Source organism: Streptomyces sp. NPDC051738 (assembly GCF_044453205.1).
Lineage (GTDB): Bacteria > Actinomycetota > Actinomycetes > Streptomycetales > Streptomycetaceae > Streptomyces.
Genome location: NZ_JBITCM010000005.1, coordinates 111493 through 168927, shown reverse-complemented (window position 1 = coordinate 168927; position 57435 = coordinate 111493). Strand labels below are relative to the sequence as shown.

49 protein-coding genes and 1 pseudogene (2 of these 50 cut by a window edge) are annotated in these 57435 nt (G+C 71.4%); 26 read left to right on the top strand and 24 right to left on the bottom strand.

What is annotated here, in order from left to right; translation table 11 throughout:
- From ACIA8X_RS13975 to ACIA8X_RS13925, 11 genes are all read right to left on the bottom strand, one after another.
- Positions 1 to 387, bottom strand: partial view of a Rieske 2Fe-2S domain-containing protein gene (locus ACIA8X_RS13975; protein WP_393446116.1) — the start only. It extends 636 nt beyond the left edge of the window; only the first 387 of its 1023 coding nucleotides appear in the window; it begins with the start codon at positions 385 to 387; its stop codon lies off the left edge, out of view.
- Position 388: 1 nt separating this feature from the next.
- A complete protein-coding gene (locus ACIA8X_RS13970) occupies positions 389 to 613 on the bottom strand; it encodes a recombinase-like helix-turn-helix domain-containing protein (RefSeq protein WP_393446118.1) in 225 nt (74 codons plus the stop codon).
- 66 nt (positions 614 to 679) lie between these two features.
- On the bottom strand, positions 680 to 1627 hold the full coding sequence (locus tag ACIA8X_RS13965) for a PDR/VanB family oxidoreductase (protein ID WP_399458363.1): 948 nt from the start codon (positions 1625 to 1627) through the stop codon (positions 680 to 682).
- Between the two features lie 14 nt (positions 1628 to 1641).
- Positions 1642 to 3282, bottom strand: a complete 1641-nt coding sequence (locus ACIA8X_RS13960; RefSeq protein ID WP_399458362.1) for a thiamine pyrophosphate-binding protein — start codon at positions 3280 to 3282, stop codon at positions 1642 to 1644.
- A 10-nt stretch (positions 3283 to 3292) separates the two neighbouring features.
- Positions 3293 to 4084, bottom strand: a complete 792-nt coding sequence (locus ACIA8X_RS13955) for an SDR family oxidoreductase (RefSeq protein ID WP_399458361.1) — start codon at positions 4082 to 4084, stop codon at positions 3293 to 3295.
- Between the two features lie 77 nt (positions 4085 to 4161).
- On the bottom strand, positions 4162 to 4845 hold the full coding sequence (locus ACIA8X_RS13950; RefSeq protein WP_399458454.1) for an SDR family oxidoreductase: 684 nt from the start codon (positions 4843 to 4845) through the stop codon (positions 4162 to 4164).
- 52 nt (positions 4846 to 4897) lie between these two features.
- Entirely contained in the window at positions 4898 to 5419 is a 522-nt protein-coding gene (locus ACIA8X_RS13945) for a cupin domain-containing protein (RefSeq protein ID WP_393446125.1), read from the bottom strand.
- 5 nt (positions 5420 to 5424) lie between these two features.
- Positions 5425 to 6228, bottom strand: coding sequence for an alpha/beta fold hydrolase (locus ACIA8X_RS13940; RefSeq protein WP_399458360.1), 804 nt, complete (start codon positions 6226 to 6228; stop codon positions 5425 to 5427).
- On the bottom strand, positions 6225 to 7022 hold the full coding sequence (locus tag ACIA8X_RS13935) for an aspartate dehydrogenase domain-containing protein (RefSeq protein ID WP_399458359.1): 798 nt from the start codon (positions 7020 to 7022) through the stop codon (positions 6225 to 6227). The genes ACIA8X_RS13940 and ACIA8X_RS13935 overlap by 4 nt, the downstream gene beginning before the upstream one ends.
- Positions 7019 to 7987: a VOC family protein gene (locus tag ACIA8X_RS13930; protein WP_399458358.1), complete on the bottom strand. Its 969-nt coding sequence runs from the start codon at positions 7985 to 7987 to the stop codon at positions 7019 to 7021. Before ACIA8X_RS13930 ends, ACIA8X_RS13935 begins: the two co-directional genes overlap by 4 nt.
- A 23-nt stretch (positions 7988 to 8010) precedes the next feature.
- Positions 8011 to 9498, bottom strand: a complete 1488-nt coding sequence (locus ACIA8X_RS13925) for an aldehyde dehydrogenase family protein (RefSeq protein WP_393446133.1) — start codon at positions 9496 to 9498, stop codon at positions 8011 to 8013.
- A 378-nt stretch (positions 9499 to 9876) separates the two neighbouring features.
- Between ACIA8X_RS13925 and ACIA8X_RS13920 the strand changes: the two genes are divergently transcribed.
- Positions 9877 to 11277: an MFS transporter gene (locus ACIA8X_RS13920; RefSeq protein ID WP_393446135.1), complete on the top strand. Its 1401-nt coding sequence runs from the start codon at positions 9877 to 9879 to the stop codon at positions 11275 to 11277.
- A 278-nt stretch (positions 11278 to 11555) separates the two neighbouring features.
- Positions 11556 to 13130, top strand: coding sequence for a protein kinase (locus ACIA8X_RS13915; protein WP_399458357.1), 1575 nt, complete (start codon positions 11556 to 11558; stop codon positions 13128 to 13130).
- A gap of 42 nt (positions 13131 to 13172) precedes the next feature.
- Here the strand turns inward: ACIA8X_RS13915 and ACIA8X_RS13910 are convergent, their stop codons facing one another.
- Positions 13173 to 14327: an RNA polymerase sigma factor gene (locus tag ACIA8X_RS13910; RefSeq protein ID WP_393446139.1), complete on the bottom strand. Its 1155-nt coding sequence runs from the start codon at positions 14325 to 14327 to the stop codon at positions 13173 to 13175.
- Positions 14320 to 14742: a YciI family protein gene (locus ACIA8X_RS13905; protein ID WP_393446141.1), complete on the bottom strand. Its 423-nt coding sequence runs from the start codon at positions 14740 to 14742 to the stop codon at positions 14320 to 14322. Before ACIA8X_RS13905 ends, ACIA8X_RS13910 begins: the two co-directional genes overlap by 8 nt.
- A gap of 271 nt (positions 14743 to 15013) precedes the next feature.
- Here ACIA8X_RS13905 and ACIA8X_RS13900 point away from each other — a divergent pair, with 271 nt between their 5' ends.
- From ACIA8X_RS13900 to ACIA8X_RS13885, 4 genes are all read left to right on the top strand, one after another.
- A complete protein-coding gene (locus tag ACIA8X_RS13900; RefSeq protein WP_393446143.1) occupies positions 15014 to 16360 on the top strand; it encodes a cytochrome P450 in 1347 nt (448 codons plus the stop codon).
- Positions 16361 to 16489: 129 nt separating this feature from the next.
- On the top strand, positions 16490 to 17677 hold the full coding sequence (locus tag ACIA8X_RS13895) for a serine hydrolase domain-containing protein (RefSeq protein WP_393446145.1): 1188 nt from the start codon (positions 16490 to 16492) through the stop codon (positions 17675 to 17677).
- Between the two features lie 152 nt (positions 17678 to 17829).
- On the top strand, positions 17830 to 18462 hold the full coding sequence (locus ACIA8X_RS13890) for a DedA family protein (RefSeq protein ID WP_393446427.1): 633 nt from the start codon (positions 17830 to 17832) through the stop codon (positions 18460 to 18462).
- A gap of 195 nt (positions 18463 to 18657) precedes the next feature.
- Complete coding sequence (locus ACIA8X_RS13885) at positions 18658 to 23649, top strand: family 43 glycosylhydrolase (protein ID WP_399458356.1); 4992 nt, start codon at positions 18658 to 18660, stop codon at positions 23647 to 23649.
- 77 nt (positions 23650 to 23726) lie between these two features.
- On the opposite strand, the gene ACIA8X_RS13880 is transcribed toward ACIA8X_RS13885, so the two are convergent.
- A complete protein-coding gene (locus ACIA8X_RS13880) occupies positions 23727 to 24437 on the bottom strand; it encodes a GntR family transcriptional regulator (protein WP_393446149.1) in 711 nt (236 codons plus the stop codon).
- A 92-nt stretch (positions 24438 to 24529) separates the two neighbouring features.
- Between ACIA8X_RS13880 and manD the strand changes: the two genes are divergently transcribed.
- The 6 genes from manD to ACIA8X_RS13850 all read left to right on the top strand — a co-directional run bounded on the left by manD (position 24530) and on the right by ACIA8X_RS13850 (position 32084).
- Complete coding sequence (gene manD / locus ACIA8X_RS13875; protein WP_393446151.1) at positions 24530 to 25738, top strand: D-mannonate dehydratase ManD; 1209 nt, start codon at positions 24530 to 24532, stop codon at positions 25736 to 25738.
- Between the two features lie 5 nt (positions 25739 to 25743).
- Positions 25744 to 27177 carry a mannitol dehydrogenase family protein gene (locus tag ACIA8X_RS13870; protein WP_393446153.1) on the top strand — a complete coding sequence of 478 codons (1434 nt, stop codon included), beginning with the start codon at positions 25744 to 25746 and terminating at the stop codon, positions 27175 to 27177.
- Positions 27178 to 27220: 43 nt separating this feature from the next.
- Positions 27221 to 28615: an MFS transporter gene (locus tag ACIA8X_RS13865; RefSeq protein ID WP_393446155.1), complete on the top strand. Its 1395-nt coding sequence runs from the start codon at positions 27221 to 27223 to the stop codon at positions 28613 to 28615.
- The gene (locus ACIA8X_RS13860; protein WP_393446157.1) at positions 28612 to 29670 is read left to right on the top strand and encodes an L-idonate 5-dehydrogenase; all 1059 of its coding nucleotides are present in this window, start codon (positions 28612 to 28614) and stop codon (positions 29668 to 29670) included. Before ACIA8X_RS13865 ends, ACIA8X_RS13860 begins: the two co-directional genes overlap by 4 nt.
- 64 nt (positions 29671 to 29734) lie before the next feature.
- Entirely contained in the window at positions 29735 to 30712 is a 978-nt protein-coding gene (locus ACIA8X_RS13855; RefSeq protein WP_393446159.1) for a sugar kinase, read from the top strand.
- A 145-nt stretch (positions 30713 to 30857) separates the two neighbouring features.
- Entirely contained in the window at positions 30858 to 32084 is a 1227-nt protein-coding gene (locus ACIA8X_RS13850; RefSeq protein WP_393446161.1) for a cytochrome P450, read from the top strand.
- 70 nt (positions 32085 to 32154) lie between these two features.
- On the opposite strand, the gene ACIA8X_RS13845 is transcribed toward ACIA8X_RS13850, so the two are convergent.
- Positions 32155 to 35313 (bottom strand): ATP-binding protein, encoded by a 3159-nt coding sequence (locus ACIA8X_RS13845; RefSeq protein ID WP_399458355.1) that lies wholly within the window; start codon positions 35311 to 35313, stop codon positions 32155 to 32157.
- A gap of 77 nt (positions 35314 to 35390) precedes the next feature.
- On the opposite strand from ACIA8X_RS13845, the gene ACIA8X_RS13840 reads away from it, so the two are divergent.
- Both ACIA8X_RS13840 and ACIA8X_RS13835 read left to right on the top strand, forming a co-directional pair.
- Positions 35391 to 35768, top strand: coding sequence for a DUF779 domain-containing protein (locus ACIA8X_RS13840; RefSeq protein WP_399458354.1), 378 nt, complete (start codon positions 35391 to 35393; stop codon positions 35766 to 35768).
- A 77-nt stretch (positions 35769 to 35845) separates the two neighbouring features.
- A complete protein-coding gene (locus tag ACIA8X_RS13835; protein WP_399458353.1) occupies positions 35846 to 37084 on the top strand; it encodes a phosphodiester glycosidase family protein in 1239 nt (412 codons plus the stop codon).
- Between the two features lie 21 nt (positions 37085 to 37105).
- On the opposite strand, the gene ACIA8X_RS13830 is transcribed toward ACIA8X_RS13835, so the two are convergent.
- From ACIA8X_RS13830 to ACIA8X_RS13805, 6 genes are all read right to left on the bottom strand, one after another.
- Complete coding sequence (locus ACIA8X_RS13830) at positions 37106 to 37300, bottom strand: hypothetical protein (protein ID WP_393446169.1); 195 nt, start codon at positions 37298 to 37300, stop codon at positions 37106 to 37108.
- Between the two features lie 126 nt (positions 37301 to 37426).
- A complete protein-coding gene (locus tag ACIA8X_RS13825; RefSeq protein WP_399458352.1) occupies positions 37427 to 38290 on the bottom strand; it encodes a phosphatidylinositol-specific phospholipase C/glycerophosphodiester phosphodiesterase family protein in 864 nt (287 codons plus the stop codon).
- 194 nt (positions 38291 to 38484) lie between these two features.
- Positions 38485 to 39588 (bottom strand): acyl-CoA dehydrogenase family protein, encoded by a 1104-nt coding sequence (locus ACIA8X_RS13820; RefSeq protein ID WP_393446173.1) that lies wholly within the window; start codon positions 39586 to 39588, stop codon positions 38485 to 38487.
- A complete protein-coding gene (locus tag ACIA8X_RS13815; RefSeq protein WP_399458351.1) occupies positions 39585 to 40766 on the bottom strand; it encodes an acyl-CoA dehydrogenase family protein in 1182 nt (393 codons plus the stop codon). Before ACIA8X_RS13815 ends, ACIA8X_RS13820 begins: the two co-directional genes overlap by 4 nt.
- Positions 40763 to 41740, bottom strand: a complete 978-nt coding sequence (locus ACIA8X_RS13810; protein ID WP_393446177.1) for an NADPH:quinone oxidoreductase family protein — start codon at positions 41738 to 41740, stop codon at positions 40763 to 40765. The genes ACIA8X_RS13815 and ACIA8X_RS13810 overlap by 4 nt, the downstream gene beginning before the upstream one ends.
- 103 nt (positions 41741 to 41843) lie before the next feature.
- A complete protein-coding gene (locus ACIA8X_RS13805) occupies positions 41844 to 42416 on the bottom strand; it encodes a helix-turn-helix domain-containing protein (protein ID WP_393446179.1) in 573 nt (190 codons plus the stop codon).
- A gap of 76 nt (positions 42417 to 42492) precedes the next feature.
- Between ACIA8X_RS13805 and ACIA8X_RS13800 the strand changes: the two genes are divergently transcribed.
- From ACIA8X_RS13800 to ACIA8X_RS13780, 5 genes are all read left to right on the top strand, one after another.
- Complete coding sequence (locus tag ACIA8X_RS13800) at positions 42493 to 43416, top strand: NAD(P)/FAD-dependent oxidoreductase (protein WP_399458350.1); 924 nt, start codon at positions 42493 to 42495, stop codon at positions 43414 to 43416.
- 99 nt (positions 43417 to 43515) lie between these two features.
- Positions 43516 to 45054 carry an ATP-dependent DNA ligase gene (locus tag ACIA8X_RS13795; RefSeq protein WP_399458349.1) on the top strand — a complete coding sequence of 513 codons (1539 nt, stop codon included), beginning with the start codon at positions 43516 to 43518 and terminating at the stop codon, positions 45052 to 45054.
- Positions 45051 to 45533, top strand: a complete 483-nt coding sequence (locus ACIA8X_RS13790; RefSeq protein ID WP_399458348.1) for an NUDIX domain-containing protein — start codon at positions 45051 to 45053, stop codon at positions 45531 to 45533. Before ACIA8X_RS13795 ends, ACIA8X_RS13790 begins: the two co-directional genes overlap by 4 nt.
- 93 nt (positions 45534 to 45626) lie before the next feature.
- Positions 45627 to 47021 carry an NADP-dependent succinic semialdehyde dehydrogenase gene (locus ACIA8X_RS13785; protein ID WP_399458347.1) on the top strand — a complete coding sequence of 465 codons (1395 nt, stop codon included), beginning with the start codon at positions 45627 to 45629 and terminating at the stop codon, positions 47019 to 47021.
- A 25-nt stretch (positions 47022 to 47046) separates the two neighbouring features.
- Complete coding sequence (locus ACIA8X_RS13780) at positions 47047 to 47283, top strand: DUF6213 family protein (RefSeq protein WP_234762360.1); 237 nt, start codon at positions 47047 to 47049, stop codon at positions 47281 to 47283.
- 63 nt (positions 47284 to 47346) lie between these two features.
- On the opposite strand, the gene ACIA8X_RS13775 is transcribed toward ACIA8X_RS13780, so the two are convergent.
- Both ACIA8X_RS13775 and ACIA8X_RS13770 read right to left on the bottom strand, forming a co-directional pair.
- Positions 47347 to 47958, bottom strand: coding sequence for a transcriptional regulator (locus tag ACIA8X_RS13775; protein WP_399458346.1), 612 nt, complete (start codon positions 47956 to 47958; stop codon positions 47347 to 47349).
- Between the two features lie 118 nt (positions 47959 to 48076).
- Positions 48077 to 49303 (bottom strand): acyl-CoA dehydrogenase family protein, encoded by a 1227-nt coding sequence (locus ACIA8X_RS13770; RefSeq protein ID WP_393446191.1) that lies wholly within the window; start codon positions 49301 to 49303, stop codon positions 48077 to 48079.
- A gap of 170 nt (positions 49304 to 49473) precedes the next feature.
- Between ACIA8X_RS13770 and ACIA8X_RS13765 the strand changes: the two genes are divergently transcribed.
- Positions 49474 to 50118, top strand: a complete 645-nt coding sequence (locus ACIA8X_RS13765) for a TetR family transcriptional regulator (protein ID WP_393446193.1) — start codon at positions 49474 to 49476, stop codon at positions 50116 to 50118.
- Positions 50119 to 50140: 22 nt separating this feature from the next.
- Here the strand turns inward: ACIA8X_RS13765 and def are convergent, their stop codons facing one another.
- Positions 50141 to 50680, bottom strand: a complete 540-nt coding sequence (def, locus tag ACIA8X_RS13760; RefSeq protein ID WP_399458345.1) for a peptide deformylase — start codon at positions 50678 to 50680, stop codon at positions 50141 to 50143.
- Between the two features lie 112 nt (positions 50681 to 50792).
- On the opposite strand from def, the gene ACIA8X_RS13755 reads away from it, so the two are divergent.
- The 6 genes and pseudogenes from ACIA8X_RS13755 to ACIA8X_RS13730 all read left to right on the top strand — a co-directional run.
- On the top strand, positions 50793 to 52031 hold the full coding sequence (locus ACIA8X_RS13755; protein ID WP_393446197.1) for a MurT ligase domain-containing protein: 1239 nt from the start codon (positions 50793 to 50795) through the stop codon (positions 52029 to 52031).
- A gap of 23 nt (positions 52032 to 52054) precedes the next feature.
- Positions 52055 to 52783, top strand: coding sequence for a type 1 glutamine amidotransferase (locus tag ACIA8X_RS13750; RefSeq protein WP_393446199.1), 729 nt, complete (start codon positions 52055 to 52057; stop codon positions 52781 to 52783).
- A 168-nt stretch (positions 52784 to 52951) separates the two neighbouring features.
- Positions 52952 to 53977: a 6-phosphofructokinase gene (locus tag ACIA8X_RS13745; protein WP_399458344.1), complete on the top strand. Its 1026-nt coding sequence runs from the start codon at positions 52952 to 52954 to the stop codon at positions 53975 to 53977.
- Positions 53978 to 54085: 108 nt separating this feature from the next.
- A complete protein-coding gene (locus tag ACIA8X_RS13740) occupies positions 54086 to 55036 on the top strand; it encodes a cytochrome c oxidase assembly protein (protein WP_399458343.1) in 951 nt (316 codons plus the stop codon).
- A 177-nt stretch (positions 55037 to 55213) separates the two neighbouring features.
- Positions 55214 to 56548, top strand: coding sequence for a DUF6777 domain-containing protein (locus tag ACIA8X_RS13735; RefSeq protein ID WP_399458342.1), 1335 nt, complete (start codon positions 55214 to 55216; stop codon positions 56546 to 56548).
- 49 nt (positions 56549 to 56597) lie between these two features.
- Positions 56598 to 57435: pseudogene (locus ACIA8X_RS13730) on the top strand (serine/threonine-protein kinase); its annotated part runs 119 nt beyond the window's last position; the annotation flags it as partial.

The following is a 57435-nucleotide window of genomic DNA, read 5'->3' as shown; positions in this document are numbered from 1 at the left end:
GTCGCCGAAGTACGCCAGGATCGCGCCGCCGACCTCGCGCACGGGCAGCGAGGTGACGAGGGTCTTGCCCTCCAGGTTGCAGCCCGGCAGGCCGGGTACGGCGGTGACCTTGCCGGTGCCGTCGACCTCGACGCCGTGATACCAGCAGGCGACGCGGTCGCCCAGGTGCTTGCCCAGCGACAGCGGGGCGCCGCGGTGCGGGCAGCGGTCGGCGAGCAGGGAGAGGGCGCCGTCGGATTTGCGGAACAGCAGCCAGTTCTCGCCGAGGGCGGTCACCTTGCGCATGCCGCCGGGCTCGACGAAGTGCGACGGCACGACGGGGTGCCACTGGTTGCGCAGGCCGTGGGCGTAGATGTGCTCGGCGGTGTCGTGGGTGGACAGCGTCATCTCAGGCTCCCAGTCGGTGCATCTCGGCGCGGAAGGACTCCTCGGTCCAGGGCTCTCCCGTGGGCGTGTGCAGCCGGCGGGCGTTGAGGCCGTCGACCACGTCGGTGAGTTCGTGGCCGTCCTTGGTGAAGATGTCCTCAAGGGTGTGCGCGAGCTTCACCTCGTAGGGGGTGGGCTCGTGGTCGCGGGTCTGGTGGGGGTCCAGGTAGGGCCAGGTGTCGGGCATCGGTTCTCCGTGCGGGTTTCAGAGATCGCAGGTTCTAGAGATCGCGGGGTTCAGAGGCCGCGGGTTTCAGAGGTCCAGGACAAGACGGTCCGAGGCGCAGCGCGAGACGCAGATCATCATCGTCTCGCCGGCCGCGTGCTCGGCCTCGGTGAGCAGGAAGTCGCGGTGGTCGGGGGTGCCGGCGAGGATGCGGGTCTCGCAGGAGCCGCAGATGCCGTCGCGGCAGGAGGAGCTGACGCTCAGCCCGGCGTTCTCGGCGGCCTCCAGGACGGAGGTGCCGGGGCCGACGTTCAGGGTCACCCCGGACGTACGGCACTCGACTTCGAAGGCGCTGTCGTCACCGTGCCGTTCGACCACCGGTGCGGCGAAGCGTTCGACCCTCAACTGCCCTTCGGGCACTTCCTCTTCGACGGCCTTCAGCAGGGGCTCGGGACCGCAGCAGTACACCAGCGCGTCGGCGGGAAGGTCCGCGAGGATGCCCGCCAGGTCGATGTGACCCCGCTCGTCCTGCGGTACGAGGGTCACCTCGCCGCCGGTGAGCGCGGCGAGCTCGCCGCCGAACGCCATCGACGTACGGGTGCGCCCGCCGTGGACCAACCGGTAGGGCACGCCGTCTCGTTGAGCCTGCCCGGCCATCGCGAGGACTGGAGTGATGCCGATGCCGCCGGCGATGAACACGTACGAGGCCGCGGGTTCGAGCGCGAAGTGGTTGCGCGGCCCGGCCACCCGCACAGTGTGGCCGGGCCGCAGCTTGGTGTGCACGTGGCGTGAACCGCCGCGTGAGGAAGGCTCGTTGAGGATGCCGAGCCGGTACACGCCGGTGTCCGCCGGTTCGCCGCACAGGCTGTACTGGCGTATGTGGCCGCCGACATGGAGGTCCAGGTGCGCGCCCGGTGTCCACGCGGGCAGCGGCTTGCCGTCCGGGTGGGTCAGTTCGACGGAGAGGACGCCCTCCGCCTCCCAGGTCATGCGGTGGACCAGGAGGTCGAACTCCTGCTCTTCAGTGGTGCTCATGGACATGGGCCTCCTTACGCGGTGGGGATCTTCACGGGCGGGGTGAACGGGTTCTTCATCGGACCGAGCGCGGCAAGGTCCACCTCGACGAGGGTGGGCCCGTCGGAGGCCACGGCGGCCGTGATGACGGCCTTGGCGTCGGCCTCGTCGGCGATCCGGGCGTACGCGAGCCCGCAGGCGGCGGCGAGCTGCGCGAAGTCGGGCGTGAACAGGTCGACGCCGGAGCGGCGTTCGCCGTACTTGTCCTGCATGTTGCGCAGCACGCCGTAGCCGCCGTCGTTGAAGACGACGAGCGTCAGCCGCGGTCGTTCCTGGGCCAGGGTGAGCAGCTCGCCGAGGTGGACGGCGAGCCCGCCGTCGCCGGCGATGACCACGGTCGGCTGCTCGGGGCGGGCGAGGGCCGCGCCGATGCCCATGCCCAGGCCCTGGCCGATGCCGCCGCCACGCGGGAAGACGTTGGCGCGCGGGTCGTGCATGGGCAGCAGGCGGTTGCCCCAGGAGGAGGACGGGATCGTGACGTCGCGGGCGACGACGGCACCGCGGGGAAGGGCGGCGGCGAGGGCGGCGCAGATGGCGGCCTGGGGGCCGATGTTGTCGTGCAGGGTGGCGCGCACCTCGTCGCGGACCTCGCGGATTCGGGCCGTCCAGGCGGCGCCGGCGCGACTCGCCGTCGCGGTCAGCCGGGGCAGGACGGTGGCCGCGGTGCCGTGGAGGGCGTGGCGGGCCGGGTAGACGCGGCCGAGGGCGGCGGCGTCGATGTCGATCTGTATGTGCGCGGCGGGGAGTTCGAGGCCGTAGTCGGCGGTCTCGTTGGAGCGGAAGTGGGTGCCGATGGTGACGAGGACGTCGGCGTCCTTCAGCAGGGCGCGTCCGGCGGGGGTGGTGGCGAAGTTGCCGATGACCAGGTCGTGGTCCTCGGGTACGCAGCCGCGCCCGGAGTTGGAGGTGAGCAGCCCGGCGCCGGTGGCCTCGACGAGGGCCAGGACTTCGGCGCGTGCGGTGTTCGCGCCGCCGCCCGCCCAGATCAGCGGTCGTCGGGCGGAGGCCAGCAGTTCGCGGGCGGCATCGAGCTCGGCGGGGTCGGGTGTCGGCGGCTCGGCGCCCGGGACGGGCGTGCCGGTGTCGTGCTGGGCCGCGTACTGGAGGTCGATCGGCCACTCGACACTCGCGGGTCCGCCGGGTGCGGTGAGGGCGGCGACGGACGCCTCGCGCAGGATGCGGCCCGCGTCCTGGGTGGAGGTGACGGTCGCGGCGTACTTCGACACCGCGGTGAGCATCCCGAGCTGGTCCTTGGTCTCGTGGATGAAGCCCCGCCCGCTGCCGAGATATGTGGACTCGACCTGGCCGGTGATGTGCAGGACGGCCGTTCCCGAGGCCAGGGCCTCGACGAGCGATCCGGCGGCGTTTCCCGCCCCCGTCCCGGTCGAGGTGAGCGCGCAGCCGATGCCGCCGCGGGCACGGCCGTAGGCGTCGGCTGCGTTCACGGCGGTGGCCTCGTGGCGTACGGGGACGAAGCGCAGCGCGGGGTCGGCGTCGATGGCCTCGACGAGCGGGAGGTTGTGCACCGAGACGATGCCGAAGACGGTGTCGATGCCCAGTGAGGCGAGGTGGGCTGCGAGGAGCTCGCCTCCGTTGCGGTGGGTCACAGGGGTCATGGAGGGCTCCTCAGAGGATGCCGCGGCCGACTCCGCCGCAGACGTCGATGCTGGTTCCGGTGATGTAGGAGGCGCGCGGTGACAGCAGGGAGACGATCGCGTAGGCGACCTCCTCGGCGCGGCCGAGCCGCCCGAGCGCGACGCCCCGGTCGGCGGCGAGCCGGGCCTGCCACTCCTCGTAGCCGAGGCCGCTGTCGGCGGCGGCGTGGCGGCGGGTCCACTGGCCGGTGTCGATGAGGCCGAGGCAGACGGAGTTGACGCGGATGCCGTCGCCGGCGAGTTCGGTGGCGAGGGACTTGGAGAGGTTGAGGATCCCGGCGCGTGCCGCGCTGGTGGTGATCAGCCGGGTCTCGGGTTGCTTGGCGAGGACGGCGTTGACGTTGACGATCGCGGCCGCGTCCGAGGCGCGCAGGTAACGACGGGCGGACGCCAGGGGGTTGAGCACCCCGGCGAACTTCAGCTCCAGCTCGTCGCGCCAGTCGTCGGCGGTCGTCTCGTCGAGCGGCTTCATGCGGGACTGGCCCGCGTTGTTGACGAGTGCGTCGAGGCGTCCGCCGAAGTGTGCGGCGGCACGCTCGACGAAGTCGCCCACGGCGTCGGCGTCGCGTACGTCGCACACGCCGCGGAACAGCCGGTCCGAGCTGGCCCCCAGCTGGGCGGCCGCCTTGGCGAGCCGGTCGGCGTCGCGCCCGAAGGTGGCGACGTTGGCGCCTTCGTCGAGCAGGGCCCGGACCGTGGCCAGGCCGACACCCGAGCTGCCGCCGGTGACCAGTACGGTGCGGTCGGCGAGGCCGAGGTCCATGAGAACTCCTTGCAGAGGTGGAGCAGGGGTGGAGCAGAGGTGGAGCAGGGGTAGGGCAGAGGCGGAGCAACGGCGGATCAGTGCATCGTGAAGCCGCCGTTGACGGCGATCACTTGGCCGGTCAGATATCCCGACTCCGCGCCGAGGAGGAACGCCACCGCCCCGACCAGGTCCTCGGGCTGCTGGGACCGCGGAATGGCCCGGTTGTGCGCGTACAGCGCGTGCCGTTCGGCGGGTACGTCCCGCGTCGCCTCGACCTCCGTCAGTCCCGGAGCCACGGCGTTCACCGTGATGCCCTCGGGGCCCAGCTCGCGGGCCATGGCCCGGGTCAGCGCGATGACGGCACCCTTGGAGGCGATGTAGTGGGCGAGGCGCGGCGAGCCGTACAGCGCGGCGTCCGAGGCGATGTTGACGATGCGGCCCGGGCGCGACATCAGCGGCAGCAGGTGCTTGGCGACGAGCCAGGGCCCGCGCGCGTTGACCGTCATCAGCCGGTCCCACGCCTCGACGTCGATGTCGTGGAAGTACTTGCCGCCCACGCCGTTGGCGAGTGCCGCGTTGTTGACCAGCCCGTGGACGGGGCCATACGGCGCCAGCCGGGCGGCCAGCGCCTCGACGGAAGCCGGATCGGCGACGTCGAGGGGCGCGAACTCCGCTTCGCCGCCCGCCTCTTGGATGGCGGCGGCCGTGCGCCGGCCCCACTCCTCGTTGAGCTCGGCGACGACGACCCGGTACCCGTCCGCGCCTGCCCGGCGGGCCATGGCCTCCCCCAGACCACGGCCCCCGCCGGTGACGACGACCGTGCGGGGCCGCTCAGTCACGCGTGACGCCGTACAGCGGCGAGTACTCGGGGTAGGTCGGCACCTGCGGCTTCTGCGTGCCGATGATCACGCAGAAGAGCGCGTCGGTGTCGCCCTCGTTCTTCAGGGACCGGGTCACCCCGGCCGGCACCACGATCATGTCGCGGTAGCCGAGGGTGCGGTACTCGACCTCGTCGGGGCCGCGGTGGATGCCGACGCGGACCTGGCCCTCCAGGACGAAGAAGGCCTCCTCGACGTCGTGGTGGGTGTGGGCCGGGCCCTCGGCGCCGGGCGGCAGCAGCATGTTGGAGAAGGTGAAGCCGCCGGAGGGGAGGATGCGGTTGTCGTTCTCGTGGTTGCCGGTGGCGCCGGAGCCGACGTAGCGGATCTGTGCGCGCTTGTACTGCGGGCCGGCCTTCTCCTGGAAGGACAGGGTGCCCCAGTCGGGCTCGCGGGAGTCCTTGGTGGCGATGAGGGCGTCGGCGTACTTGGCGAGGTCTCCGCCGTTGTCGTATTCGGTGGTGGTCAGCGGCATGGTGGTCATCCCTTGCTGGTCTTGGCGTTGGTGACGATGTGCAGGTGGGAGAGCAGCCAGGCGTTGAAGTGCTCGGGCCGCTCCTGGTTGGCCAGGTGACCGGCGTCCTTGACGATCACGTACGCGGTCTTGCGCAGACCGCCGGCCAGGACCTGTGAGACTTCGGGACCGGTGATGCGGTCCTGGTCGCCGCACAGGACGAGGGTGGGCGCGGTGACCCGGGCGAGTTCGCCGCGCAGGTCGGTGGTGGCCATGGACTCGGCCGCGTGGCCGTAGCCGGGCAGGCGGATCGAGCCGGCCATGGTGTCGACTACGCGCTGGACGAGTTCGTACGGCGCGTCCTGGGACACCAGACGGGGGCCGCGCCGCTCGGCGAAGGCACGTGGCCCGAGCTCCGCGAGTTCGGAGACGCGGGCGCGCATCCCGGCGGCCTTCTCGGGGCTCGTCGCCGAGCCGGGGGTGGAGTCGGCGACGGTGAGCGAGACGATGAGGTCCGGGTGGCGGGTGGCGAGCCGCAGCGCGATCACGCCGCCCCAGGAGACGCCCACGACGTGGGCCCGGCCGCCGTGTGCGCGGATGACCTCGGCGGCGGTGTCCGCGAAGTCGTCCAGCGTGAGCGCCCCGTCGGGGTCGGCCGACTTGGCGTAGCCCGGGGCGTCCCAGGCCAGCACCCGGAAGTCGCGCCCGAGCGCCTCCAGTTGCGGTGCGAAGGCGGCCGAGGACGAGCCGATGCCGTGCAGGCACAGCACGAGCGGACCGTCGGTGCCCGCCCGCTCCAGGTGCAGCCCGGCGATGTCGTACGCGGTCACAGGATCTGGCCCGAGCGTCCGGCCAGGGCCGCCAGCGAGCGCAGTACGGCGTAGGGGACGACCTGGCTGGTGGCCGGGTTGGCGGCGTCCGGCTGATGGCGCACCTCGAAGCGGTACGAGCCCTGCGGTCCGTTCGCCTCGATCACGTGCGAGGTGTGCACGGCGGCCGGGTCGGCGACGACACTGACCCGCACCGCGTCCAGGTCGCCGACCGCGAGCGCCACGGAGGCGGCGACGTTGGTCGACTTGGGGAACTTGACCGGCACCTCGCGCGCGGTGCCGCGCATCACCTCGACGGGCCCGGTCGCCGAGCGCATCACGGCCAGCATGTCCTCGTCCATCCAGGGCTGTTCGAGGGTCGAGGGCAGCTTGGTGGTGGTCAGCCTGATCTCGCCGAGCGGTCCCATGGCGCGCACCGCCTGGAGCAGGTCGAGTCCGCCGACCGCTCCCCCGGTGAAGTAGACGCGGCCCGGCCCGGTGGCCAGGAGCTTCTTCGACAGTTCCTCGTCGGTCAGGGCACCGGTGGAGGCCACGAGGAGGTCGGTGCCGGAGGCGAGGATCGTCTCGCCCCAGCCCCGGACGACGCCCTGTCCGGCGGCCTCGACGATCAGGTCGCAGCACTCCAGTGCCTCGTCCACGGTCATCTGCGGTGCGGGCACCGCGTCCCCGAGCGGCCGGTTGTCGACGACGGCCACGAGTTCGGCACCCGGTACCTCGCCGGCCGCGATCGCGCTGCCGACGACCCGGCCGATGGCACCCCAGCCGATGAGACCGACCTTGCGAACCCTGCTCATGCTGTGACTCCTTCGGCGTCGACGGGCGGGAGGACGGGGCTGCCGTCGGGCGTGCCCGCCATGTGGGCGCGGATCAGCTTCGACGGGGGGCCCGCGGTACCCCAGGTGTCGGACAGTTCGGGCGTGCGCCGCCAGGTCCGGCAGATCCACGTGTCCTCGACGACCTGCGCGACCTCGGAGGTGTACTCGCACACCAGGCCGCTGGGGTCGGTGAAGTAGGAGAAGGTGTTGTCGCCGGGTCCGTGCCGGCCGGGTCCCCACTCGGGGTTGATCCCGTGGTGCTTGAGCCGGCCGAGCCCCCGCATGAAGTGGTCGAGCGAACTCATCTCGTACGCCACGTGGTTGAGGGAGACCCACGGCGCCTGGTTGAAGGCGATGCAGTGGTGGTCGGCGTTGCAGCGCAGGAACGCCATCTGGTGCTCGGACCAGTCCGAGACCCGCATGCCGAGCACCTCGCGGTAGAAGGCGACGGAGGCGTCGATGTCGGTGGTGTTGAGGACCGCGTGCGTGACGCCGACCGGCAGTGCCTCGTCGCGGCCTCGCGCCGTGACCGCCCAGGTGTCGGCGGAGAGTTCGATCAGCCGTCCGTCGAGGTCGTGGAACCTCAGGCCGTAGCCGCCGCCGACCTGGTCCAGGGGGCCGGGCGCGCTGACGAGCACGATCCCCCGCGCCTGAAGTCGGCGCGCGGCCTCGTCCACCTCGGCGGGTGTGCCGACGGCGAAGGCGAGCCGGCCCAGGCCGATCCTCTCGGCGCGGGTCAGTTGCAGGGCGTGGTGCTCCGCGCCGGTGCCGCGCAGCCAGCTCGCGCTGTGTCCGGCCTCGACGACCTCCAGGCCCCACACCTCCTCGTAGAAGTCGGCGGCCTCGGCGAAGTTCGGGGTGAGCAGCTCGACCGAGCGCAGCGCGCGCAGCCGGGCGATCGGGGGTTGGTTCAGCGAGGGGCGGTTCATCGGGGGGCGGTTCATAGGAAATCTCCCAGACAGATACGTCAGTTGGCCCACGGCAGCGGCGTGCTGTCGGCGCCCCAGTACAGGGACTTCTGCCGCTGGTAGGCGCGGATCAGGTCGCGGCCCTTCTCGGTGCCGAGGCCGGACTCCTTCATCCCGCCGAAGGGGGTGGAGATGGAGAACTGCTTGTAGGTGTTGATCCACACGGTCCCTGCCTCGATCCGCCGCCCGAGCCGCCAGGCGGCGCGCAGGTCCCGCGTCCAGATGCCGCAGGCGAGTCCGAAGACGGAGTCGTTGGCCTGGGTGACGAGTTCGTCCTCGTCGTCGTAGGGAAGCGCGACGAGTACGGGGCCGAAGATCTCCTCCTGGCAGGTGCGCGCGGAGTTGGGCAGCCCGTCGATCACGGTCGGCAGGTAGTAGGCCCCGTTCGCATACGGCTCGCCCTCGGGTACGGCGCCACCGCAGAGCACCCGGCCGCCCTCCTCGCGGGCGAGGTCGACGTAGGCGGCGACCGCGTCGCGGTGCTTGTGGTGCACCAGTGGTGCCACCTGCGTGTCCGGGGAGGTGCCGACTCCGACGCGCAACTTCCGTACGCGTTCGACGAGTTCGCCGACGAAGGCGTCGTAGAGCGACGAGTGGACGAAGAGCCGCGATCCGGCGATGCAGGACTGTCCGCTGGAGGAGAAGATCCCGTACATCACGCCCGCGAGGGCCTGTTCGACGTCCGCGTCCTCGCGCACGATCGTCGGCGACTTGCCGCCGAGTTCGAGCGAGGCGGGGATCAGCTTGTCGGCGGCGATACGGGCGATGCCGCGCCCGGTGCCGGTTCCGCCGGTGAAGCCGATCCGTCCGACGAGCGGGTGCCGGACGATCGCGTCGCCCACGACGCTGCCCTTGCCCGGCAGGACGGCCACCAGCTCGGGGGGCAGCCCGGAGTCGGTGAGCACCTGGTGGACGAGGCGGCCGAAGGCGAGGGAGACCAGTGGCGTCCACTCCGCGGGCTTGAGCAGTACGGCGTTCCCGCCGGCCAGTGCGGGCGCGACCTTCTGCGCGTCGGAGGCGATCGGCGAGTTCCACGGGTTGATCGCGCCGACGACGCCGATCGGCTCGTGCACGCTCATCGTCACGTACGGGCCACGCGCCGGTGTGAGGGCGTCCTCGGCCGTCTCCAACGCCGCGGCCGTGTACCGGAAGGTGCCGGCCGCGCTCAGGGCCAGGGCGCGGGTCTCGCCGAGGGTCTTGCCGGTGTCGGCGGTCTGCAACGCGGACAGCTCCCCGGCGTTCTCCTCGATCACGTCGCCGATCCGGTTCAGGACGCGGGCCCGCTCGTGGGGCAGGAGGTCGCGCCAGCGGGGTGCGGCGGCGGCCGCGGCGGCGGCACGTGCGGCCTCCTCCACGTCGTCCTTCGAGGCGGCGTGGACTGTGGTGATGACGGTGCCGTCGGCCGGGTTCACGGTGTGGATGGGCAGGCCTCGGCCGCGTCGCCAGTGGCCCGCGATGAGGATCTCGTCGGCAGGGATGCGCGGCATGGGGACCTCCGGATGAGGGCTGTACGGGTGACCTCCGACACGGCGGGCACTCGGCCCCGGCTGCGATGTCGAAGTACTAGAAATCTAAGGGCTTAACTATTTTGGGCGCAAGGGGGTCCCGCCGGAGAAATTTCTTCCAGGTCAGGGATAAGGCTTGCCTAACCTCGGTGGACTGCCGGTAGAACATTAAGCGCTGAGATGTTCAGCGCTTACAGACTGGGGTGGCGGCGCAGCTCGCACAGCCCCTCGTTCCGGCCCGCCGTCCCCGTACCCGCCCTTACCGCTGCCCGGTACACGTATACCGTCGTACCCTCGCGGCCCGAACCCTCCCGTGCGGTCCCGTCCCCCACCACCGCCGTACGGATCCGGAGACCAGCCATGACGCTCGACGCACACCGCGCCGCCGCAGATCGACCAGGCGACGCACCCCCGCTCGCGGCCGACATCGGCGCCCGCTTCGAACGCCTGCCCCTGTGCCGCTGGCAGGTGATGGTCCGGCTCATCATCGGAACCGCCACCTTCTTCGAGGCCTTCGACCAGCTCCTGATCGCCTACGCCCTCCCCCAGCTGCGCACCGAGTGGAGCCTGGGCACCGGTCACACCACCGCCCTGATGACCGTCGGATCGATCGGCATGCTCGTCGGCGCACTGGTGTCGGGCCGGCTCGCCGACCGAATAGGGCGGGTCAAGGTCATCGCCGCCTGTATCGCCCTGGCCAGCCTCTGCAACCTCGCGCTGACCCTGTGCACCACGCCCGAGCCGTTCATGGCGATCCGCTTCGTCCAGGGCATGGCCATCGGCGGCGAGGTACCCATCGCGGCCACCTTCATCGCGGAGATCACCCGCGCCCACCAGCGCGGCCGCTTCGTCCTCCTCTTCGAACTGGTCTTCCCGGCCGGCCTCACCGCCGGAGCACTCGTCGCCTACTGGCTGGTGCCGCTGCTGGGCTGGCGCTGGATGTTCGGCCTGGCGGCGATTCCCGCGGTCCTGTGCCTGGTCATCCTCCGCTACGTACCCGAGTCCCCCCGCTGGCTCGCCGACCACGGACAGCACGAGAAGGCCCTCGCCACGATGGCGTCGATCGAGGCGCAGGTCGAGAAGATCACCGGTGCCCCGCTGCCGGATCCGCTGCCCGCGCCGTCCGCCCCGCCGTCCCAGGGCAAGGGCGGCCTGGGTGAACTGCTGAGCGGCAGGTACCGCAAGCGCATGATCATCGTCGGGCTGCTCTGGTTCACCGGCTACTTCGTGAACTACGGCATCACGTCCTGGCTGCCGACCATCTACGGCACCCGCTTCCACCTCGACCTCTCGACGGCCCTCCTCTACTCGACGGTGACCAGCTGCGCGGGCCTGCTCGGCTGCCTGATCGTCGCCCTCACCGTCGACCGGGTCGGCCGGCGCAACACGGTGATCTGGTGCCTGAGCGCCGCGGCGGTGTGTCTGCTCGTCCTGGGCCTTACGGCCACCGGCACCGCGATCGGCGTCCTGGCCTGGACGTCTTTTGCCGCCGTCTTCCTCTTCGGCTGCAACATCTGCCTCTACGTCTACACGCCCGAGCTCTTCCCGACCCGGATCAGGGCGCTGGGCGTCAGTCTGGGCGGCGCCATGAACCGCCTGGGCATCATCCTCGGCCCCATCGTCGTGGGCGCGGTCTACGCGGGCGGCGCGATCGGCACGGTCTTCGTGACGCTGGCCGCCGTCGCCCTGGTCGGCTCCCTGACGGCAAGGGCCGGGGCGGAGGAGACGAGCGGGCGCAGCCTGGAGGACGTCGCACCCTAGGCGAGGGCGGCGATCGTCCGCCGCGCGTGTGCCACGTCTCGGCACGGCGACCGGGCCGATCACGGCTCGGCGTCGTGTCCTGTGTCCATGGAGCGACATGGCATCCGGCGCCGGAGTGCCGGAGGCCGTCCCCGTGACCAGGACATCCCGGATCGAGCGCGTCCTCGACTCGGTACCCGCGCGGCCCGGTCCGGCCCTCCGCCCGGTCTCTTGACCAGGTCGGTTAGTGTGCATGGCTAAGTGGCACGAAGGGGGCAGAGCGGGCGGAGGTCAGGGCTGTGTCGGACGAAGGGCGGCTGGTCGCCGGGCGCTACCGGCTCGTCGAGTGCATCGGCAGCGGTGGCATGGGCACGGTGTGGCGGGCCGAGGACGAGGTGCTCGGTCGCCAGGTCGCGCTCAAGCAGCTCCACGCGCAACCGCACCTGTCCGACGGCGAGGTCGCCACGCTGTACGAGCGCACCCGCCGCGAGGCGCGCAGCGCCGCCCGGGTCGTCCATCCCAACGTGGTCGTCGTGCATGACGTCGTCGAGGACGACGGACGGCCCTGCGTGGTCATGGAGTACGTGCCCGCGCCCACCCTGGCCGATGTCCTGAAGAGCGGCCACACCCTGCCGCCGGAGGAGGCCGCCCGTATCGGCCTCGGCATGATCGCCGCCGTCCGGGCCGCGCACGCCGCCGGTGTCCTGCACCGCGACATCAAGCCCGGCAACGTCCTGCTCGGCGAGGGAGGCCGGGTCGTCCTCACCGATTTCGGCATCGCGCTGACCGCCGGGGCCTCGACGCTCACGCAGACCGGCGAGATGGTCGGCTCGATCGACTTCATGGCCCCGGAGCGGGTCCGCGGTCAGAAGCCCGGCCCCTCCTCCGACCTGTGGTCGCTGGGCGCGACGCTGTACCAGGCGGTCGAGGGCCGCCCGCCGTACCGCCGGGACACCGCCATGGAGACGGCGTACGCCATCGCCGTCGAGCCGCTGGATCCGATGCGGCAGGCCGGTCCGCTGGAACCGCTCATCGAGACCCTGCTGTCGAAGAACCCCGAGGACCGGCCCACGGCGGAGCAGACGGAGCGCGCGCTGCGAGCCACCTGGTCCGGCGGCCCGTCGGTCGCGTCGCCGGCCGCCGTTTCCGCCGTCGCCCACGACGGGCCCGACGGCAACCCGGAGGCGTCCGGGACGTCCCGGACGTCCCGGACGCGACAGGCCCCGCCCGTACCGCCGTCGGAAAGGGGCGAAGGGGATCGCCGTCAGGGCGGGAAGCGGGGGCGGCGCGTCTTCGTGTCCGTGGTGTCCCTGGTGACCGTCCTGGCCGCGGCCGCCACCGCGATCGCCCTCTACACGTCCTCGCACGACGACGGGGCGACGCCGGACACCCGGGCGACCGGCAGCACCACCACTCCATCGGCCGCCCCCTCCCCCGTCCCCGACGGCTACCACCTGGTCCGCAATCAACAGCTCGGCGTCTCCTTCCCCGTGCCGGACGGCTGGCAGGCGAAGAAGGGCCCGAGCGACGAGGTCACCTACACCGATCCGACCGGTCTGGCCGGCCTCACCATCGGCATGGTCGACCCGGCCGGCTCGCACCCCGTCGACCACTTCAAGGACATCGAGGCCAACACCAAGGCCAACTACCCCACGTACCGCAGGCTGCGCATGCAGAAGACCACCTTCAGGGAGAAGCCGGCCGCGGTGTGGGAGTTCACCTTCCAGGGCCGCGCCCGCGCCTTCCGCGCCATCGACCTCGGATACGGCACTCCGGGCGGCCGGGAGTACGACATCTACCTGTCGGCCCCGGACGCCCAGTGGGCGACGTACCGTCCCGTCTTCGACGCCGTGCGGGACGGGTTCGCCGACTGACGCCGCTCGGTTCCGCGGTGACGTCGCCGCGAGCGTGCCCCGTCAACAACTCCCGGCGTTGAGGCGGGCGTTGAGGCGGGCGGCCTGGCGGGTCAGGTGGTCGCGTTCGGCGAGGTTGGGCGCCTTGCCGGCCGCCTCGGCGTACAGCCGTGCCGCTCTCGCCAAGTCGCCGTCACGCTCGTGGAGATACGCCGCCACCGCGGTGTGGCGGGGCAGTGAGTCGTCCAGTGCCGCGAGCGCCGCAAGCCCCGCACGTGCTCCGTCGGCCTCGCCGACGGCGACCGCGCGGTTGAGCCGGACGACCGGGCTGTCGGTGAGGCGCGCGAGTTCGTCGTACCACTCGACGATCTGTACCCAGTCGGTCTCCTCGGCGGTGGGCGCGTCGGCGTGGAGGGCGGCGATGGCGGCCTGGGCCTGGAACTCGCCCAGCCGGTCGCGGGCGAGGGCCGCCTGCAGGATCCCGACGCCCTCGGCGATCGACGCGGTGTCCCACCGGCCCCGGTCCTGCTCGGCGAGCGGCACCAGGCTGCCGTCGGGCGCGGTCCGAGCCGCACGCCGGGCGTGGTGGAGCAGCATGAGGGCGAGCAGCCCGGACACCTCGGGGTGGTCGATCGCGGCCGCGAGCTGCCGGGTGAGCCGGATGGCCTCGGCGGCGAGGTCGAGGTCGCCGGAGTAACCCTCGTTGAAGACCAGGTAGAGGACGCGCAACACGGTGGCGACGTCGCCGGGCCGTTCGAACCGTACGCCGGAGACGGTGCGCTTGGCCCGGCTGATGCGCTGCGCCATGGTCGCCTCGGGCACCAGGTAGGCGTGGGCGATCTGGCGGGTGGTCAGCCCGCCGACGGCGCGCAGCGTGAGGGCGACGGCGGACGACGGCGTCAACGACGGGTGGGCGCACAGGAAGTAGAGCTGGAGGGTGTCGTCCACCGAGGCGGCGGGCCCGGGTGCCGGCTCGTCGTCCACGAGGCCCTCGCGCCGGCGGCGGGCGGTGTCCGCCCTGGTCGCGTCGAGGAACTTGCGCCAGGCCACGGTGACCAGCCAGCCCTTCGCATCCCGCGGAGGGTCGGCCGGCCAGACGCGGACCGCCTCGACGAGCGCGTCCTGCACGGCGTCCTCGGCCGCCGCGAAGTCGGCTCCGCGGCGGACGAGGACGGTGAGCACGCCGGGCGTAAGGCTCCGAAGCAGAGCCTCATCCATGGAAGGCGCACTCCGAGATGGTGGGCGGCGCGCCCAGGAACGGGCGCACCTCCAGCCACTCGTGGATCGGCTTCCCGCCCGCCCCGGGGGCGGCAGACAGTTCCCCGGCCAGCTCGACGGCACGCTCGTAGCTGTCGACGTCGATCACCATCCAGCCCGCGATGAGGTCCTTGGTCTCGGCGAACGGCCCGTCGGTGACCGGCGGGCGCCCCTCACCGTCGTACCGGACCCACTTCCCCTCGGGGGCGAGTGCCTGACCGTCGACGAACTCGCCGGTCTTCTCCAGCCGGGCCGCGAAGTCGTTCATGTACTGCACGTGGGCCGAGATCTCCTCCGGGCTCCACTGGTCCATCGGCACGTCGTTGACCGCAGCCGGGGCGCCGCGGTAGTGCTTCAGCAGCAGGTACTTGGCCATCGTGATCTCTCCTCGATGCTGGTGCGACCCATTCTGGTCGCCTTCACCACGGGGACGGAGCCGGTCACGGGTTCTCGACATCGCCGTCCGAACTTTTTTTGCCCTGGATGAGGCGAGGGCGCGCGGGTGGACCGGCAAGTGCTCCGTGTTCACCCATGCGCACTTCCTCGTCACGCGTGTGCCTCAAGCGCCCGCGGGTGCGCTTGCATGGGCCACGTAGTTCCGGGGATGGTCGCGGGAAACGGCCCGCCACGGCACTGCGAGGTCCTCGGTGGTCAAGACCGGCACTGCGCCCGCCGCTCCAGGAGCGCTCCCCCTCATCGGCCACTCGGGCCGGCTGGCCCGCGACCGGTTGGGCTTCCTCGAAGACCTGCGTGCGCTGGGGCCGGTGGTGCGCATCCGGCTGGGGCGTACCCCGGTGTACGTGGTCAACTCCCCCGAACTCGTCCAGCGGATGCTGGTGGCGGGCAACGGAGGGGAGTTCGACAAGGGCGGCCCCTTCTTCGACCAGGCCGCCCAGCTCGTGGGCAACGGTCTTTCCACCGCTCCGGCCGGGCCGCACCGCCCGATGCGCGCCCTGCTGCGGCCGGTGTTCGCCCGCCACCGGCTGCCCCGGCACACCGAGCGGTTCCGCGACTGCGCGCTCGAGGTGTCCTCGGCCTGGCAGCCCGGACAGGTCATCGACGCGTACACGGAGATGAAGCGTTTCGCGGTCGCCGTCCTGGCCCGGACCCTCTTTCTCGCACCCGAGGACCGGCAGGCCGTCGAGGCCGTCCAGCGCAGTGTGCCGCTCCTGCTCTCCGCCCTGGCGACCCACATGATGGTGCCGGGCAGCAACCGGCTGCCGACCCTGGAGAACCTCCGCTACGCACGGGCCGCCCGCGAGACCCGCCAGGCGGTCGGCGCGATGGTGCGGCGCCGTATGAGCGACCGCACCGACCACGGTGACCTGATGTCGGCGCTGGTACCCCCAGACCGCCCGGCGGCCCACACCGAGGAGGAGGTGTACGACCAGGTCATCACGTTCTTCATCGGCGGCACCGAGACCATGGCGGGCCTGCTGTCCTGGACCCTGCACCTGCTGACCGGCAACCCGCGGGAGTACGAGCGGCTGGAGGCCGAACTGTCCGCCGTGCTCGGCGACCGCCCCGTCACCCACCAGGATCTGCACCGCCTGGCCCACATGAAGCGCGTGCTCAGCGAGTCGCTGCGGCTGCACCCTCCTGTGTGGCTGCTCAGCCGCGTCACCCTCGTCGACACCGAACTGGGCGGTCATCGACTGCCCGCCGGCGCGGGGGTGCTGTTCAGCCCCTACTCCCTGCACCGCGACCCGGCGGTGTTCGCCGAGCCCGAGCGGTTCGATCCCGACCGTTGGCTCGACGCACGAGTCGAGCGCCGTCAGCGGGAGGCGTTCCTGCCGTTCGGCGCGGGCGCCCGCCGCTGCATCGGCGACGCGTTCGGGCTCGCCGAGGCACAGGTGGCGCTCGCGGTGCTGCTGCGCCGGTGGCGGGTACGGCCGCTGCCGGGCAGCAGGCCCGAACCGCTGCTGCGGATGACCATGCGGCCGCAGGGCGTGCGTCTCGTCCTCGACCGGCGGGCGCACGGAGCCGGGGGTTAGCCCCACCTTCGATCCGGATGGTCACCCCATCGCGCCGACCCGCACTCCACGGACATCGTGGGTGGTACGTCGAGGCAGGGTCCGTCGTCGGTCATCGGTCGTCGGTCGGATCGAGGCAAGGGGGAACATGTGATCAGGCGCAAGCGTGCGAGGGGTGGCTTACTGGCGTTGTCCGTGGCGGTCGGCGTCGGGGTCGGTGTCCCGGTGGGCGCGCCGACGGCTGACGCCGCCGTCCGAACCACCCGCCCCACCCACCCCACCCACCACACTCGGCTGCACGAACTCCTGCACCGGCTGACCACGGTCGACGGCGGACCGGGAGCGCTCGCCGAAGTGCGGGACCGGACCGGCAGCACGGTGCTGACCAGCGGTGTCGCCGATGTGCGCAGCGGCGCGCCGGTGCGCGGCGACAGCAGGTTCCGGATCGGCAGCATGACCAAGCCGTTCGTGGCGACGGTCATGCTCCAACTGGTGGGAGAGCGTCGCGTCGCCCTCGACGCACCGGTGGAGCGCCATCTGCCCGGCGTCGTCCGGGGAAACGGCAACGACGGGCGTGTGATCACCGTCCGTCAGCTGCTCCAGCACACCAGCGGCGTGCCCGACGTCCTCGACCATCTCAGCCCGCAGGAGATCCTCAAGGACCCGCTGGCCCACCACGACACCCGTGACCTCGTGAACCTCGCGCTCGCCCACCCTCCGACCTTCGAGCCCGGCAAGGGCTGGCGCTACTCCAACACGGGCTACCTGCTGGCCGGCATGATCATCGAGGAGGTGACCGGTCACTCGTACGCCGAGGAGATCCGCCGGCGCATCATCTCGCCGCTCGGCCTGCGGGAGACGTATGTGCCGGGTGACGACCCGGCGATCCCGGGGCCGCACCCGCGCGGGTACGCGCGTCCGGGCGAGGACGCGCCGCTCATCGACATCACCGCGATCAACCCGTCGGTCGGCGGCGCGGGCGGCGAGATGATCTCCAGCGGTACCGACTTCAACCGGTTCCTGGACGCACTCGTACGCGGCAAGCTACTGCCCCCGGCCCAGCTCCGGGAGATGACGAGGACCCGGCCGACGGGCAACGCGGACGGCCGGGCGTACGGCCTCGGCCTGGAGAGCAGGCCGCTGCCCTGCGGCGGCCTCTACTGGGGGCACACCGGCGACTTCCCCGGGTACGAGACAGCGGGCGGTGCCACGATCGACGGCAGGCAGGCGACGGTCATGGTGAACCTCGGCCCGGGCGGTTCGGACGCGCAGAGCGACGACATGAAGGCCGCCGTCCGCACGGCGCTGTGCGAAAGTCGCCCCTTGGCCTCCCGGTAGCGACGGTCCCCGACGACGCCACCGCCGGAACAGGCGCCCGCGCCGCACGCACGCGATGCTTGAGGAGGGCGACCGACGAGGACGGCCGGGAGGTGATGGCGATGATCACCAGCCCGATGATCACCGTCGGCCCGGTGAGCACCGTCCATCCGATGCTCGCCGTCAACCCGATGGACGGCGCCTCGGTGCTGGCGACCTTCGGTGCCCTCGGTGTCCTCGTGGTGATCTTCGCCGAGTCGGGTCTGCTCGTGTTCGGCTTCTTCCTGCCCGGCGACACGCTGCTCTTCCCGGCCGGTGTGCTGTGCGCGGGGACCGCCGAGCAGGCGCCACGGCTGGTGCTGTGGCAGGTGCTGCTGTGCGCGGCCGTCGGCGCCGTGGCGGGCGGCCAGGTCGGTTTCCTGCTCGGGCGGCACGGCGGGCGGCCCCTGCTGGCCCGCACCGAGAGACGTCGCGTACGGGAGACGGCGGCCCGGGCTGAGAGGTTGCTGGCCCGGTACGGCTACGGCAAGGCCCTGGTGATCGGCCGTTTCATCCCGATGGTGCGGACGGTCCTGCACCCGGCAGCCGGTGCGCTCGGCGTGCCCACGCGGACCTTCACGATCTGGCAGATCGTCGGCGGCCTGCTCTGGTCGCAGAGTCTCGTCCTGGCCGGCTACGCCCTCGGGGCCTCCGTCCCCGACATCGACGACTACCTGTTGCTGCTGGTCGCCGTCGTCGTGGCGGTCTCGCTGCTGCCCCTGCTGCCCGTGCTGGCTGAGTCACGCCGCGCCCGGCGCGATCGCTGACCCTGCCGGCTCCTTACTGACCGCCACGCCCGTCACATCGCCGCCCACCAGCCCGTTCGACCAGTCGGACATTGTTCGAAACCTCTTGACGCTGTGCCACACCCCGATTGACACTCTCGCAACACGACGTCACACAGCCGAAACGGCAGGGTGCCCATGGCCGAGGCCCCGCCATGCCTCAGCAGGGAAATCCACATGCCGTACATCGCACACGTCCGTGTCCGCACGAGACGTCTGGCGAGCCGAATCGCCGGGCTGACCGCCGCGTCGCTGTTGCTGGGACTCGCCGCACCGACCCTCCCCGCGCAGGCCGCCGACCAGGCCGAAGCGGCCGAGGTCACCGACGGTCTCGCCCTCTGGTACAAGCTCGACGCCGCTTCCGGCAGCAGCGTCTCCGACGCCTCGGGCAACGGCCGCGACGCCACCGTGAACGGCACCGCCGACTGGTCGGGCACCGGTCAGGGGCTCGCCTTCAACGGCTCGGACACCTACATCAAGGTGCCGAACGACGTCATGAAGGGCTTGGACGCGATCACCGTCTCGCTGGACGTGCGGATCGACTCCGCGCAGAGCACGCCGTACTTCCTCTACGGCTTCGGCAACTCCAGCGGCGGCAACGGGGACGGCTACCTCTTCACCACCGGCAACTCCTACCGGACGTCCCTCGCGACCGGCAACTGGTCGACGGAGCAGACCACCAGGCCCGCCGACTCCCACAACCTCACCCGCTCGGTCTGGAAGCACCTCACCTACACCCAGACCGGCACCACGGGCGTGCTGTACGAGGACGGCGTCGAGGTCGGCCGCAACACCTCGGTCACCACCACCCCCGGCGCCATCGGCTCCGGCACCACCACCGCCAACCACATAGGCAAGTCGGTCTACTCCGGCGACAAGCTCTTCAAGGGCCGCATCCGCGACTTCCGGGTATACGACCGTGCCCTCGCCGACTCCGAGGTCGAGCAGCTCTCCCTCCCCGTCGCCACGCAGGGTGTCGCCGACGACAAGGCCGCGCTGAGCCTCGGTGACACCGGCGCCGTCACGGCCGACCTCGACCTGCCGAAGACCGGCACGGCCGGAGGCTCCTCGATCAGCTGGGCGAGCGACGCCCCGTCCGTCGTCTCGGACACCGGCAAGGTCACGCGCCCCGCCGCCGGTCAACCCGACGCCCACGCCACACTCACGGCGACCCTGAAGAAGGGCACCGTGACCGACACCAGGACCTTCGAGGTCACGGTGCTCCCCGACTTCGACGACCGGACCGCCACGGAACAGGCCGCCGAAGCCCTCGCCGTCCACAACCTCGACGACGTACGCGGCAACCTCACCCTCCCGGCGACGGGCGCCTATGGCACCGACGTCACCTGGTCCTCCGCGACCCCGGACGTCATCGCCGCCGACGGCGTGGTCCACCGCCCCGCGCACGGCGAGGGAGCCACCACCGTCGAGCTGACGGCCACCGTCACCAAGGGCGAGGCGAGCAAGACCCGCGTCTTCACCGCGAAGGTGCCCGAACTGCCGAAGAACGAGGCCCTCAAGGGCTACATGTTCAGCTACTTCACCGGCGAGGGCACGGCCGACGGCGAGCAGCTCTACGCGGCCCTCAGCAAGGGCAACGACCCTTTGAAGTGGCGGGAGTTGAACGACGGCAAGCCGGTCCTGACGTCCACGCTCGGCGAGAAGGGCCTGCGCGACCCGTTCATCATCCGCTCCCCTGAGGGCGACAAGTTCTACCAGATCGCTACCGACCTGAGGATCTACGGCAACGGCGACTGGGACGCCTCCCAGCGCACCGGCAGCAAGTCCATCATGGTCTGGGAGTCCACCGACCTCGTGCACTGGACCAACCAGCGCCTGGTCAAGGTCTCGCCGGACAGCGCGGGCAACACCTGGGCGCCGGAGGCGTTCTACGACGCGCAGCGCGGTGCGTACGTCGTCTTCTGGGCGTCGAAGCTGTACGACAACGAGGCGCACTCCGGCGACACGTACAACCGCATGATGTACGCGACGACCCGTGACTTCTACACCTTCAGCGAGCCCAAGGTGTGGATCGACCGCGGCTACTCCGTCATCGACTCCACGGTGATCCAGCACGACGGAACGTACTTCCGGCTCTCCAAGGACGAGCGGAACAACTCCTCCTCCACCCCCAACAGCAAGTTCATCTTCGAGGAGAAGAGCGACTCCCTCCTCGACCTGTCCTGGGACGCCGTCGCCGAGGGCATCGGCAAGGGCGCGATGAACGCGGCCGAGGGGCCGCTGGTGTTCAAGTCGAACACCGAGGACAAGTGGTACGCGTTCCTCGACGAGTTCGGCGGCCGCGGCTACATCCCGTTCGAGACGACCGACCTCGCCTCCGGCACCTGGACCCCGTCCACCGGCTACGACCTCCCGGCCAAGCCCCGCCACGGCACCGTGCTCCCGGTCACCCAGGCCGAGTACGACCGTCTGCTGCGCGCCTACCAGCCGGACCAGCTGGTGGAGGGCGTCGAGGACATCTCCGTGAAGACCGGCGTCGGCCAGGCCCCCGTCCTGCCGGCCACCGTGATCGCCACGTACGGCGACGGCGCCAAGCGGCCGGTGTCGGTGACCTGGGAGGACGTGCCCGAGTCGAAGTACGCGCAGGCCGGCACCTTCACGGTGACGGGCAGCCTGCCGGACGGCGCCGCGTTCCCGGTCCGCGCCGAGGTCACCGTCTCGGAGGACGGCCCGGACGTCCCCGCCGACCTGCTCGTGCACTACGACTTCGACGAGACGGGCGGCAACATCGCCCGTGACTCCAGCGGTCACGGCTACCACGGCACCTATGTCCGTACGCCCGACTTCGGCACCGGTGTCGAGGGCGGCTCGTTCAAGATGGCCGGCGGGTCGAGCTCGTCGACCACCTCGCCGTACGTCCGCATCCCGAACGGCGTGCTGAAGGACGCCGACAGCGTGACCGTCTCGACGTACGCCAAGTGGAAGGGCGGCGACAACTTCCAGTGGCTGTTCGGGCTCGGCCCCGACAGCGACAAGTACCTCTTCGCCACTCCCTCCAACGGCGGCTCCAGCCTGTACTCGGCGATCACGAAGGCGAGTTGGTCGGCGGAGTCGAAGCTGACCGCCGGCTCGCAGCTCACGCCCGGCGAGTGGCGGCACGTCACCGTCACCCTCGACGGCTCGACCGGGGCGATGGCCCTCTATGTGGACGGCATCGAGGCGGCCCGCACGACGACCACCATCAAGCCGTCCGAGCTGTACGACGCAAACAAGGACCACAGCGGCTACATCGGCCGGTCCCTGTACGGGGCCGACCCGTACTTCGGCGGCGAGGTCGACGACTTCCGCGTCTACGACCGTGCGCTCACGGCCGCCGAGGTCATGGAGCTCAGCGGCAACACGGCGGGCATCGCGAAGGCGACCCACCCCGCGCTGAAGGTGGACGCGCTCATCGACAACGCGAACAGCAGGATCACGCTGCCGATGAAGGAGGGCACCGATCTCACCGCCCTCGCCCCGGAGTTCACCCTCGCCCACGGCGCGGCGATCAGCCCGGCCTCGGGAAGCGTCCAGGACTTCAGCAAGCCGGTGGCGTACGAGGTGACCGGCTCCGACGGCACGAAGCGCACCTGGACGGTCTCGGCGCTCGTCATGAGGAGCCCGGTACTGCCGGGTCTCAACGCCGACCCGAACATCGTCCGCTTCGGCGACACCTACTACATCTACCCGACCACCGACGGCTTCGAGGGCTGGAGCGGCACGCAGTTCAAGGCGTACTCCTCCAAGGACCTGGTCCACTGGAAGGACCACGGCGTCATCCTCGACCTGGGTCCGGACGTCTCCTGGGCGGACAGCAGGGCATGGGCGCCGGGGATCACCGAGAAGGACGGGAAGTACTACTTCTACTTCTGTGCCGACGCCAACATCGGCGTCGCGGTGTCCGACTCGCCGACGGGCCCGTTCAAGGACGCGCTGGGCAAGCCGCTGCTCAAGGCGGGTCAGATGAGCGGCCAGATGATCGACCCGGCGGTGTTCACGGACGACGACGGGACGTCGTATCTCTACTGGGGCAACGGTCGCGCGTACGTCGCTCCGCTGAACGCCGACATGACGTCCATCGACACCTCGAAGGTCAAGGACATCACCCCGAGCGGCTACAACGAGGGCACCTTCGTCATCAAGCGCAAGGGCACCTACTACTTCATGTGGTCGGAGAACGACACCCGGGACGAGAACTACCGCGTCGCCTACGCCACCGGTCCGTCCCCCACCGGCCCGTGGACCAAGCACGGTGTGATCCTGGAGAAGAACCTCTCCCTCGGCATCAAGGGCCCCGGCCACCACTCGGTGGTCCATGTCCCGAAGACCGACGAGTGGTACATCGCCTACCACCGGTTCGCCATCCCCGGCGGCGACGGCACACACCGTGAAACGACTCTCGACAAGCTGGAGTTCGACGCGGACGGGCTGCTCAAGAAGGTCGTCCCGACCCTGACGGGCATCGACCCGATCGTCAACCGAACCCCGGCGATCACCTCCGCCAAGGGCCCGGATTCCCCGGTGCCGGCCGGCCACCGCACCACCGTCACGGCCGAGTTCCGGGACGCCGACGTCGGCGACACCCACACCTGCCGGGTCGACTGGAAGGACGGCACCGAGCCGACGGCGGGCAAGGTCGACGGCACCACCTGCCGAGCCGAGCACACCTACACCAGGCCCGGCGTCCTCCGCCCGGTCCTCACGGTCACCGACAACGACGACGCCTCGGACCGCACGACACTCCCCGAGCTGATCGTCTACGACCGCGCCGCCGGACCCGCGCTGGGCACGGGCGTGATCACCTCGCCGGCCGGGGCCTACCCCGCCAAACCCGGCCTGACCGGCAAGGCGGCCTTCTCCTTCGCCGCCACCTATGGGGAGGGAGCGACCGCCCCCACCGGAAAGGCCGACTTCGACTTCGGCCGGGCCGGGCTGAAGTTCCGCTCCACCGGCTCCGACTGGCTGGTGGTCAGCGGGTCCCGGGCCGTCTTCCAGGGCTCCGGCAAGGTCAACGGGAGCGCCGGTTACGGCTTCCGGGTCACCGCCACCGACGTCCCGGACACCTTCCGTATCAAGGTCTGGCAGAAGTCCACCGGCGACATCGTCTACGACAACGTCACCGGCGCGCGGACTGTGGGCTTCGTGACCGTCGGCGGCGGCCGAGGCTAGAAGCGCCCCATCTGCTGTATGCCCTGAGCCAGTGCCGCCACCACCTCGGCCTGGCTCAGGGCTTTCGCTTGTACCCGCTACTCCCACACCACCACGTTGCGCCGGACCGGCACGGACGCGGAGTCACCGGCGAACAGTTCGGGTGAGTGGGCCCGGATGCGCTCGATGTCGCTGAAGACGGCGCGCAGATGGTTGCGCATGGCCGTGCGGGCCGTCGACAGGTCGCCGTCGACGACCGCGTCGAAGATCTCCCGGTGCTGGTCGACGAAGACGGCCGGGGAGACGTTCTCATGGAGGCCCAGGCGCCGGGCCCGGTCCAGGTGCCCCTTGGCCGCGGCGACCGTGGTCCACACGTTGCCGTGGCCGCTCAGACGCATCAGACCCTCATGGAAGGCCTCGTCGAGCTCGAAGAACTCCTCCAGGTCGAGGCGGGTCCGCTGCTGACGCCGCAGGTTGTCCCGCAGGTCCGCGACGACCGAAGAGTCCAGCTCGGGCGGCAGCGCGTCCAGCGAGGCGAGCTCGACGGCCTCCCGCAGGAACTGCGCGTCGGCGACCTGCGCGGGATCCACCCGGGACACGAAGGACCCGATCTTCGGAAAGACCTGCACGAGCCCTTCCTGGGCCAGCAGGATCAGGCTCTCCCGCACCGGCGTGCGGCTCACGCCCAGGGACGCGGCGAGCTCGTTCTCCGACAGGGCGGCGCCCGGGGGGAGTTCGAGGGTCAGCACCATCTGCCGCAGCTTCAGGTAGATGGAGCGCCGGCTGGTCCGCCGGTTCGTCTGGGCCATGTGCACATCCTACGTATCGGAGACGGGGTCTTGCTCGCCTGCGCGACAGATGCTTGTATACAAGTACTGCACGACAGGCAAGGAGAGTCCCAGTGAGCAGGATCGAGCGCGTCGACGTCCTCGTCGCCTCCCCCGGGCGCACGTTCGTCACGCTGCGCATCACCACGACCGACGGGGTGACCGGTCTCGGCGACGCCACGCTCAACGGGCGCGAGCTGTCCGTGGCGAGCTATCTGCGCGACCATGTCGCTCCCCTGCTCGTCGGCCGGGATCCGGCGCGCATCGAGGACATCTGGCAGTACCTCTACAGGGGCGCCTACTGGCGGCGCGGCCCGGTCACGATGACGGCCGTCGCCGCCGTCGACACGGCGCTGTGGGACATCAAGGGCAAGACCGCCGGACTCCCCGTCTACCAGCTGCTCGGCGGACGCTCCCGGGACGGCGTGCTGGTCTACTCGCACGCCAGCGGCACGGACGTACCGTCCCTCCTCGACGACGTCGAGCGCTATCTGGAGCTCGGCTACAAGGCCGTGCGGGCCCAGGCCGCGGTGCCCGATGTCGGCGGCACCTACGGCGTCCGCAAGGGCAAGCTGTACGAACCCGCCGCCGGCGACCTGCCCGAGGAACAGCCCTGGGACACCGAGGCCTACCTCGGTTTCGCCCCGACGTATCTGGAGGCCGTCCGGGAGCGCTTCGGCTTCGGCTTCCACCTCCTGCACGACGTGCACCACCGGCTGTCCCCCATCGAGGCGGCCCGCTTCGGCAAGAGCGTCGAGGCGTGCCGGCTGTTCTGGATGGAGGACCCGACGCCGGCCGAGAACCAGGAGGCGTTCCGGCTCATACGGCAGCACACCACGACGCCGATCGCGGTGGGCGAGGTCTTCAACTCGATCTGGGACGTCCAGCACCTGATCACCGAGCAGCTCATCGACTACGTGCGCACGACGGTCGTCCACGCGGGCGGCATCACGCATCTGCGCCGGATCTTCGACCTCGCCGCGCTCTACCACGTGCGCACCGGCTCGCACGGCGCGACCGACCTCTCGCCCGTCAGCACGGCCGCCGCCGTGCACCTGGACATCGCCGTGCCGAACTTCGGCATCCAGGAGCACATGGGCCACCCGGACGAGGCCGCCGAGGTGTTCCGGACGGGCGTCACGTTCGCCGACGGGATGCTGCACCCCTCCGACGAGCCCGGCCTCGGCGTCGAGTACGACGAGAAGGCCGCCGAACGCTTCCCCTACCAGCGGCGTTACCTCCCGGTCGCGCGCCGGCTCGACGGCTCGGTGCACGACTGGTGAGCGGCGTGATCCAGCTGAGTCGCGCCGCGCTGCGGGCACTGCCGACGGAGTCCCGCCCTCCCGTCGACCCCGCCGAACTGCGCCCCCGTGTCGTCCACTTCGGCATCGGCGCCTTCCATCGGGCGCATCAGGCCCTCTACACGGAGAACGCCGCCGCGCGGTCGGGCGAGCCGTGGGGCATCGCCGCCGTCGCTCCGCGGTCGACGTCGACCGTGGACGCGCTGCGTGCGCAGGACTGCCTGTACTCGCTGACGGAGCGTCGGCCCGAGGGCCGTGCCCTGCGGGTCGTCGGCTCGCTCACCGGCGCCTACGCCATGGGGCGGGACGCGGTGGCCGTCGACGCGCTGCTCACCGATGCCGGTACGACCGTGGTGACCCTGACCGTCACCGAGAAGGGCTACCACCGCTCGCCCACGACCGGCGGACTGGACACGGCGCGCGAGGCCGTCGCGGCCGACCTCGCGGCATCGCGGGAGGGCGTGGCGATGACGGCGATCGGGCGCCTCGCCTGTGGGCTGGCGGCGCGGATGCGGTCCGGCGCGCCCTCGATCAACGTCGTCTCCTGCGACAACATGGCCGACAACGGAGCCGTGCTGAGCCGGGTGGTCCGGGACTTCGTCCGGGCCGCGGACTGGCCGGACCGGGAGCGGATCCTGGACCGGATGACCGAGGCGGTGGGCTTCCCCGCCACGGTCGTGGACCGGATCGTCCCCGCAACCACGCCGGACGACCTCGCGGCGACGGCCACGGCGCTCGGCGTTCAGGACGCGCTTGCGGTGAGCGGTGAACCGTATCGGCAGTGGGTGTTGGAGGACCGTTTCGCAGCCCCGCGTCCGCCGTGGGAGCTGGACGGCGCCCTCCTCGTCCCGGACGTCGCGCCCTACCAGCTGACCAAGCTGCGGCTGCTCAACGGCTCGCACTCCGCCCTCGCCCACCTCGGCATCGCGGCGGGTCTCACCACCGTCGCCGACGCGATGGCAGACGGCTGGGGCGAGCGGCTCGTCACGTCGCTGTGCACCGAGGTCGCGTCCACGCTGCCGGAGGGCGGCCCCGACCCGGGCCGGTACGCCGAAGACCTCGTCACCCGCTTCCGCAATCCGGCCATGCACCACCTGCTGCGCCAGATCGCCTCGGACGGCTCCCTCAAGATCACCGAACGCTGGCTGCCGGCCCTGCGCGTCCTGCGCGAGCGCGGTGCGGCCACGCCGGTGCTGGAACTCGCCCTGGCGGGCTGGGTGAACCTCACCCGCGACCACGGCATCCCGGATCCCGCGCAGGACGCGCTCACCGCGTGCTGGCGCAACGGCGCGGACGACACGGCCGTCGTCCGCGCCCTGCTCACCACCGTCGGGGCGGCCGACCTCGCCGACGACTCCGCGCTCGTCACCGCCGTAGTACGGCAGCTGCCCGCTCTGCGCGCCGGACGCGTGGACATCTGAGCCCGCAACTCCCCAAATCGTCCGCAGAACAACGGAGTTCACGATGAAGGACACCACGACGACGGCCGAGCCGGCCGGTGCCTTCCGACGCACCACCCGTGACCTGACCAAGGCCGCCGTGTCCGGCTGGCTGGGCACCGCCATGGAGTTCATGGACTTCCAGCTGTACTCGCTGGCGGCCGCGATCGTCTTCAACAAGATCTTCTTCCCGGACGTCAGCCCCGCCATCGGCCTCATCGCCGCGATGGCCACCTACGGCGTCGGATACGTCGCCCGGCTCGCCGGCGCCGTCTACTTCGGCAGGATGGGCGACCGGCTCGGCCGCAAGAAGGTCCTGACGATCACCATCGTGCTGATGGGCGCCTCGACCACCCTCATCGGCATCCTGCCCACCTACGCGACCATCGGCGTCCTCGCGCCCGTCCTGCTCGTCGTCCTGCGGCTGGCCCAGGGCTTCGGCGCGGGCGCGGAGATCGCGGGCGCGACCGTGATGCTCGCCGAGTACGCCCCGGCCAAGCGGCGCGGACTCGTGTCGTCGCTGGTGTCGCTGGGCACCAACTCGGGGACCCTGGCCGCCTCCGGCCTGTGGGCGATCCTGCTCGCCGTGCTCAGCGAGGAGCAACTGCTGTCCTGGGGCTGGCGGTTGCCCTTCCTGATGAGCTTCGGTCTGCTGCTGTTCGCGGTGTGGCTGCGGCGCAACCTCAAGGAGAGCCCGGTCTTCGAGGAGCGGCCCGACGTCGTGGACGGCGTGGCGATGAGCCGGCGCGAGGTGGAGTCGGCGCTGTCGGAAGGGACGCACAGCGACGCCGGGCTGCTGGAGGCGGGGCTGAGGCAGCGCAAGGGTAAGGCGTTCTTCCTCGCGCTCGGCCTGCGCTTCGGTCAGGCGGGCAACTCCGGGCTGATCCAGACGTTCCTGGTCGGCTACATAGCGACCGAGCTCGCGGCCGAGCGCTCCGTGCCCACCGACGCCATCGTGTACGGCTCGCTGCTGGGCTTCCTGACCGTGCCGCTCGTCGGCGTGCTCGGCGACCGCTTCGGACGCCGCAGGATGTATCTGGCGCTCACCTCGCTCACGGCCGTCACCGCGTTCCCGCTCCTGCTGCTGATCACCTCGGGCAGCACCCCGGCCCTGATGCTGGGCATGGTCCTGAGCCTGAACATCGGCGTCCTCGGACTGTTCGCGCTGGAGAGCGTGACCATGGCCGAACTCTTCGGCGCCCGCACCCGGTTCACCCAGCTCGCGCTGGCCAAGGAGATCGGCGGCGTCCTCGCCACCGCGATCGGACCGGTCCTCGCGGCGAGCCTCACCGCCGCCACCGGCAGCTGGTGGCCCATCGCGGCGATGCTCGTCGTCTACTCCCTCATCACCCTCGCGAGCGCGCTGCTCTCCCCGGAGACGCGCGGACGCGACCTGGTCCGGCTGGAGGACGCCGCGTGAACCGTACGACCCGTATGAAGGCCGTCGTCGTACACGGCGCCGGTGACGTCAGGATCGACGAGCGGACCCGGCCCGTACCCGGGCGGGACGAGGTGCTGCTCGCCATGGAGTGGGGCGGCATCTGCGGCTCCGACGTCGCGTACTGGCGCAAGGGGGCCTCCGGCACCGCCTCGCTCGCCCATCCCTTGGTCCTCGGCCACGAGGTCGCCGGCCGGGTCGCGGCGGTGGGCGCCAAGGTGACCGGACTGTCGGAGGGACAGCCCGTCACCGTCCACCCGGCCCAGCTCGTCGGCGAGCTCCCCGAACGGCTCGCCGGGCGCACCAACCTCCACTCCGACGTCCGCTACTTCGGCTCGGCGGCCCTCACCCCGCACACGGACGGCGGGTTCAGCGAGTTCCGTACGGTCCGTGCGGCCCAGGTCAGGCCGCTGCCCGACGGCGTGGACACCGAGTCCGGCGCCCTCGCCGAGCCGCTGGCCGTCGCCCTGCACGCCGTGAGCCGGGCGTCCGCGCTGCGGGGCCGTACGGTCCTGGTCAACGGGGCCGGTCCGATCGGGTCGTTGGTCGTCGCGGCGGCCAAGTACCGAGGTGCGCGGGAGGTGTTCGCCGCCGACCTCTCCGCCTCGTCACTCGGCGTGGCCCGCCGTATGGGCGCGGACGCGACGGTGGACATCTCCCGGGGCGAGGACCTGCCGACGGACGTCGACGTCGTCTTCGAGGCGTCCGGCGCACCGGCCGCGCTCGGCGCGGTCCTTCGGGCCACGGCGCGCGGCGGCACCCTCGTCCAGGTCGGCAACCTGCCCGGCACGGCCGAGTCCGCCGTCCTGGGTGACCTGGTCACCCGCGAGATCACCTGGATCGGCTCCTACCGCTTCGTCGACGAGATCGACGACGCCCTGCACGCCCTGCGCGACGGCCTGGACGTCGCGCCGGTCATCAGCCACCGCTTCCCCCTGGAACAGGCCGAACAGGCCCTCGCCGTCGCGGCGGATCCGGCGAGCGCGAGCAGCAAGGTGATGCTGCGGCTCGGCGGGGGCGCGCCGGTGACGGTCTGACGACACGCCCGTATCCCCTCCCCTCCGCGCCCGTATCCCCTCCCCATCCGCGCCAGGAGAACCCTTGCCCCACCCGACCACCGACTCCCGACCCATCGAACCCACGGCCGCGGATGTCGTGTGCCTCGGCGAGACCATGGCCGTCCTCAGCCCGCCGGACGACCGCCCGCTCGCCGACCAGCCCGCGCTCCGCCTCTCCATCGGGGGCGCCGAGTCCAACGTGGCCTGCGGGCTGGCGGCGCTCGGGCACCGCGTCGCATGGCTGAGCCGGGTCGGCGACGACCCGTTCGGCCGGCGCATCGTCGCCGAACTCGCCGCCCGGGGCGTCGAGGTGAGCGCCGTGGGCATCGACCCGCACCATCCGACCGGCGTGTACTTCAAGGACCCGGGACCGTACGCGACCCGCCCCCTGTACTACCGGAGCGGTTCGGCGGCGGCCCGGATGGGACCGGAACTGGCCCGCTCGCCCGAGCTCCAAGGTGCGCGCGTCGTCCATCTGTCGGGCATCACGGCGGCCCTCTCGGACAGTTGCGGGCGCCTGTTGGAGGAGGTCGTGGTGCGCCGCACTCCCTGGACCGACGGCACGCGGCCGCTCGTCTCCTTCGACGTCAATCACCGCCCCGCCCTGTGGAGCACACACGGCGGTGACGCGGCGGGGACGTTGCGTGACCTCGCCCGCGCCGCGGACCTCGTCTTCGTGGGCCGCGACGAGGCCGAGGCCCTGTGGGGCACCGCCCACCCCGACGACATCGCCGAGCTGCTCGCCCCGGCACCGCGCGTCGTCGTCAAGGACGCCGAGCACGGTGCCACCTCCTACACCGCGGGCGCCGTCACCTTCGTGCCGGCCCTCGACGTCGAGGTGGTCGAACCGGTCGGCGCGGGCGACGCCTTCGCCGCCGGGTATCTCTCCGGCGTCCTGAAGGACATGGACGAGCCGTCACGGCTGCGCCTCGCCCATCTGACGGCGGCGACGGCCCTGCGCAGCCGGGACGACATCCCCGACCTGGGCGAGGCCGACGCGACGCTCACTTCCCAGCGGTAGTCGGCCCTGCGACGGTCCGCCCTCCGGCAGTCCGCTCTCCGGCCACCCCACGGCGACCCCTGAAACCGCTCTGAAACCGTCCTGAAGGCGCCCTCCCACACGCTCTGGAGCACACCGACTCCCCGGAGCCAGAGAGGCACACGCCATGACCGCCACCCCCCTCCACCTCACCCCCGAGCTCATCGAGGACCCCGTGCGCGGCTACGCCGACCTGCGCTCCTGCCCCGACCTCGGCCACGCGGTCCTGCCGGGCCTGGACACCCCCGTACGGCTGATCACCCGCTACGAGGACGTGCGCGCCGCACTCACCGAACCGCGCCTGATCCGGGACCGCACGTCCGTCCCCGGCGGCTCCGACATGCCGGACCCGCAGGCCGAGTTGCTGGCCCAGGGCTTCGAGGGCTTCCCGCAGGAGTACCTCCCGTACGTGTCCGGGCACCTGGCCCTGTTCGACGGTGACGAGCACACGCGGCGCCGCAACCCGCTCACCCGCGCCTTCACCGCCCGCCGCGTGTCCGCGCTGCGGCCCTTCGTGGAGAAGACCGCCCGGGAGCTGATCGCCGGTCTCGGCGAGCGTGAACAGGCCGATCTGCTGGGCGAGTTCGCCTACCCGCTGTGCACCGCCGTGATCTGTGAGCTGGTCGGGGTCGACGCCGCCGACCAGGAGCGGGTCTGCGGATGGATCCGGGACTTCGCGTACGGCGACGGCAGCGGGATCGCCGAGGGGCTGTCCGGCATCGTGGAGTACACCAAGGACCTGGTGGCCCGGCGCCGCGCCGAACCGTCCGACGACCTGGTGTCCGCGCTGCTGGCGGACGGCGGGATGAGCGACGACGAGATCGTCACCGTCTTCTTCCTGCTCATCAACACCGGCATCACCCCACCCGCCCTGTTCCTCGCCCACGGCGTGCTCGCCCTCCTCGACCACCCCGAGCAGGGCGAGCTGCTGCGCGCCGAGCCGGAGCTGCTGGCCCGCACGGTGCCCGAACTCCTGCGGTTCGTCACGCTGGTGCGCATCGGCGCCACCCTGTACGCCACCGAGGACTTCGAGTTCGCCGGTACGCCGCTGAAGAAGGGCGAGGCCGTGACGGTCGCGCTGTTCGGCGCCGACCACGACCCGCAGGCGTACGAGATGCCCGAACGGCTCGACATCACCAGGGAGTTCGGGCGCGGCGACGGCCATCTCGCCTTCGGGCACGGTCCGCACTACTGCATCGGGGCGGCGCTGGGCCGCGTGGTGACGGGAGTGGTGTTCGAGGAGCTCTTCGTCCGGCGGACGGCGCCCGTCCTGGCCGTGGACCGGGCCGACGTCCAGTTCGGACACTGGCCCGGCGACGGCTTCCACCTGCTGAGCCTGCCGGTACGGCTCTGACCGGGCCGGTTCTGACCGGGTCGATTCCGAGAGGGTCGATTCCGACCGGGCAGGCTCTGACCGGGCAGACTCAGCCGGTCCGCTCCCGCAGCAGCCCGAGCGCGGCCTCGCGCAGACCGTCCGGGTCCAGGGCGGCGTACTCGGACACGGCGTCCGCGTACGCCGCCCGGTCCGCGTGCTCGGCGCTCTCGCGGGCGCGGGCGGAGGACATCGTCGGCTGGAAGTTGCGCAGATACCTGAAGCCCTCGGCCAGCGCGATCAGCCGTACGCCGCGAGCCGCGGCGTCCTGCGCCAGGTCGGCGGTGCCGAGCGCGAGAAGCAGCGCGCCCAGGACGGGGAGGTCCGCCGCCGTGCTGTGCGCGGCCGGGGACCGGGTGAGCAGGGTCGTCAGGCGCTCCGGGAGCGATGCGGCCAGGGGCGCGACGAGGTCGGTGCGGCCGTGCCGGGCGTGGGCCGTCACGGCCACGGCCTGCAGCTCCAACCGCCAGCCCTCCAGGAGGTGTTCGCCTCCGAAGACGGGGCTCGTACCCCGCTTGAGCCGCTCGATGGCCCGGCGCCACAGGCCGAGCCCCGTCTCGATGTCGCCGCGGGCGAGCGCGATCTCGGCGCGGGCCCCGAGGTCGGGGGCGAAGGCGTCGGGGGCCATGCCCTCGGGCTGGTGCCGCAGGGTGTGTTCCAGCCAGTGTTCGGCCGCGTCGAGGTCCCCGGTCTGCAGGTGGGCGAGCATCAGCCCCCAGCCAAGGCCGAGCGAATCGGTCCGCTCGCCGTACCTCTCCAGGGCCGCCAGCGCGTCCTCCATGGGGCCGAGCGCCTCGGCGCCGCGTTCCGTGCGCAGGCACAGCTCACCGAGCCGCGACTGCGGCCAGAACCGCAGCATGGGTATGTCCCGGTCACCGAAGGCGTCGAGGGTCCGGCGGGCGGCGTCGAGCGCCCGCTCCGGGTCGTGCGCGCTCTCCCACACATAGCCCGCCGCCCCGTTGGCGAAGCCCGCGAGCAGCGGCTCGTCACTGGCGCACAGCGCTTGAAGCGTCTTGTGGTCGGCGGACGCGAGGATCTCCGGCAGGGCGCACAGCACCGTCGACAGGGCCCGGACGAGCGTGTCGGGCGGGGCGGACGGCAGTCGCCGCAGGGTTGCGAGGGGGCGTACCGCGCACGTGCCGAGGGCGAGGACGAGGGTGCAGGTCAGCATGGCGAGGGCGGTGCGGGTCGGCTCGACGTAGGCCGGGCCGGGCCGGTGGTGCGAGAGCGGCCGGGCGGTGTCCTCGGCGAGGGCCATCAGCCGGGTGTAGTTGGCCTCGGTGGCCCACAGGGAGCCCAGGACGGCGGCCACCGCGGCGACGGTGTCGGCGTCCTCGCGGGCGAGTGCGAGCCGCAGCGCCTGGACCAGGTTGTCCTGCTCGGCACGGATCAGCCGCCAGGAGGGAATCGGGTCAGGTCCGAAGGGCGCGTCGTGATACGTGACCCCGAACTCCCGCGCCCAGCTCAGGAACCGGTCCGCGACCACGTCCTCCTCCCCCGCCCGTTCCCGATGGGCGGCGGCGAACTCCCGTACGGTCTCCAGCATCCGGAAGCGCGTGCCGTGCGCGGTGTCGGTCACCTTCAGCAGGGACTGGTCGACGAGGTCCTCCAGCACGTCCAGGACGTCAGAACCGCCGACGATGTGCTCGGCGGCGCTGGTGGTGAAGCCACCGGGGAGGACCGACAGGGCGCGCAGGGCCGCTTGGCCTTCCGGTGCGAGGAGGTTCCAGCTCCAGTCGACGACGGCGTGCAGGGTGCGGTGCCGCTGCGGTGCGTCCCGCGGTCCGCCGCGCAGCAGGGCGAAGCGGTCCTCCAGTCGGCGGGCGATCTCGGCCACCGACATCACCCGTACCCGGGCGGCGGCCAGCTCGGTCGCGAGCGGCAGCCCGTCGAGGCGGCGGCACAGGTGGGCCACGGCGTCGGCGGGCAGCTCGGCGTCGGGGCGGGCGGCGCGGGCCCGCTGTTCGAACAGCTCGACGGTGGTGGCCGGGTCCAGCTCGGGCAGCGGGTGGACGGCCTCCGAGGTCAGGCCGAGCGGGGCGCGGCTGGTGGTGAGGACGCCGACGTTCCGGGTCATCGACACCAGCGCCCGGACGAGGTCGGCGACGCCGGAGACGACCTGCTCGCAGTTGTCGAGGACCAGCAGCGCGGGCCCAGGGCCGAGGGCGCCCACGATGCCGGCGAGCGCTTCGGCCGCCACTCCGAGCCCACCGGACGACGCGCGCAGGCTCTCGCCGACGCCCAGCGCCGAGGCGACCTCGCCCGCGACGTCGGCGTCCCGGCCGACCCCGGCGAGCGGCACCAGCTGCACGACCCGGTGCTCGGCGTCACGCGCCACGGCACTCGCGAGCCGTGTCTTGCCGAGGCCGCCCGGCCCGACGATCGAGGTGACCCGGGAGCTGTGGATCAACCGGGTGACGGCAGCGACGTCGGACTCCCGCCCGAGCAGCGGGTTCGGCTCGTGCGGCACCCCGCGCCGCACCACGGGCGCCTGACCGCGCAGCAGTTCCTGGTGCAGCTCCTGCAGGGCGGGGCCGGGATCGGTGCCGAGCTCGTCGCGCAGCCGGCGCCGGTAGCCGTCGTACCCCGCCAGCGCGGTGGCCGCACCGGCGGCGGCCGCCTGACAGCGCATCAGCTCCAGCAGTAGCTCCTCGTCGAGGGGACGGTCGCCCATCAGCTCACCGAGCGGCCCCATCGCCTCCTCCCGGCGCCCGGAACGCGCCAGCGAGAGCGCCCGCAGTCGGGCCAACGACCGGTGTGCGGCGGCGAGTTCGAGGCGCAGCGCCGCCAGCGGATCGTCGAGGGGGCCCTCCTCCGCCGGGCCGCCGTCCCACAGCGCGAGCCCCGCCTCGGCCTCGGCGACCGCGCCGTGATGGTCCCCGGCCCTCGCCTTCTCCGTGCTCGCGGCGGCGTGCAGCTGGACGGCCCAGGCGTCGACCTGGTCCTCGCGCAGGGCGATGCGGTAGCCGGTGGGTGTGCTCGCGATGGTGTCGCCGCCGAGCAGTGACCGGGCCCGGGAGACCAGGATCTGCAGGGCCTTGGTCGGGTTCTCGGGCTGCTCGTCCGGCCACAGCCCGGCCACCAGCCGCCCCGTGCCGCATCCCGCCCGCGGCTCCCCGGCCAGCAGCGCCAGCAGGGCGCGCAGGCGGGGCGCGGTGATCTCCTTGCCCCGGTGGGAGACGGACGTCAGCAGCGTCAACTCGATGGTCACCTCAGCAGGTTAGTCAGAACGGGTGGTCGCAGCGGGTGCAACCCTGTCGCAACGTTGCCCGTGCTGTCCTTGCCGCCATGGACGAGGAGACCCCGCTGTTCGAGGAGACCCCGCGCGTCGAGCTCACCCCCGCGGCCGAGGACCTGCTGCGCCGTCTGCGCGCGACGCACGGCCCGCTGATGTTCCATCAGTCCGGCGGCTGCTGCGACGGCAGCGCGCCGATGTGCTACCCGGCGGGCGAGTTCCGTACGGGTGACGCGGACGTGCTGCTCGCTGAGCTGGTCGTCGAGGGGGTGGCGGAGCCGGTGACGTTCTGGATGGCGCGCGGTCAGTACGAGGTGTGGAGCCACACCCGGCTGATCGTCGACGTCGTCGAGGGCCGGGGCAGCGGCTTCTCCCTGGAGGCGCCCGAGGGGGTGCGTTTCCTCACCCGTTCGCGGGTCGTCGGCGCCTAGAAACCCTGCTGGTCATCGCGGTCTGGTGCACTTCCCCTGAGTCCTGCCACATTTGACGAGACATCAGGGGGGGAAGTGTGACACGTCATCAGAAACGGTTCGGAACGACCAGAGCGGCCCTCGCGCTGCTCACGGCAATCAGCGCGCTGGCCGGTGCGACCCTGGTGGGGGCGGCACCGGCCGGCGCCGTGCAGCGGGGCACCGAGATCGCGCCGGGCGTGCGGTACGAGGAGTTCGACATCGCGGCCCTGAAGGGCCCGGCGCACGCCCATGTGCTCACCGTCGACCTGCGCGATCCGCGGGTACGGCTCGACCTGCTGCACCCGGGGGCGGTGGCGGCGCGGGCCACGGTCTCCCAGCAGACGACCGGGCAGGGTGCCGTGGCGGGCGTGAACGGCGACTTCTTCAACATCAGCGAGGCCCAGCACCCGGGCGTCGAGGCGACCGGCGCGAGCGTGGGACCGGCGATCGCGCGCGGCCGGGCACTCAAGGCGGCGGTGCCGAACGGCCAGCGGTTCGGGCCGGCCCTGCCGCCCGGCACGAGCACCGAGGACGTGTTCGGCGTCGGCGTGGACCGCCGGGCCCGGCTCGACGACCTGAGCCTCGACGGCTCGATCCGCACGCCCGAGGGCCGGCTGCCGCTGCGCGGGCTCAACCAGTACGCGCTGCCGGTGAACTCCATCGGCGCGTTCACGTCCAAGTGGGGCGGCGTCTCCCGGGTGCGCGCGACCTGCGGCACGGACACGGACCGGGCGGCGCCGTGCAGCACCGACACCTACGAGGTGACGGTGCGCCGCGGCCGGGTCGTGTCGACCGCCGACACCCCGGGCAGCGGGGCGATCGCCTCGGACACGACCGTCCTCGTGGGCCGGGAGACGGGCGCGCAGCAGTTGCGGAAGTTGTTCGCGGGCGAGCGGGTGAAGGTACGGCACCGACTGGTGGCGGCGGCGTCCCGGGTCCCGTACCGCTTCGCCCTCGGCGGCTACCCCGTGCTGGACGACGGACGGCCGCTGCCCGGCCTGGACGGCAGCGCCTCGGCCGTGCGCACCGCGGTGGGCATCGGAGACCGCGGACGGCGCGTCGTACTGCTCGCACTGGACGGCGCGCCCGAGTACCGCACCGGTCTGACGATCGCGGAAGTGGCGTCCATCATGCGGGAGTTGGGCTTGGTGGACGCCCTCAGTGTGGACGGCGGCGGTTCCTCGACGCTGGTCGCCCGGGACCCGGGAGCGGCGACGGTGTCCGTACGGAACCACCCCTCCGACGGACGGGAACGCCCCGTCCCCAACGGCATCGGAGTCTTCTCGACCCGATGACGGTCAGGGTGATGGTCACGGTCATGGCCTGAGACTGCTGACGATGTCCGCCGTGGCCGTCAGACCGCTGTTGATGGTGGGCGCCATGCTGGTGCCGGCCAGGTAGAAGCCGAGCAGCAGGCACACGATGGCATGGGTGATCTTCAGTCCGCCGTTGCGGACGAAGATCACCGCCAGGACGAACAGCAGCAACACCACAGAGATGGAAATGGCCATCGTCAATCTCCTCCGCCACGCCGCCTTGTACCGGTTCACGGCGTTCGGCCATAAGTGTGGCGTAGCGGAGGGTTCGTCCGGGCGGCTGACCTGTCCTCCGAACGTGTGGTGTCCCGCAGGCTGGACCTAGACCGCCCGGTGGGCGCCGAGGAAGGCCTCAAGGCCGGCGAGGTCGTCGGTGTTGAGGAAGTCGACGTCGGCGGCGAGCAGCTCGCCCCACAGGGCGTCCCGGGCAGGTCCGGCCACATCCGGGGTGGCCCAGAAGCGCACCGTCTGGCCACGGGAGTGGGCCGCCTGGACGATGCCGCGCAGCTTCTGCCGTTCGGCGTCCGGGAAGGCGCCCACGCCGAGCCAGGTGAAGTTGAGCGTCCAGTTGTCGCTGATCAGCGGGACGAAGGAGGCGGGCGCGGAGCTGCCGAGGTCGGCGAGGCGGCCGTCGTAGAAGGCCCGGCGGACGGTCTGGGCCTCCATGGGCACACGGGCGGCACGGTCGCCGGAGATCACGGCGGTGACGGGGCCCGTGAACACCCGGCCGTGGGCGTAGGTCGTGAACAGCTGCTTGTACCGCTTGAGGTGCTTGTCGAGTTCGAGATACGTCGACGAGCCCTCGGTCTTGATGTCGATGAGCAGTTGGATCGGCCGGCGGTAACCCCGGTAGACGGAGCCGTGGTTGGCGCGGACGCGGGCGGCCAGCGGGTCCAGGTAGAGGGACTCCAGGGTGCGGCTGGGGTCGAGGTCCTCGGGGTCGTGGCCGATCAGGAGCTGGTCGCCGACCAGGTAGATGTCGGCCTCTACGCTGCCGAAGCGGTGGTCGAGGGCGTCGAGGAGCGGACGCGGGTGCTCGTAGTCGTTGTGGGCGTGTGCCCGCCACAGCGGACGCGGGCGGTGCTTCTGTTCGCCCGCCGACGCGCTGGTGGCGGGCAGGGCGACGGCGCCCGCGAGGGCGGCACCGAGGGTCGTGAGGGCTCTGCGACGAGTGGTGAGGGCCATGCTCTGCCTCCCTGACAGGGGCGTTTTCGGACCTGGGGAACCGCTGCGAGTATGCGATTTCGCGGGCCCAAACAGCAGAGCCGGGCGGGGAGTTGGCCGGACTGCCGCCCTGTGTTCACTTCATCGGTGCAGCGCACACGAAAAAGCCCGCCCCAGGTCGGGCGGGCTTTTCGCGCGGTTCGCTCAGGTGTACGTCAGGGAGCGCCGAGGTCGACGAGTTCGGCCAGTGCCTCGCGGTGGGCGCCCGCGGTGCCGTAGGCGATCGAGTCGGCCTTGGCCCGCTTCAGGTACAGATGCACCGGGTGCTCCCAGGTCATCCCGAGACCGCCGTGCAACTGCAGGGCCTCCTCGGCGGCGTGCACGGCGACCGGCGCCGCGTAGGCCTGGGCGACGGCGACCGCCAGGTCCACGTCCTCGCCGGACGCGAGCGCGTCGGCGGCGTTACGGGCCGCCGCGCGCAGGTTGACGACCTCCAGCCACAGCTGGGCGAGCCGGTGCTTGAGGGCCTGGAAGCCGCCGACGGGACGGTTGAACTGCTTGCGGTCCTTCAGATAGCGGACCGTCTCGGTCAACGTCCACTCGGCGAGCCCGAACTGCTCGGAGGCGAGCAGTCCTGCGCCGGCCCGCAGGGCGCGTCGTACGGCGGACTCGGCATCCCCCAGCAGACGGCCGGGTGCCCCGTCGAGGCTCACCGTGGCCACCGGCCGGGTCAGGTCCAGGGACGCCTGCGGGGTGACGGTCACGGCGTCGGCGTCCACCGCGTACAGACCGCCGTCGTCGGCGGGCACGAGCAGCACATCGGCGACGGCCGCGTCCGCGATGCCGGTCAACTCCCCGTGCAGGGCGCCGTCCTCATGCCGTACGACCTTGTAGGCGCCGCCGGGAGCGACGTTCAGGGCGACGGCGAGAGCGCCGATCTTCCGCCCGGACGCCAGCTCGGCGAGCAGCCCCGCGTCGCTCTCGCAGCCGAGCAGCGCCTCCGTGGCCACGACAGCGCTGGTCAGATACGGGACGGGGGCGACCGCTCGCCCCAACTCCTCCAGGACTACGGCGACTTCGCGGTGCGTGGCACCCTGGCCGCCCCGCTCCTCCGGGACCAGGAGCCCGGCGAGGCCCATGCCGTCGGCGAGCGCCTTCCAGGCGGCCAGGTCGTGCGGGGCGTCCGACTCGGTGCGGGCGATGACGCCGGGGGCGTCGCAGTGGTCGGCGAGCAGGTCCCGGACTGCGGCCCGCAGCGCCTCTTCCTCCTCCGAGTACAGCAGGTCGGGCTGGGTGCTCTGTGCTGGCGGCGTCCTCATCGGGCCAGGTCCTTCCAGGCGACGTCCTTGTCGGTGCGCGGCTCGGACGGCAGGCCCAGGACGCGCTCGGCGACGATGTTCAGCAGGACCTCGGTGGTCCCGCCCTCGATGCTGTTGCCCTTGGAGCGGAGGTAGCGGTAGCCGGCGTCACGGCCGGTGAAGTCCACGAGCTCCGGGCGCCGCATGGTCCAGTCGTCGTACAACAAGCCTTCCTCGCCGCGGAGTTCCACCTCCAGGCCGCTGATCTCCTGGTTGAGGCGGGCGAAGGCGAGCTTCATGCCGGCGCCCTCGGGGCCGGGCTGCCCGGCGACGAGTTGCTGGCGCAGCCGCTCCGCGGTGAGGCGGGAGACCTCGGACTCCACCCACAGCTTCAGCAGCCGCTGGTGCAGATCGTGGGTGCGCAGTTCGGGCCGCTCGCGCCAGGTCTTGGCGATCGGGCCGATCATGCCCCCCTCGCGGGGCAGGCGCATGCCGCCGATGGCGACGCGCTCGTTGTTCAGCGTGGTCTGCGCGACCTTCCAGCCGTCGCCGATCTCGCCGAGGCGACGCGAGTCCGGGATACGGACGTCGGTCAGGAACACCTCGTTGAACTCGGCCTCGCCGGTGATCTGGCGCAGCGGCCGGACCTCGACGCCGGGGTCGGTCATGTCGCAGAGGAAGTACGTGATGCCCGCGTGCTTGGGCACGCCCGGGTCGGTGCGGGCGATGAGGATGGCCCAGCGGGCGAGGTGCGCGCTGGACGTCCACACCTTCTGCCCGTTGACGACCCAGTCGTCACCCTCACGGACGGCCCGCGTCCCGAGCGCGGCCAGGTCCGATCCGGCGCCGGGCTCGCTGAAGAGCTGGCACCAGACCTCCTCACCGGTCCACAGGGGCCGCAGGAACCGCTGCTTCTGTTCCTCGGTGCCGTACTTCAGGATCGTCGGCGCGGCCATGCCCAGTCCGATGCCGATGCGTCGGGGGTCGTTGTCCGGGGCGCCCGCGGCCTCCAACTCGGCGTCCACGACGACCTGGAGGGAGCGGGGCGCACCGAGTCCGCCGAGCCCCTCGGGATAGTGCACCCACGCCAGACCAGCGTCGAAGCGGGCGCGCAGAAAGTCCAGTCGCTCGGTCGTCGCCGGCGGATGAGCGGCCAGCAACTCCGCGGTACGGCGGCGCAGTTCGGCGGCGTCGGTCATGCCGCTCCTCCTTCGGTGAGTCCCGGGATCACGGCGACGCGCCCCGTGGTGACGCCGTCGGCAACCCTCTGCACGGCGGCAGCGGCCCCGCCCAGCGGCACCCGCTCGCTCACCAGCGGCTTGATCGCGCCCCGGGCGGCCAGCTCGGTGAGCTGTTCGTGGCAGTGCTGGATCAGCTTGGGGTTCTTGGTGTTGTACAGACCCCAGTGCAGACCGAGGATCGAGTAGTTCTTCACCAGGGCGTGGTTGAGGGCCGGGCTGGGGATGGACCCGCTGGCGAATCCGACCACGACGATCCGGCCCTCGAAGGCGACGACCTTGGTGGACTGGGTGTAGGCCTCGCCGCCGACGGGGTCGTAGATGACGTCGGCGCCCCGGCCGCCGGTGGCCTCCTTCACGGCGCCGATGACGTCCTCGGCACGCCGGTCGATGACGACGTCACAGCCCAGCTCCCGGGCGACAGCCGCCTTGTCCGCGCCGCCCACGACACCGATGACCCTCGCCCCGGCCGCCTTCCCGAGCTGCACGGCCGCGCTGCCGACCCCTCCAGCGGCAGCGTGGACCAGCAGCGTCTCGCCGGCTTCCAGACCGGCCCGCCGGTGCAGACCGAACCAGCCGGTCTGGTAGCCGATGTGCAGGGCTGCGGCCTCGGCGTCGTCCAGCGCGTCGGGCGCGGGCAGCACGGCGGCGGCGTCCGCGACGACGTACTCGGCGAACCCGCCGTAGGGCAGCACGGGGTTGGCGAGCACGCGGCGGCCGTCCTCGGTCTCGCCGCAGATCTCCACGCCCGGCGTGAACGGCAGCGGCGGCCGGACCTGGTAGTGCCCCCGGCACAGCAGCGCGTCCGGGAAGTTGATGTTCGCGGCACGCACCTTCAGCAGGACCTGGCCGTCACCGGGCGTGGGCGTCTCGACGTCCGCGAGGCGCATCACCTCGCTCGGCTCGCCGTTCTCGTGCACTTGCCATGCCTGCATGCGGGGCCTCCACGGGGGACTGCTTCGTCTGACCGGGGTCGTTCGCATACTAAGCGGTCGCTTGCCGATCAGGGAACAGTCCGCCGGGGAACAGTCATGTCCGTCACGCTTTCCGGGGACGCGCGCGTACGTGCATGCGCTCACCTTGCGGCCCGAAGAGGCTCAGGAACTCCGCCGGCCCCTCCCCCGTCGACCCGAACCAGTGCGGCACCCTCGTGTCGAACTCCGCCACCTCTCCCGCCGTGAGCACCACGTCGTGCTCGCCCAGCACGAACCGCAGCCGCCCGGCCAGCACGTACAACCACTCGTAACCCTCATGGGTGCGTGGCTCGGGCGTTTCCTCGCCCTGCGGTACCAGCACCTTGAAGGCCTGGAGGCCACCGGGCTGCCGGGTGAGCGGCCAGTAGGTGCGTCCGTGCCGCACGAGGGGCTTGGACCTGACCCGCGGGTCCCCCACGGGCGGCGTCCCGACCAGCTCGTCCAGCGGCACCTGGTGGGCCTGGGCGATCGGCAGCAGCAGCTCCAGGCTGGGCTTGCGCAGGCCGGACTCCAGCCGGGAGAGCGTGCTCACCGAGATACCGGTGGCCTCGGACAGCGAGGCCAGCGTCACCTCCCGTTCCTTCCGCATCTGCCGGAGTCTGGGGCCAACGCCCGCGAGAACGTCGTCGGTACTCATACGGGTATTGCAGGTTCGGCAAACTTGTTTGTCAATACCGCACCCTCGGGGCACGGTCGTGGTGGAGGTGGTCACCATGACCGGAACGTACGAAGTGATCGTCATCGGCGGCGGCGCGGCCGGCCTGTCCGCGGCCCTCGTCCTGGGCCGCGCCCGGCGCCGCACGCTGGTGATCGACGCGGGCGAACCGCGCAACGCGCCCGCCGCCCACATGCAGGGCTATCTGTCCCGGGACGGCATGTCGCCCACCGAGTTCCTGGCCGTGGGACGCGAGGAGATCGCACGCTACGGCGTCGAGCTGGTCCGGGACCGGGCGGTGGGCGTCACACGCGGCGAGGACTTCACGGTCGTCCTGGCGAGCGGCCGTACCGTCCATGCCCGACGACTCGTCATCGCCACCGGCCTCAAGGACGACCTCCCGAAGGTCCCCGGCGTCGCCGAACGCTTCGGCAAGGACGTGCTGCACTGCCCGTACTGCCACGGCTGGGAGGTCCGTGACCAGGCCTTCGGCGTCCTCGCGACCACGCCGATGAGCGTGCACCAGGCGCTGATGGTGTCGCAGTGGTCGAAGGACGTGACCTTCTTCCTGCACGAGGTCACCGAGCCGGACCTCTCGGACGACGATCTGCGCAGGCTGGCGGCGGCCGGGGTGAAGGTGGTGCCCGGCGCGGTGGCAGAGCTGGCGACCGAGGACGACCGCCTCACGGGCGTGCGCCTGGCCGACGGTACGGTGCACGCGCGCGAGGTGCTCTTCGTCGCACCCCGCGCGGTACCGCAGACCGGCCTGCTGGAGAAGCTCGGCGCCGAGTTCACGGAGACCCCGTTCGGCTCGTATCCGGTGGTCGACCCGACCGGGCTCACGTCCGTGCCGGGCGTCTGGGCGGCCGGCAACGCGATGGGCTTCTCGGAGCAGGTCATCAACGCTGCGGCGGGCGGCTACCGGGCCGGAGCCTTCATCAACGGGGAGCTGCTCTTGGCAGACCTCGATGCAACCCCCTAGGGGCGCGGGGAACTGCGCGACCAGCCACAACGCACCCGCAGACGAAAATCAACCCTTGGTCGGCGTGTAAACCAGCGGAGCGCGTCGCACCATGGCTGCATGCTGCTGACCCGGCTGGCCCACGTATCCCAGGAGGTCGCCGCGACCTCCGCGCGCTCCCGGAAGATCGCTCTGCTGGCGGAGCTGTTCCGGGACGCCGAGGCCGACGACGTGCCGATCGTCATCCCGTATCTGGCGGGCCGCCTGCCCCAGGGCCGGCTCGGCATCGGCTGGAAAGTACTGAGCCACCCGGTACCGCCCGCCGCCGAGCCGACCCTGACCGTCCACGACGTGGACGCCCGACTCACCGAACTCGGCAAGATCTCCGGCACCGGCTCACAGGCCGAACGCGCCCGCCTGGTAGGCGAGTTGATGGGTACGGCCACGGAGGACGAGCAGCGGTTCCTGTTCGGGCTGATCACCGGCGAGGTACGGCAGGGCGCGCTGGACGCGGTGGCGGTGGAGGGCCTGGCGCAGGCGACCGAGGCACCGTCGGCCGAGGTACGGCGGGCGGTGATGCTCGCCGGGTCGCTCCAGACGGTGGCCGAGGCCCTGCTCGCCGACGGCCCCGCCGCCCTGGCCCGCTTCCGGCTCACCGTCGGCCGCCCGGTCCTGCCGATGCTGGCGCACACCGCGTCCTCGGTGTCCGAGGCGGTCGACAAGCTGGGCGGTTGCGCGGTCGAGGAGAAGCTGGACGGTATCCGCGTCCAGGTCCACCGCGAGGGCGACACCGTACGGCTCTACACCCGCACCCTCGACGACATCACCGACCGCCTGCCCGAACTGACCGCCGCCGCACTGGAGTTGAGGGGAGACCGCTTCATCCTGGACGGCGAGGTCATCGCCTTCGACGCCGAAGGCCGCCCCCGCTCCTTCCAGGAGACCGCAGGCCGCGTCGGCTCCCGAGTGGACGTGACGACGGCGGCGCGGGACGTCCCCGTCTCCCCCGTCTTCTTCGACGCCCTGTCCGTGGACGACCGCGACCTGCTCGACCTGCCGTTCACCGAGCGGCACGCGGAGCTGGCCCGGCTGGTCCCCGAGCCGATGCGGGTACGCCGCGCGCTGGTGTCCGGCCCCGAGGACCTGACGCGGGCCGAGGACTTCCTCGCCGAGACCCTGAAACGCGGCCACGAGGGCGTGGTCGTCAAGGCCCTCGATGCCCCCTACAGCGCGGGCCGGCGCGGCGCCTCCTGGCTGAAGGTGAAGCCCGTCCACACCCTCGACCTGGTCGTGCTGGCCGCCGAATGGGGCCACGGCCGCAGGACCGGCAAGCTGTCCAACCTCCACCTCGGGGCGCGCACGGCGGACGGCGGTTTCGCCATGCTCGGCAAGACCTTCAAGGGCATGACCGACGCGATGCTGACGTGGCAGACCGAGCGGCTCCAGCAGCTCGCCGTGGAGAGCGGCGACTGGGTGGTGACCGTACGCCCCGAACTGGTCGTCGAGATCGCCTACGACGGCCTGCAGCGCTCCACCCGCTACCCGGCCGGCGTCACCCTCCGCTTCGCCCGCGTGGTCCGCTACCGCGAGGACAAGCGGCCGGAGGAGGCCGACACGGTCGAGACGCTGCTCGCCGCGCACCCGGAGGTGAAGCCGTGACGCCGCCCGGCGAGAAGCGCGAGAAGCGCAGCGCGGGCCTGCTGCTCTTCCGCCACACCGAAAACGGCCTGGAGGTGTTGCTCGGCCATATGGGCGGCCCGTTCTTCGCCAAGCGGGACGCCGGGGCGTGGACGGTCCCGAAGGGCGAGTACGAACCCGACGAACCCTCCTGGGACGCCGCCCGCCGGGAGTTCCGGGAGGAGCTGGGGCTGGCGCCGCCCGACGGGGAGGCCGTACCGCTCGGCGAGGTCAAGCAGGCAGGCGGCAAGATCGTCACGGTGTGGGCGATCGAGGCCGACCTCGACCCGGCGACGGTCGTCCCCGGCACGTTCGTCATGGAGTGGCCGCCGCGCTCGGGCCGGACCCAGGAGTTCCCGGAGCTGGACCGGGTGCAGTGGCTGGGCCTCGACCGGGCGCGCGAGGTCGTCGTCAAGGCCCAGGCGACGTTTCTCGACCGGCTGGCGGAGCACTCGGCCTGAGAGCCTGAGCAGCCGTACACGCGTTGCGGTACCCCCCGCCGCGCGGGAAGGTCGAAGCATCAGTTGGCTCCCAGGAGGTCAGGAGGTTCGGGGATGCCCATCGCAACGGTGAACCCGGCCAACGGCGAGACGCTCAAGACGTACGAGGCCATGGGCGCCGAGGAGATCGAGCGCAGGCTCCAGCTCGCCGAGGCCACGTTCCGCACGTACCGGACGACGAGCTTCGTCGACCGTGGCCGCCTGCTGCTCCAGGCCGCGCATCACCTGGAAGAGGACCAGCAGGACGTCGCCCGGATGATGACCACCGAGATGGGCAAGCCCGTCAATCAGGCCCGCGCGGAGGCCGCCAAGTGCGTCAAGGCGATGCGCTGGTACGCCGAGCGCGCCGAGGAACTGCTCGCCGACGAGGAGCCGGCCGACTCCGACATGAAGGACTCGGGCGCATCGCGCGTGCGGGTGCGCTACCGCCCGCTCGGGCCGATCCTCGCGGTGATGCCGTGGAACTTCCCGCTCTGGCAGGTGATCCGCTTCGCGGCCCCGGCGCTGATGGCGGGCAACGTCGGCCTCCTGAAGCACTCCTCGAACGTTCCCCAGACCGCCCTGTACCTCGAGGACCTGTTCCACCGCGCGGGCTACACCGAGGGCTGCTTCCAGACCCTCCTCATCGGCGCCGGGCAGGTCGACGAGATCCTGCGCGACGAGCGCGTCAGGGCGGCCACCCTGACCGGCAGCGAACCCGCGGGTCGCGCGGTGGCGGCCACCGCCGGGGAGATGATCAAGAAGACGGTGCTGGAGCTGGGCGGCAGCGACCCGTACGTCGTCATGCCGTCGGCCGACCTCGACCGCGCGGCACAGGTCGCGGTGACCGCGCGTGTGCAGAACACGGGGCAGTCGTGCATCGCCGCCAAGCGGTTCATCGTGCACACCGACGTCTACGACGCCTTCGCCGAGCGGTTCGTCGAGGGCATGAAGGCGCTGGTGGTCGGTGACCCGATGCTGGACGAGACGGACGTGGGCCCGCTGGCGACCGAGCAGGGGCGCTCCGATCTGGAGGAACTGGTCGACGACGCCCGGCGCAGCGGAGCGGACGTGCTGTGCGGCGGTCACCAGCTCCGCCGGCCCGAACTGCCCGGCTGGTACTACGCGCCCACCGTCATCGCCGGCATCACCCGTGATATGCGGATCCACCGGGAGGAGGCGTTCGGACCGGTCGCCACGCTGTACCGGGCCGGTGACCTCGACGAAGCGGTGCTGATCGCCAACGACTCGCCCTTCGGACTGAGTTCGAACGTGTGGACGCGGGACGAGGCCGAGGTCGACCGTTTCGTACGGGATCTGGAGGCCGGGAGTGTCTTCGTCAACGGGATGACGGCGTCCCATCCGGCGTTCCCGTTCGGCGGAGTGAAGCGGTCCGGATACGGGCGTGAGCTGTCCGGGCACGGAATCCGCGAGTTCTGCAACATCACCACTGTTTGGCACGGTGCGTGAGCGCTGCGCGACTACGATCCCGGGTGTGAACCGCGAAGTTACTCTGCCGCTGATCGTCGATGACCGCGGGACCTTGCAGGTGGCTGCCGCCGATGTGAGCAAGCTGCTGCGTACCGTGGGTGGTCGGTGGCTGCACCTTGTCGAGGCCGGGGAGGATGGGCTCGACGAGGACACGGTGGCCGCGTTGACCATTGAGCTGGCGAAGCTTGCGGATCGTATTGATGTGGCGTGCATTGCTCATAGCAGCGGGAGTGCGCCGTAGGGGTTTCGGTGTGGTGCCGTCTGCGGGTTCGTTGTGGCTGGTCGCGCAGTTCCCCGCGCCCCTTTAGGTCGGCTCGCGCAGCGTCTCCCAGAACATCTCCTCGTAGGACTGGAGCAAGCGGGCGTACCCGTGTGCGCGCTCCTCATCCAGTTGCCCGGCATCCCGTCCCGCCTCGACCGCGGAGGCCGCCTTCTGATCCAGCTCCGCGGAAGGTTCCGCGAAGAAGTCGAAGAAGGCGCAGGCCTCGTCCGTGAAGGCGTAGTGGTGGCGTAGGGCCTGGGCGATCGTTGCGCAATAGCCGCCCCAGGTGGCGAAGTTGGCCGTCAGGGCGAGGACCGCTTCGGGCGGTGAGGCGTTCAGGGCGAGCCAGGCGACGTATGCGGGATAGGCCTGGCAGCCCGGGAGGGGCTCGTAGGCCGCCGCCCGCCCCTCGGTCACACCACATGCCGCCGCGAAGGCACCCAGCCGCTCCGCCGCCAGCGCCTCGCCCTCGGCCAGCAGGGCGAAGAAGGCGGCGGACTCGGGGGCGGCGGGCGTGGCCCGCTGGGCCAGATGCAGGAACGCGAGACGGTCGGCGGGGATCACCCGGCCCTGTTCGAGAGCGAGGGCGGCGAGGGTGGTGGTGCGGTCGGCCTCGCCACGGGCGATCAGCGGTACGAGGGGGTTGACCGTCATCGGCATCCTCCATCAACTCGACAACGCGGCCCAGGGCAGCCGGCCCAGGGGCGCGGGGAACTGCGCGACCAGCCACCAACGACCCGCAGACCGCGTCGCGCAGCAACCCCTACGGCGCTTACCGAATCGGCATACCCGACAACGTACGCGCGATCACCAGCCGCTGAATCTCACTCGTCCCCTCGAAGATCGTGTAGATCGCGGCATCCCGGTGCATCCGCTCCACCGGGTACTCCCGCGTGTACCCGTTGCCCCCGAGAATCTGTATCGCCTGCGCCGTCACCTTCTTCGCCGTCTCGCTCGCGAACAGCTTCGACATCGACCCCTCGGCCGCCGTGAACGGCTTCCCCGCGATCGCCATCCAGGACGCCCGCCACACCAGCAGCCGCGCGGCGTCGATCTGCGTCGCCATCTCGGCCAGCTGGAAGGCGACCCCCTGGTTGTCGATGATCGGCCGCCCGAACTGCTCACGCGTCATCGCGTAGTCGAGGGCGACTTCGTACGCGGCACGGGCCGTACCGACGGCCATCGCGCCGACGGCCGGCCGCGAGGCCTCGAACGTGGCCATCGCCGCGTTCTTCACGCGCTCGCCGCCCGTCTTGGCACGCTCGCGGGCCCGCGCCAGCCGCTCGTCCAGCTTCTCCTTGCCGCCCAGCAGGCAGGAGCCCGGCACCCGCACGTTGTCCAGGACGACCTCGGCGGTGTGCGAGGCACGGATGCCGTGCTTCTTGAACTTCTGGCCCTGGGCCAGGCCGGGTGTGTTCGGCGGGACGATGAAGGACGCGTGGCCCTTGGAGCCGAGCTCCGGGTCGACGACCGCGACGACCACGTGGACGTTGGCGATGCCGCCGTTGGTCGCCCAGGTCTTCGTGCCGTTGATCACCCACTCGTCCTTGGCCTCGTCGTACACCGCACGCGTACGCATCGAGGCCACGTCCGACCCGGCGTCGGGCTCGGAGGAGCAGAACGCGGCGAGCTTGACGTCGTTCGCGTCACCGTACATCTGGGGCACCCAGGTGCCGATCTGCTCCTCGGTGCCGTTGGCGAGGACGCCGACGGCGGCGAGGCCGGTGCCGACGATCGACAGGGCGATGCCCGCGTCCCCCCAGAACAGCTCCTCCATCGCCATGGGGATGCCGAGACCGGTCGGGTCGAAGTACTGCTGGGCGTAGAAGTCGAGCGAGTAGATGCCGACCTTCGCGGCCTCCTGGATGACCGGCCAGGGAGTCTCCTCACGCTCGTCCCATTCGGCGGCCGCGGGGCGGATCACATCGGCGGCGAAGCCGTGGAGCCAGTCGCGGACCTCCTTCTGTTCGTCGTTGAGCTCCATGGTGAACTCGGCCATGACCCCTCCAGCTGCGGTACGTGCGTGTTACTAGCGGTAACCCTAGTTTGTTACTGGCTAGTAGGTAAAGTCAACTCCCGATGACTCATCGACAGCCCATTCGATGAATGGAGCGTGTTGAGTGTTAGTTTGCGCAGGCGTTACCGATTCAGCACGGGTGGGGAGAGCACATGGACACCACACAGCGGACCGATCAGCAACGGTCCGCCGACCGCCGTCGGCGCGAGCTGCTCGAGGCCGCCGACAGAGTGGTGCTGCGCGACGGCCCCCAGGCCTCGATGAACGCGATCGCGGCGGAGGCCGGTATTACGAAGCCGATTCTGTATCGGCACTTCGGCGACAAGAGCGGACTTTACGCGGCGTTGGCCAAGCGGCATACGGATGCGCTGCTGGACTCGCTGCGGGCCGCGCTGGACGCTCCCGCGGACCGGCGTGAGCGGGTCGAGGCCACGCTGGACACCTACCTCGCGGCGATCGAGGCCCGGCCCCAGGTGTATCGCTTTCTGATGCATCCGACCGAGGGAGGGCAGACGGCGGATCAGGGGTTCGACGTCGGTAAGCACTCGATGCCGTTGCTGCGGCGGATGGGTGAGGAACTGGCCACCGTGATCGAGGAGCGGCTGGATCTCGGGCCGGGGAGTCAGCAGCTGGCCCGGGTGTGGGGGCATGGGATCGTCGGGATGATGCATGCCGCCGGGGACTGGTGGCTGGGGGAACGGCCTTGTTCCAGGGCTGAATTGGTGCGTAGTTTGGCCGACCTTTTGTGGGGACGGCTTGCCGCCGCGGGGGACAAGATGGGCGGTCCGGGATTCTGAGGGTTGCGCCCCGGGTGCAACCTCACCGGCGCCAAGAGGCTCGGGCCAGCTGTCGCATCAAGCGTCTGTGGCGCCAACCCGTCACCCGGTCCGCGTACACCTGGCCTTCCAAGTGGTCGCACTCATGCTGCAAGCACCGCGCGAAGAACCCCGTGCCGTGGACCGTCACCGGCTCCCCCGTCATCGCGAACCCCTCGACCACCGCATGGTCGTACCGCTCCGTCCCCGCCTCAAGGCCCGGCAGCGACAGGCACCCCTCCGGGCCTCGGAGCACCACCCCGTCCGTCTCCACGAGCCGCGGGTTCACCACATGCCCGAGGTGTCGTACGTCCTCGTCGTCGGGGCAGTCGTATACGAAGACCCGCAGCGGCTCCCCCACCTGGTTCGCGGCGAGGCCCACGCCCTGTGCGGCGTACATCGTCGCGAACAAGTCCTCGACGAGTGCCGCGAGTTCAGGGCCGAAGTCGGTCACCTCGCGGCAGGGCTCGCGCAGGAGCGGGGAGCCGTGCAGGGTGAGAGGCCTAACGCGCCCGTTGGTGCCCGGAATGGAGCCGTTTCGCATGGCGGCAAGGGTACGGCGATTCGGGAGTGCGAATGGATCTCGATAGGCTGACCACCACCACGTTGCCGTAGGGCTTCAGGCACGGCGCGTACGCAAGGAGGATCGAGAACTGATGGCAGGCAACTCGGACCCGCTCTCGCCGCGGGCCAAGCTGGCCGTGACCGCGGGCAAGGCGGTCGCGGCGGCATCGCGCGCCGCAGGGCGCGGCAGCGGTTCGGTGATCGGCGGCCGGGTGGCGCTCAAACTCGACCCCGACCTCCTCGCGCGGCTCGCGCAGAACCTGGACGTGATCCTGGTCTCGGCGACCAACGGGAAGACCACGACCACCCGGCTCATCGCGGAGGCCCTGCGGGCCGCCGGGCCCGTCGTGTCCAACGCGCTCGGCGCCAACATGCCCGCGGGCATCACCTCGGCGCTCGCCGGCGGCTCGGAGGCGCGGTACGGCGTCATCGAGGTCGACGAGAAGTACCTCGCCGGTGTCGCCCGGGACACCGACCCGAAGTGCATCGCGCTGCTCAACCTCTCCCGTGACCAGCTGGACCGCGCCGCCGAGACCCGGATGCTCGCCGAGAACTGGCGCGAAGGTCTCACGGGTTCGAAGGCCGTGGTCATCGCCAACGCCGATGACCCGCTGGTCGTGTGGGCGGCCTCCTCGTCCCCGAACGTGATCTGGGTCGCCGCCGGGCAGATGTGGAAGGACGACGCCTGGTCCTGCCCGTCCTGCGGTGGCGTGATGCAGCGGCCGGGCGACGACTGGTTCTGCGGTGAGTGCGGCTTCCGCCGTCCCACGCCGAGCTGGGCGCTGTCCGGCGATCATGTCCTCGACCCGCACGGGTCCGCCTGGCCCATTCATCTGCAGCTGCCCGGGCGTGCCAACAAGGCCAACGCCGCCTCCTCGGCCGCCGTCGCCGCCGTGTTCGGGGTGCCGCCGCAGGTCGCCCTGGAGCGGATGTACCAGGTGCAGGCCGTCGCGGGACGGTACGACGTCGTGCAGTTCCAGGAGCGGGATCTGCGGCTGCTGCTCGCCAAGAACCCGGCCGGCTGGCTGGAGACGTTCTCCCTGATCGACCCGCCGCCGACCCCGGTGATCCTCTCCGTGAACGCGCGCGGCGCCGACGGCACCGACACCTCCTGGCTGTGGGACGTCGACTACACGCGGCTGTCCGGACACCCGATCTGCGTCATCGGCGACCGCAGGCTCGACCTCGCGGTGCGCCTGGAGGTCGCGAACCAGCAGTTCCAGGTCTGCGACAACCTCGACCAGGCGGTGCAGATGAGCCCGCATGGCCGGATCGAGGTCATCGCCAACTACACCGCGTTCCAGGACCTGCGCCGCCGCGTCGGCAACTGACCACCGGACCTCAGGGGACTTAAGTGAGCGACAACCAACTGCGGGTCGTCTGGATCTACCCGGACCTGCTCAGCACCTACGGCGACCAGGGCAACGTCCTCGTCGTGGAGCGCCGTGCCCGGCAGCGCGGCCTCGACGTGGCCCGCCTCGACGTGCGCAGCGACCAGCCGATCCCGACGTCCGGCGACATCTACCTCATCGGCGGTGGCGAGGACCGTCCGCAGCGGCTGGCGGCCGAGCGGCTGCGCCGGGACGGCGGTCTGACACGGGCCGTCGAGAACGGCGCCATCGTGTTCTCCGTCTGCGCCGGCTACCAGATCCTCGGGCACGAGTTCATCAACGACCTCGGTCAGCGCGAGCCCGGCCTCGGGCTGATCGACGTGGTGTCCGTGCGGGGTGAGGGCGAGCGGTGCGTCGGTGACGTGCTCGGGGACATCGACCCGCGGCTCGGCCTGCCCCCGCTGACCGGCTTCGAGAACCACCAGGGCGTCACCCACCTCGGCCCGACCGCCCGCCCCTTCGCCCAGGTCCGCCTCGGCAACGGCAACGGCACGGGTGACGGCACGGAGGGTGCGTACAACGACACCGTGTTCGGTACGTACATGCACGGCCCGGTGCTCGCCCGGAACCCGCTGATCGCCGACCTGCTGCTGAAGCTGGCGCTCGACGTGAACGCGCTGCCGCCGACCGACGACCGCTGGTACGAGGCACTGCGCGGCGAGCGCATCGCGGCCGCGCAGCAGCCTGCCTGAACAGGGTCACTCACCAGCCCGTCTGACGGCACGTCCGCACAGGTGAGCGGGGTCGTCCAGCAGGCGGACGGACGGTTCGGCCCCGCCCCCCGGTGCCGCTAGGGTGGCGGGGATTCGAGCCGGACAGCGTGGTCCGGTCCCGGCCCACGTGGAGAAGGTTTTCGGGCTATGCGCATTGGTGTCCTCACGTCCGGCGGCGACTGCCCCGGCCTGAACGCCGTCATCCGGTCCGTCGTGCACCGCGCCGTCGTCGACCACGGCGACGAGGTCATCGGCTTCCGGGACGGCTGGAAGGGCCTCCTGGAGTGCGACTACCTCAAGCTCGACCTCGACGCGGTGGGCGGCATCCTGGCCCGCGGCGGCACGATCCTCGGGTCCTCCCGGGTCCAGCCCTCCCATCTGCGGGACGGTGTGGAGCGGGCCAAGGGCCATGTCGCGGAGCTCGGCCTCGACGCGATCATCCCGATCGGCGGCGAGGGCACCCTCAAGGCGGCCCGGCTGATGTCGGACAGCGGCCTGCCCGTCGTGGGTGTGCCGAAGACCATCGACAACGACATCGCCGTCACCGACGTCACCTTCGGCTTCGACACGGCGGTGACCGTGGCGACCGAGGCGCTGGACCGGCTCAAGACCACCGCCGAGTCCCACCAGCGGGTGCTGGTCGTCGAGGTCATGGGGCGGCACACAGGGTGGATCGCGCTGCACTCCGGTATGGCGGCCGGCGCGCATGCCGTCGTCGTGCCGGAACGGCCCTTCGACATCGAGGAGTTGACCCGGGTCGTCGGGCAGCGGTTCGAGGCGGGCAAGCGCTTCGCGATCGTCGTGGCGGCGGAGGGGGCCAAGCCGAAGCCCGGGACCATGGAGTTCGACGAGGGCGGCAAGGACGTCTACGGGCACGAGCGGTTCGCCGGGATCGCGCGGCAGCTGTCCATCGAGCTGGAGGAGCGGCTCGGCAAGGAGGCGCGGCCGGTGATTCTGGGGCATGTGCAGCGGGGCGGTACGCCCACCGCGTACGACCGGGTGCTGGCGACGCGGTTCGGGTGGCATGCGGTGGAGGCGGTGCACCGGGGTGAGTTCGGCCAGATGACGGCGCTGCGGGGAACCGACATCGTGATGGTTCCGCTCGCCGAGGCGGTCGAGACGCTGAAGACCGTTCCCGAGGACCGCTACGAAGAGGCGGAATGCGTTCTATAGGTTCGGTTCGCCATTGAACACAATGCCCCCGGTCGCAACGTCGACCGGGGGCAGTTCTAGTCTGGGGCGGACAGACTTGCACAACCCCCACGAATCAGGAGCCGGCGGATGGATCACAGCGGGCACGGCATGACCATGGATTTGCCGCCGTTCACGCTGGGGCGGGGACTTCAGTGGTCGACCGACCCGTTCTTTCTCGTCGCCTGCCTGGTCGGGCTCGCGCTGTATGCGTGGGGGGTCGTGCGGCTGCGGCGGCGGGGCGACTCGTGGCCCGTGGGGCGGACCGTGTCGTACGTCGTCGGTGTGCTGTCCGTGATGCTGATGATGTGCACCAGCCTGAACGACTACGGCATGGTGATGTTCAGCGTGCACATGGTGCAGCACATGGTGATCAGCATGCTGTCGCCGATCCTCGTCCTGCTCGGTGCTCCGGTCACCCTGGCGCTGCGTGCGCTGCCGCCGGCGGGGCGGGGGCGCAAGGGGCCGCGGGAGTGGCTGCTGGCTCTGCTGCACAGCCGGTACATGCGGATCATCACGCATCCGGCGTTCACCATCCCCCTGTTCATCGCCAGCCTGTACGCGCTGTACTTCACGCCGATGTTCGACTTCCTGATGGGCTCCAAGACGGGGCACATCGCGATGATGGTGCACTTCCTCGCCGTGGGCGTGGTGTTCTTCTGGCCGATCATCGGCGTGGATCCCGGGCCGCATCGTCCGGGGTATCTGCTGCGGATGCTGGAGCTGTTCGCGGGAATGCCGTTCCACGCGTTCTTCGGCATCGCGTTGATGATGGCGTCGGAGCCGATGGTCGAGACGTTCAAGAACCCGCCCGCCTCGCTCGGCATCGAGGCCCTCGCCGACCAGAACGCGGCCGGCGGTATCGCCTGGGCGTTCAGTGAGATTCCGTCCGTGCTCGTGCTGATCGCGCTGCTGTTCCAGTGGTACCGCTCGGAGCAGCGCCAGGCCCGGCGCAAGGACCGGGCCGCCGACCGCGACGGTGACAAGGAACTCGAGGCGTACAACGCCTATTTGGCCTCATTGAACGCACGCGGAAACTGAGGAAACCGAAAGGCTTCGCCTTTCAGTAGCATGAAGCGCGTCGGGGGAACCGCACCGGGGGGAGCGGTAATGGCGCTTCATGTGTTCGTACGCAGGGTCGGGAAATCGGCGATTCGGAGGATCGCCGTCCTGTTGGTGTTCGTTCTGGCACTCAGTGGGTGTGACCGGGACGCACCGATGTTCGTGGTGAAGGCCGTCGCATCGGGAGTTCCGTCGCTCGCGCCCTTCTTCGACGAGGGCCAGGGGTTGGGGCGGGACCAGCAGGTCAGGGCGCATTCGGCGCAGGGTGGTCTGCAGCAGGGCGACTCCCCTGGCCTGTACGGGGGATCGAAACAGCCGACGATCTGTGACGTCGTACGGCTTGAGGAGTTTCTCACCGACCCCGCCAATGGGCGGAAGGCACAGGCGTGGGCAGCCGCGCTCTCGATTACCACGGCCGAGATTCCCGGTTATCTGGATCGCCTCACACCCGTTCTCCTGCGTCACGACACTCTCGTACAGAATCACGACTACAAGAAGGCAAAAGCCGTCCCCTTCAACGCGCTGTTGCAGACGGGAATCGCGATTCTCGTCGACGCGGACGGTCTTCCCGCCGTGAAGTGCTCGTGCGGAAATCCGCTGCGGGCCTTCGAGGGTGACACCACGCGGATCGAGGTCGAGTTCGACGACCGCAACGAGGAGTGGAAGGGATACGAGAAGGCGTCCGTGGTGGCCGTGCGGCCCGCCACGCGGAAGGTGGAGCGGCTCGCGCTCGTCGACGTCGAGGAGCCGGAGCGGGGCATCAACCGTCCCGTCGGCACCACGGGCGAGGACGACACGACGTTCGACACACGGGAGCGGCGCGCGGTGCCCGACCTCGCCGGGGCGACGTTCGGGCGGGCGAGCCGGACGCTGGCCGACAAGGGTCTGGCGGTCGCCTTCGAGGGTGGGGGGCTGCCGCCGGAGGGGGCCCGGGTCACGGCGTCGGATCCGCCGGCCGGGACCGAGCTGCGGTTCGGGGAGTACGTGACGTTGAGCGTGGCCGGGGGTACCTCCGCGGGCTCGTCCGACGGGACGTCCACTCCGCCGGACACGGGAGCGTCCCCGTCGACTCCGGGGCCGTCGGACTCGAAGCAGTCGACGTCCCCGCCGGCGACCTCGGTGCCCCCGGCCTCGTCCTCCGGGCCCGGCAGCTCCGGGCCCAACAGCCCCAGTCCAACCAGCCCCGGTCCCACGAGCGCGCCCCCGTCATCCTCCCCACCGCCCTCGTCCGACCCGCCGCTCAGCTCGCCACCACCCCCACCCCCGTCGACCAAGAACCCCACCACCAGCTCGCCACCCCCACCCACGACCAGCGCGCCCCCTCCGACCACCGCGTCGCCCCCGACCAGCGCCCCGGTCACCAGCAGCGAGCCGCCGCCCGGGACGAGCGCGCCCGTCACGACGGAACCGGCGACCGGCGGGCCGTCCACCGGACTGCCGTCCAACGACGGGCCATCCACCGGCAGGCCCACCGCGAGCACGACCGCCTAGCAGCCAACGCAGCCAACGCGGCGCCCCCGCAGAACCCGGGAGTCACCGGATGCCTTCAGGATCACCGACGTCGGGAGTGGGCCGGGTCATCGCCGGCCGCTATCTGCTGCTGAACCGGCTCGGCAGCGGCGGTATGGGTCATGTCTGGCTCGCCCACGACCGCAGACTCGCCTGTGAGGTCGCGCTCAAGGAGATCGTGTTCCGGGACCCGGCCGAGGCCGACGAGCGCGAGGCCCGGGTGGCCCGTGCCCGGGCCGAGGCCCGGCACGCTGCGGGGCTGCGCGGGCATCCGCATGTGGTGACCGTGCACGACGTGCTGGAGCACGAGGGGCTGCCGTGGATCGTCATGGAGTACGTGGAAGGCGCCGTCAACCTGCGCGACCTGGTCGAGCGGCAAGGTCCGCCGGCGCCCGCGGAGTGCGCCCGGATCGGGCTCGCCGTGCTCGACGCGCTGACCGCCGGGCACCAGCGGGGCGTCATGCACCGGGATGTGAAGCCGGCGAACATCCTGTTGTCGCCGGACCGCGCCGGGGCGCCGTACGGCCGGGTGCTGCTCACCGACTACGGCATCTCGGTGCAGCCGGACGCCGGGGAGACGCGGTACACGCTGGCGTCGGTGCTCGTGGGGACGACGGGCTATCTGGCGCCGGAGCGCGTCACCGGCGGGGCGCCCACGCCAGCCACCGATCTGTTCTCGCTGGGCTGCACGCTCTACTACGGCGTGGAGGGCCGAGGGCCCTTCGACCGGGAGTCACATCTGGCGGAGCTCACCGCGGTCGTCATGGAGGACCCGCGGCCGGCCGCGCGCGCCGGTGCGCTGGGGCCCGTCCTGCGGGCGCTGCTGGAGAAGGATCCGGCACGGCGGATGTCGGCCGCGGAGGCGGAGG

Coding starts and splice junctions, on each gene's coding strand:
- ACIA8X_RS13920 (WP_393446135.1), top strand. CDS start 9,877: ATGACGCTCGACGCACACCGCGCCGCCGCAGATCGACCAGGCGACGCA.
- ACIA8X_RS13840 (WP_399458354.1), top strand. CDS start 35,391: ATGGACGAGGAGACCCCGCTGTTCGAGGAGACCCCGCGCGTCGAGCTC.
- ACIA8X_RS13755 (WP_393446197.1), top strand. CDS start 50,793: ATGGCAGGCAACTCGGACCCGCTCTCGCCGCGGGCCAAGCTGGCCGTG.
- ACIA8X_RS13735 (WP_399458342.1), top strand. CDS start 55,214: ATGTTCGTGGTGAAGGCCGTCGCATCGGGAGTTCCGTCGCTCGCGCCC.
- ACIA8X_RS13740 (WP_399458343.1), top strand. CDS start 54,086: ATGGATCACAGCGGGCACGGCATGACCATGGATTTGCCGCCGTTCACG.
- ACIA8X_RS13970 (WP_393446118.1), bottom strand. CDS start 613: ATGCCCGACACCTGGCCCTACCTGGACCCCCACCAGACCCGCGACCAC.
- ACIA8X_RS13765 (WP_393446193.1), top strand. CDS start 49,474: ATGGACACCACACAGCGGACCGATCAGCAACGGTCCGCCGACCGCCGT.
- ACIA8X_RS13785 (WP_399458347.1), top strand. CDS start 45,627: ATGCCCATCGCAACGGTGAACCCGGCCAACGGCGAGACGCTCAAGACG.
- ACIA8X_RS13810 (WP_393446177.1), bottom strand. CDS start 41,740: ATGCAGGCATGGCAAGTGCACGAGAACGGCGAGCCGAGCGAGGTGATG.
- ACIA8X_RS13890 (WP_393446427.1), top strand. CDS start 17,830: ATGCTCGCCGTCAACCCGATGGACGGCGCCTCGGTGCTGGCGACCTTC.
- ACIA8X_RS13910 (WP_393446139.1), bottom strand. CDS start 14,327: ATGGATGAGGCTCTGCTTCGGAGCCTTACGCCCGGCGTGCTCACCGTC.
- ACIA8X_RS13805 (WP_393446179.1), bottom strand. CDS start 42,416: ATGAGTACCGACGACGTTCTCGCGGGCGTTGGCCCCAGACTCCGGCAG.
- ACIA8X_RS13880 (WP_393446149.1), bottom strand. CDS start 24,437: ATGGCCCAGACGAACCGGCGGACCAGCCGGCGCTCCATCTACCTGAAG.
- ACIA8X_RS13965 (WP_399458363.1), bottom strand. CDS start 1,627: ATGAGCACCACTGAAGAGCAGGAGTTCGACCTCCTGGTCCACCGCATG.
- ACIA8X_RS13885 (WP_399458356.1), top strand. CDS start 18,658: ATGCCGTACATCGCACACGTCCGTGTCCGCACGAGACGTCTGGCGAGC.
- ACIA8X_RS13800 (WP_399458350.1), top strand. CDS start 42,493: ATGACCGGAACGTACGAAGTGATCGTCATCGGCGGCGGCGCGGCCGGC.
- ACIA8X_RS13820 (WP_393446173.1), bottom strand. CDS start 39,588: ATGAGGACGCCGCCAGCACAGAGCACCCAGCCCGACCTGCTGTACTCG.
- ACIA8X_RS13930 (WP_399458358.1), bottom strand. CDS start 7,987: ATGAACCGCCCCCCGATGAACCGCCCCTCGCTGAACCAACCCCCGATC.
- ACIA8X_RS13905 (WP_393446141.1), bottom strand. CDS start 14,742: ATGGCCAAGTACCTGCTGCTGAAGCACTACCGCGGCGCCCCGGCTGCG.
- ACIA8X_RS13795 (WP_399458349.1), top strand. CDS start 43,516: ATGCTGCTGACCCGGCTGGCCCACGTATCCCAGGAGGTCGCCGCGACC.
- ACIA8X_RS13825 (WP_399458352.1), bottom strand. CDS start 38,290: ATGGCCCTCACCACTCGTCGCAGAGCCCTCACGACCCTCGGTGCCGCC.
- ACIA8X_RS13815 (WP_399458351.1), bottom strand. CDS start 40,766: ATGACCGACGCCGCCGAACTGCGCCGCCGTACCGCGGAGTTGCTGGCC.
- ACIA8X_RS13955 (WP_399458361.1), bottom strand. CDS start 4,084: ATGGACCTCGGCCTCGCCGACCGCACCGTACTGGTCACCGGCGGCAGC.
- ACIA8X_RS13960 (WP_399458362.1), bottom strand. CDS start 3,282: ATGACCCCTGTGACCCACCGCAACGGAGGCGAGCTCCTCGCAGCCCAC.
- def (WP_399458345.1), bottom strand. CDS start 50,680: ATGCGAAACGGCTCCATTCCGGGCACCAACGGGCGCGTTAGGCCTCTC.
- ACIA8X_RS13925 (WP_393446133.1), bottom strand. CDS start 9,498: ATGCCGCGCATCCCTGCCGACGAGATCCTCATCGCGGGCCACTGGCGA.
- ACIA8X_RS13850 (WP_393446161.1), top strand. CDS start 30,858: ATGACCGCCACCCCCCTCCACCTCACCCCCGAGCTCATCGAGGACCCC.
- ACIA8X_RS13745 (WP_399458344.1), top strand. CDS start 52,952: ATGCGCATTGGTGTCCTCACGTCCGGCGGCGACTGCCCCGGCCTGAAC.
- ACIA8X_RS13935 (WP_399458359.1), bottom strand. CDS start 7,022: ATGAGCAGGGTTCGCAAGGTCGGTCTCATCGGCTGGGGTGCCATCGGC.
- ACIA8X_RS13775 (WP_399458346.1), bottom strand. CDS start 47,958: ATGACGGTCAACCCCCTCGTACCGCTGATCGCCCGTGGCGAGGCCGAC.
- ACIA8X_RS13865 (WP_393446155.1), top strand. CDS start 27,221: ATGAAGGACACCACGACGACGGCCGAGCCGGCCGGTGCCTTCCGACGC.
- ACIA8X_RS13950 (WP_399458454.1), bottom strand. CDS start 4,845: ATGGCCCGCCGGGCAGGCGCGGACGGGTACCGGGTCGTCGTCGCCGAG.
- ACIA8X_RS13770 (WP_393446191.1), bottom strand. CDS start 49,303: ATGGCCGAGTTCACCATGGAGCTCAACGACGAACAGAAGGAGGTCCGC.
- ACIA8X_RS13830 (WP_393446169.1), bottom strand. CDS start 37,300: ATGGCCATTTCCATCTCTGTGGTGTTGCTGCTGTTCGTCCTGGCGGTG.
- ACIA8X_RS13945 (WP_393446125.1), bottom strand. CDS start 5,419: ATGCCGCTGACCACCACCGAATACGACAACGGCGGAGACCTCGCCAAG.